At 71.1% G+C, this 57,671-nt stretch carries 52 protein-coding genes (2 of these 52 cut by a window edge); 39 read left to right on the top strand and 13 right to left on the bottom strand.

Going from position 1 to position 57,671, the window contains the following annotated elements:
- From OG510_RS00770 to OG510_RS00680, 19 genes are all read left to right on the top strand, one after another.
- Positions 1-983, top strand: partial view of a beta-ketoacyl-[acyl-carrier-protein] synthase family protein gene (locus tag OG510_RS00770; protein WP_406134661.1) — the 3' portion only. It extends 283 nt beyond the left edge of the window; the window shows 983 of its 1,266 coding nt (coding positions 284-1,266); the start codon falls outside the window, past its left edge; its stop codon occupies positions 981-983.
- Positions 980-2,239 (top strand): beta-ketoacyl synthase N-terminal-like domain-containing protein, encoded by a 1,260-nt coding sequence (locus OG510_RS00765; protein WP_406134660.1) that lies wholly within the window; start codon positions 980-982, stop codon positions 2,237-2,239. Before OG510_RS00770 ends, OG510_RS00765 begins: the two co-directional genes overlap by 4 nt.
- Positions 2,240-2,332: 93 nt before the next feature.
- The gene (locus OG510_RS00760; RefSeq protein WP_164267342.1) at positions 2,333-2,596 is read left to right on the top strand and encodes an acyl carrier protein; all 264 of its coding nucleotides are present in this window, start codon (positions 2,333-2,335) and stop codon (positions 2,594-2,596) included.
- 1 nt (position 2,597) lies between these two features.
- Entirely contained in the window at positions 2,598-3,497 is a 900-nt protein-coding gene (locus tag OG510_RS00755) for an MBL fold metallo-hydrolase (RefSeq protein WP_406134658.1), read from the top strand.
- Positions 3,498-3,707: 210 nt separating this feature from the next.
- Entirely contained in the window at positions 3,708-5,309 is a 1,602-nt protein-coding gene (locus OG510_RS00750) for a class I adenylate-forming enzyme family protein (protein ID WP_406134657.1), read from the top strand.
- A 58-nt stretch (positions 5,310-5,367) separates the two neighbouring features.
- Positions 5,368-7,098, top strand: coding sequence for an FAD-dependent oxidoreductase (locus OG510_RS00745; RefSeq protein WP_406134656.1), 1,731 nt, complete (start codon positions 5,368-5,370; stop codon positions 7,096-7,098).
- Positions 7,099-7,100: 2 nt separating this feature from the next.
- Positions 7,101-7,883 carry an SDR family NAD(P)-dependent oxidoreductase gene (locus tag OG510_RS00740; protein WP_406134655.1) on the top strand — a complete coding sequence of 261 codons (783 nt, stop codon included), beginning with the start codon at positions 7,101-7,103 and terminating at the stop codon, positions 7,881-7,883.
- A 41-nt stretch (positions 7,884-7,924) separates the two neighbouring features.
- On the top strand, positions 7,925-8,881 hold the full coding sequence (locus tag OG510_RS00735; protein ID WP_406134654.1) for an aromatase/cyclase: 957 nt from the start codon (positions 7,925-7,927) through the stop codon (positions 8,879-8,881).
- Entirely contained in the window at positions 8,878-10,800 is a 1,923-nt protein-coding gene (locus OG510_RS00730; protein WP_406134653.1) for an acyl-CoA dehydrogenase, read from the top strand. Before OG510_RS00735 ends, OG510_RS00730 begins: the two co-directional genes overlap by 4 nt.
- 43 nt (positions 10,801-10,843) lie before the next feature.
- Positions 10,844-11,674, top strand: coding sequence for a 4'-phosphopantetheinyl transferase superfamily protein (locus tag OG510_RS00725; RefSeq protein ID WP_406134651.1), 831 nt, complete (start codon positions 10,844-10,846; stop codon positions 11,672-11,674).
- 296 nt (positions 11,675-11,970) lie between these two features.
- Entirely contained in the window at positions 11,971-14,064 is a 2,094-nt protein-coding gene (locus OG510_RS00720; RefSeq protein ID WP_406134650.1) for a condensation domain-containing protein, read from the top strand.
- A gap of 48 nt (positions 14,065-14,112) precedes the next feature.
- Positions 14,113-15,324 carry a methionine adenosyltransferase gene (metK, locus tag OG510_RS00715; protein WP_406134649.1) on the top strand — a complete coding sequence of 404 codons (1,212 nt, stop codon included), beginning with the start codon at positions 14,113-14,115 and terminating at the stop codon, positions 15,322-15,324.
- A 41-nt stretch (positions 15,325-15,365) separates the two neighbouring features.
- Positions 15,366-16,349: a carbohydrate kinase family protein gene (locus OG510_RS00710; RefSeq protein ID WP_406134648.1), complete on the top strand. Its 984-nt coding sequence runs from the start codon at positions 15,366-15,368 to the stop codon at positions 16,347-16,349.
- A complete protein-coding gene (gene metH, locus OG510_RS00705; RefSeq protein ID WP_406134646.1) occupies positions 16,346-19,822 on the top strand; it encodes a methionine synthase in 3,477 nt (1,158 codons plus the stop codon). The genes OG510_RS00710 and metH overlap by 4 nt, the downstream gene beginning before the upstream one ends.
- Entirely contained in the window at positions 19,819-20,691 is an 873-nt protein-coding gene (gene metF, locus OG510_RS00700; protein ID WP_406134645.1) for a methylenetetrahydrofolate reductase [NAD(P)H], read from the top strand. The genes metH and metF overlap by 4 nt, the downstream gene beginning before the upstream one ends.
- Entirely contained in the window at positions 20,681-22,078 is a 1,398-nt protein-coding gene (ahcY, locus tag OG510_RS00695) for an adenosylhomocysteinase (protein WP_406134644.1), read from the top strand. Before metF ends, ahcY begins: the two co-directional genes overlap by 11 nt.
- A 224-nt stretch (positions 22,079-22,302) precedes the next feature.
- A complete protein-coding gene (locus OG510_RS00690) occupies positions 22,303-23,112 on the top strand; it encodes an NmrA family NAD(P)-binding protein (RefSeq protein ID WP_406134643.1) in 810 nt (269 codons plus the stop codon).
- Positions 23,113-23,234: 122 nt separating this feature from the next.
- A complete protein-coding gene (locus OG510_RS00685; RefSeq protein WP_406134642.1) occupies positions 23,235-23,927 on the top strand; it encodes a hemerythrin domain-containing protein in 693 nt (230 codons plus the stop codon).
- Positions 23,924-24,472 carry a DUF1772 domain-containing protein gene (locus OG510_RS00680; protein WP_406134641.1) on the top strand — a complete coding sequence of 183 codons (549 nt, stop codon included), beginning with the start codon at positions 23,924-23,926 and terminating at the stop codon, positions 24,470-24,472. Before OG510_RS00685 ends, OG510_RS00680 begins: the two co-directional genes overlap by 4 nt.
- Positions 24,473-24,629: 157 nt before the next feature.
- Here OG510_RS00680 and OG510_RS00675 read toward each other — a convergent pair whose 3' ends face one another.
- The 5 genes from OG510_RS00675 to OG510_RS00655 all read right to left on the bottom strand — a co-directional run bounded on the left by OG510_RS00675 (position 24,630) and on the right by OG510_RS00655 (position 30,040).
- Entirely contained in the window at positions 24,630-25,487 is an 858-nt protein-coding gene (locus OG510_RS00675; RefSeq protein WP_406134640.1) for an alpha/beta fold hydrolase, read from the bottom strand.
- On the bottom strand, positions 25,484-26,008 hold the full coding sequence (locus tag OG510_RS00670; RefSeq protein ID WP_406134639.1) for an SRPBCC family protein: 525 nt from the start codon (positions 26,006-26,008) through the stop codon (positions 25,484-25,486). The genes OG510_RS00675 and OG510_RS00670 overlap by 4 nt, the downstream gene beginning before the upstream one ends.
- A 68-nt stretch (positions 26,009-26,076) precedes the next feature.
- The gene (locus OG510_RS00665) at positions 26,077-27,567 is read right to left on the bottom strand and encodes an FAD-binding protein (protein ID WP_406134638.1); all 1,491 of its coding nucleotides are present in this window, start codon (positions 27,565-27,567) and stop codon (positions 26,077-26,079) included.
- 19 nt (positions 27,568-27,586) lie between these two features.
- Positions 27,587-29,152, bottom strand: coding sequence for a flavin-containing monooxygenase (locus OG510_RS00660; protein WP_406134637.1), 1,566 nt, complete (start codon positions 29,150-29,152; stop codon positions 27,587-27,589).
- Between the two features lie 9 nt (positions 29,153-29,161).
- Complete coding sequence (locus OG510_RS00655; RefSeq protein ID WP_406134636.1) at positions 29,162-30,040, bottom strand: class I SAM-dependent methyltransferase; 879 nt, start codon at positions 30,038-30,040, stop codon at positions 29,162-29,164.
- Positions 30,041-30,293: 253 nt separating this feature from the next.
- On the opposite strand from OG510_RS00655, the gene OG510_RS00650 reads away from it, so the two are divergent.
- The 3 genes from OG510_RS00650 to OG510_RS00640 are packed head-to-tail and all read left to right on the top strand — an operon-like array spanning position 30,294 to position 32,301.
- Complete coding sequence (locus OG510_RS00650; RefSeq protein WP_164264403.1) at positions 30,294-30,548, top strand: hypothetical protein; 255 nt, start codon at positions 30,294-30,296, stop codon at positions 30,546-30,548.
- An 11-nt stretch (positions 30,549-30,559) separates the two neighbouring features.
- Positions 30,560-31,546, top strand: a complete 987-nt coding sequence (locus OG510_RS00645; protein WP_406134635.1) for a 3-oxoacyl-ACP synthase III family protein — start codon at positions 30,560-30,562, stop codon at positions 31,544-31,546.
- Positions 31,543-32,301 (top strand): SDR family oxidoreductase, encoded by a 759-nt coding sequence (locus OG510_RS00640; protein ID WP_406134634.1) that lies wholly within the window; start codon positions 31,543-31,545, stop codon positions 32,299-32,301. Before OG510_RS00645 ends, OG510_RS00640 begins: the two co-directional genes overlap by 4 nt.
- Positions 32,302-32,485: 184 nt before the next feature.
- Here OG510_RS00640 and OG510_RS00635 read toward each other — a convergent pair whose 3' ends face one another.
- The gene (locus OG510_RS00635; protein ID WP_406134633.1) at positions 32,486-33,427 is read right to left on the bottom strand and encodes a BTAD domain-containing putative transcriptional regulator; all 942 of its coding nucleotides are present in this window, start codon (positions 33,425-33,427) and stop codon (positions 32,486-32,488) included.
- Between the two features lie 282 nt (positions 33,428-33,709).
- On the opposite strand from OG510_RS00635, the gene OG510_RS00630 reads away from it, so the two are divergent.
- The 12 genes from OG510_RS00630 to OG510_RS00575 all read left to right on the top strand — a co-directional run bounded on the left by OG510_RS00630 (position 33,710) and on the right by OG510_RS00575 (position 44,609).
- On the top strand, positions 33,710-34,927 hold the full coding sequence (locus OG510_RS00630; RefSeq protein WP_406134632.1) for an aminotransferase class I/II-fold pyridoxal phosphate-dependent enzyme: 1,218 nt from the start codon (positions 33,710-33,712) through the stop codon (positions 34,925-34,927).
- A gap of 52 nt (positions 34,928-34,979) precedes the next feature.
- Positions 34,980-36,230 (top strand): beta-ketoacyl-[acyl-carrier-protein] synthase family protein, encoded by a 1,251-nt coding sequence (locus OG510_RS00625; protein ID WP_406134631.1) that lies wholly within the window; start codon positions 34,980-34,982, stop codon positions 36,228-36,230.
- Positions 36,227-37,105 (top strand): MaoC/PaaZ C-terminal domain-containing protein, encoded by an 879-nt coding sequence (locus tag OG510_RS00620; RefSeq protein ID WP_406134630.1) that lies wholly within the window; start codon positions 36,227-36,229, stop codon positions 37,103-37,105. The genes OG510_RS00625 and OG510_RS00620 overlap by 4 nt, the downstream gene beginning before the upstream one ends.
- Complete coding sequence (locus OG510_RS00615) at positions 37,098-38,630, top strand: AMP-binding protein (protein WP_406134629.1); 1,533 nt, start codon at positions 37,098-37,100, stop codon at positions 38,628-38,630. Before OG510_RS00620 ends, OG510_RS00615 begins: the two co-directional genes overlap by 8 nt.
- Positions 38,627-38,884, top strand: coding sequence for a phosphopantetheine-binding protein (locus OG510_RS00610; protein WP_406134628.1), 258 nt, complete (start codon positions 38,627-38,629; stop codon positions 38,882-38,884). The genes OG510_RS00615 and OG510_RS00610 overlap by 4 nt, the downstream gene beginning before the upstream one ends.
- A 2-nt stretch (positions 38,885-38,886) precedes the next feature.
- Positions 38,887-39,930 carry a hypothetical protein gene (locus OG510_RS00605; protein ID WP_406134627.1) on the top strand — a complete coding sequence of 348 codons (1,044 nt, stop codon included), beginning with the start codon at positions 38,887-38,889 and terminating at the stop codon, positions 39,928-39,930.
- Complete coding sequence (trpA, locus tag OG510_RS00600; RefSeq protein WP_406134626.1) at positions 39,923-40,759, top strand: tryptophan synthase subunit alpha; 837 nt, start codon at positions 39,923-39,925, stop codon at positions 40,757-40,759. The genes OG510_RS00605 and trpA overlap by 8 nt, the downstream gene beginning before the upstream one ends.
- Before the next feature lie 2 nt (positions 40,760-40,761).
- Complete coding sequence (locus tag OG510_RS00595) at positions 40,762-41,136, top strand: ectoine synthase (protein WP_406134624.1); 375 nt, start codon at positions 40,762-40,764, stop codon at positions 41,134-41,136.
- 47 nt (positions 41,137-41,183) lie between these two features.
- Positions 41,184-42,329, top strand: a complete 1,146-nt coding sequence (locus OG510_RS00590) for an acyl-CoA dehydrogenase family protein (protein ID WP_406134622.1) — start codon at positions 41,184-41,186, stop codon at positions 42,327-42,329.
- Entirely contained in the window at positions 42,326-43,024 is a 699-nt protein-coding gene (locus tag OG510_RS00585; protein ID WP_406134621.1) for an N-(5'-phosphoribosyl)anthranilate isomerase, read from the top strand. Before OG510_RS00590 ends, OG510_RS00585 begins: the two co-directional genes overlap by 4 nt.
- Positions 43,025-43,033: 9 nt before the next feature.
- Positions 43,034-43,753 (top strand): indole-3-glycerol-phosphate synthase, encoded by a 720-nt coding sequence (locus tag OG510_RS00580; RefSeq protein ID WP_406134619.1) that lies wholly within the window; start codon positions 43,034-43,036, stop codon positions 43,751-43,753.
- Positions 43,754-44,003: 250 nt separating this feature from the next.
- Entirely contained in the window at positions 44,004-44,609 is a 606-nt protein-coding gene (locus OG510_RS00575) for a DUF1772 domain-containing protein (RefSeq protein WP_406134618.1), read from the top strand.
- Positions 44,610-44,683: 74 nt separating this feature from the next.
- Here OG510_RS00575 and OG510_RS00570 read toward each other — a convergent pair whose 3' ends face one another.
- Complete coding sequence (locus OG510_RS00570; protein ID WP_406134617.1) at positions 44,684-45,178, bottom strand: DUF1772 domain-containing protein; 495 nt, start codon at positions 45,176-45,178, stop codon at positions 44,684-44,686.
- Between the two features lie 285 nt (positions 45,179-45,463).
- Positions 45,464-46,561 (bottom strand): MerR family transcriptional regulator, encoded by a 1,098-nt coding sequence (locus tag OG510_RS00565; RefSeq protein WP_406134616.1) that lies wholly within the window; start codon positions 46,559-46,561, stop codon positions 45,464-45,466.
- A 93-nt stretch (positions 46,562-46,654) separates the two neighbouring features.
- On the opposite strand from OG510_RS00565, the gene OG510_RS00560 reads away from it, so the two are divergent.
- Positions 46,655-47,611: an alpha/beta fold hydrolase gene (locus tag OG510_RS00560; RefSeq protein WP_406134615.1), complete on the top strand. Its 957-nt coding sequence runs from the start codon at positions 46,655-46,657 to the stop codon at positions 47,609-47,611.
- A gap of 67 nt (positions 47,612-47,678) precedes the next feature.
- Here the strand turns inward: OG510_RS00560 and pip are convergent, their stop codons facing one another.
- Positions 47,679-48,638: a prolyl aminopeptidase gene (pip, locus tag OG510_RS00555; RefSeq protein ID WP_406134614.1), complete on the bottom strand. Its 960-nt coding sequence runs from the start codon at positions 48,636-48,638 to the stop codon at positions 47,679-47,681.
- A gap of 635 nt (positions 48,639-49,273) precedes the next feature.
- Here pip and OG510_RS00550 point away from each other — a divergent pair.
- The 3 genes from OG510_RS00550 (at position 49,274) to OG510_RS00540 (ending at position 53,502) form a co-directional block, all read left to right on the top strand.
- Positions 49,274-50,665, top strand: a complete 1,392-nt coding sequence (locus OG510_RS00550; protein ID WP_406134613.1) for an MFS transporter — start codon at positions 49,274-49,276, stop codon at positions 50,663-50,665.
- Between the two features lie 163 nt (positions 50,666-50,828).
- On the top strand, positions 50,829-51,650 hold the full coding sequence (locus OG510_RS00545; RefSeq protein WP_406134612.1) for a N,N-dimethylformamidase beta subunit family domain-containing protein: 822 nt from the start codon (positions 50,829-50,831) through the stop codon (positions 51,648-51,650).
- 244 nt (positions 51,651-51,894) lie between these two features.
- The gene (locus OG510_RS00540; protein WP_406134611.1) at positions 51,895-53,502 is read left to right on the top strand and encodes a DUF4157 domain-containing protein; all 1,608 of its coding nucleotides are present in this window, start codon (positions 51,895-51,897) and stop codon (positions 53,500-53,502) included.
- Between the two features lie 56 nt (positions 53,503-53,558).
- On the opposite strand, the gene OG510_RS00535 is transcribed toward OG510_RS00540, so the two are convergent.
- The 4 genes from OG510_RS00535 to OG510_RS00520 form a co-directional block, all read right to left on the bottom strand.
- Positions 53,559-54,683 carry an FAD-dependent oxidoreductase gene (locus tag OG510_RS00535; protein ID WP_406134610.1) on the bottom strand — a complete coding sequence of 375 codons (1,125 nt, stop codon included), beginning with the start codon at positions 54,681-54,683 and terminating at the stop codon, positions 53,559-53,561.
- 2 nt (positions 54,684-54,685) lie between these two features.
- Positions 54,686-55,390 (bottom strand): TetR/AcrR family transcriptional regulator, encoded by a 705-nt coding sequence (locus OG510_RS00530; protein ID WP_406134609.1) that lies wholly within the window; start codon positions 55,388-55,390, stop codon positions 54,686-54,688.
- Between the two features lie 98 nt (positions 55,391-55,488).
- Positions 55,489-55,626 carry a hypothetical protein gene (locus tag OG510_RS00525; protein WP_406134608.1) on the bottom strand — a complete coding sequence of 46 codons (138 nt, stop codon included), beginning with the start codon at positions 55,624-55,626 and terminating at the stop codon, positions 55,489-55,491.
- 295 nt (positions 55,627-55,921) lie between these two features.
- The gene (locus OG510_RS00520) at positions 55,922-57,184 is read right to left on the bottom strand and encodes an MFS transporter (RefSeq protein WP_406134607.1); all 1,263 of its coding nucleotides are present in this window, start codon (positions 57,182-57,184) and stop codon (positions 55,922-55,924) included.
- Between the two features lie 113 nt (positions 57,185-57,297).
- Between OG510_RS00520 and OG510_RS00515 the strand changes: the two genes are divergently transcribed.
- Positions 57,298-57,671 carry the 5' portion of an ArsR/SmtB family transcription factor gene (locus OG510_RS00515; RefSeq protein ID WP_406134606.1) on the top strand. Its footprint extends 4 nt past the window's final position, so 374 of the gene's 378 nt are visible here — the first part of the coding sequence; its start codon is at positions 57,298-57,300; its stop codon lies off the right edge, out of view.

The raw sequence follows: 57,671 nt of genomic DNA, 5'->3' as shown, positions 1-57,671 counted from the left end.
GCGAGCGCACCGGGGTGGCCCTGGGCACCGCCGTCGGCTGCAGCAGCGGACTCGACGAGGTGTACGCCCATGTCAGCGAGGGCGGAAGCCACTGGCTCCTCGACCCGGCACGGGCCCAGAAGCGGCTCGGCGACTATCTCGTGCCGAGCTCCGTAGCCGCCGAAGTAGCCCGCGAAACAGGGGCGTTGGGCCCGGTCACCGTCGTGTCCACCGGCTGCACCTCCGGCCTCGACTCGCTGGGACACGCGGCGGAACTCATCCGCGAGGGCAGCGCCGATGTGATGGTGGCCGGCGCGTCGGAAGCCCCGATCACCCCGATCACACTCGCCTCCTTCGACGCGATCCGTGCCACCTCGGCCCGCAACGACGAACCGGAGAGCGCCTCACGCCCCTTCGACCGCACCCGCAACGGCTTCGTGCTGGGCGAGGGCAGCGCGGTCCTCATCCTGGAGGAACGCGAGCACGCGAACCGCAGGGGCGCCCACATCTACGCCGAGATCGCGGGCTTCGCCGGCCGCTCCAACGCGTACCACATGACCGGACTGCGCCTGGACGGACGGGAGATGGCGGAAGCCATCCGCGTCGCCCTGGACGAGGCCCGCCTCGACGCCACCGCCGTCGACTACGTCAACGCCCACGGCTCCGGCACCAAACAGAACGACAAGCACGAGACGGCCGCCTTCAAGACAAGCCTGGGCGAGCACGCCCGCCGGGTGCCGGTCAGCTCCATCAAGTCGATGATCGGGCACTCACTCGGCGCGATCGGCTCCCTGGAGATCGCCGCCGGTGCGCTGGCCATCGAGCACGGTGTCGTGCCGCCCACCGCCAACCTGCACGACCCCGACCCGGACTGCGACCTCGACTACGTCCCCCTCGTCGCCCGCGAACAGCGCACCGACACGGTACTCAGCGTCGGCAGCGGTTTCGGCGGCTTCCAGAGCGCGATGGTCCTGACCGGCGCACGGACAAGGACGGCGGCATGACCGCGCCCGCCTCCGAGCACAGCGGACTGCTGGGCACCCAGGGGATGCGTGCCGCCGTCACCGGGATCGGAGTCGTCGCCCCAGGAGGCGTCGGCACCGAGGCCTGGTGGTCCGCGATGCTGCGCGGACAGCGCGCCATCGGGCCCGTCACCCGCTTCGACGCCACCGGCTACTCGGCCGGCCTCGCGGGCGAGATCACCGGCTTCGACGACGCCGCCCACGTGCCGGACAAGCTGCTGCCCCAGACGGACCGGGTGACCCGGCTCGCTCTCACCGCCGCCACGGAGGCCCTCACCACCGCACACCTCGATCCGGCGGCCCTGCCCGACTACGCCATGGGCGTCGTCACGGCAGGCGGCGCGGGCGGCTTCGAGTTCGGCCAGCGCGAACTGCAGGCGCTGTGGAGCAAGGGCAGCCGGCACGTCGGCGCCTACCAGTCGTTCGCCTGGTTCTACGCCGCCAACTCCGGCCAGATCTCCATCCGGCACAAACTCCGCGGACCCAGCGGCGTCGTCGTCTCCGAGCAGGCCGGCGGCCTCGACGCGGTGGCACAGGCCCGACGCCAGCTGCGCAAGGGCGGCCACGCCGTGCTCACCGGGGGCTTCGACGCCACCGTGTGCCCCTGGGGCTTCACCGCACACCTGGCGGCCGGCGGCATGAGCACGAGCCGAGACCCGGCACGCGCATACCTGCCGTTCTCCGCCGACGCCTGCGGACACGTCGTGGGGGAGGGCGGGGCCCTGCTGGTCCTGGAGGACAGCGACGTCGCGCACGCCCGCGGCGCCCGGGTGCTTGCCACCGTCGAGGGCTGCGCCGCCACCTTCGACCCGGCACCGGGACGCGGCGCACCCCGGCTGGCGGACGCGGCGCGGCTCGCGCTCGCCGACGCGGACATCGCCGCGGCCGACGTGGACGTGGTGTTCGCCGACGCGGCAGGAGGACGAGACGCCGACCGTGCCGAGGCGGCCGCCCTCACCGAGCTGTTCGGGCCGTACGGGGTGCCGGTCACCGCCCCCAAGTCGCTCACCGGGCGCCTGGGCGCGGGCGGATCGGCACTCGATCTGGCGGCCGCGCTGCTCGCCCTGCGCGACCAGGTGATCCCGCCGACGGCCCGGGCCGGACCGCTCGCCGACGACTGCCCCGTGGACCTGGTGACGGGCGCCGCACGCCCGGCCGGGCTGCGGCACGCGCTGGTCCTGGCCCGCGGGCGCGGAGGGTTCAACGCGGCGGCCCTCGTGCGCGGGGCACCGCGGTAGCCGTGCCACTTGTGACAACCAACAGAGAACCGACCCGAAACCAATCCCAGCACGGATCCAAGCACGGATCCAAGGACGAGGAGGGGGCACATCGTGGAACGCCTTCAACTGACCGACCTGGCCACCTTGCTCCGCGACGCGGCCGGTGACGGCGGGTCAGTGCCCCTGGACGAGGCGGCCCTGGACACCCTCTTCCTGAACCTGGGCTACGACTCGCTGGCCCTGCTCCAGGTCACCGGGGTCATCGAGCGCGACCTGGAGGTGACACTCGACGAGGAGGCCCTCGACGAGGCACAGACGCCGCGCCAGTACCTCGACCTGGTCAACGCCGCCCTCGCGGCCCGGGCCACGGCCTGAGATGCCGGACGGCCGGCTCACCGAGGTCGGCGACGGCGTCCTGGCCTACGTACAGCCCGACGGCGGCTGGTGCCTGAACAACGCCGGGCTGCTTCTCGGCGGCGGACAGAGCGCCCTCGTGGACACCGTCGCCACCCAGGCACGGGCCCTGAACCTGCGACGCCAGGTACTGGGCGTCACGCGGCGTCCGCCCCGCCTCCTCGTGAACACCCACTTCCACGGCGACCACACCTTCGGCAACTTCGTCTTCCCCGAGGCCGTCGTGGTCGGCCACGAACGGGCCCGCACCGAGGCCGAAGCGGCCGGGCTTCATCTGGCCGGCCTGTGGCCCGATGTGCGCTGGGGCGACCTCGAAGTCGTCGTCCCGCAGGTCACCTACCAGGAGCGGATGACCCTGCGCGTGGGGCCGGTGCGCGCCGAACTGCTCCATGTGGGGCCCGCCCACACCACCGGCGACACCGTGGTGTGGCTGCCCCGACAGCGGGTCCTGTTCGCGGGCGACGTGGTGATGTCCGGCGTCACTCCCTTCTGCCCGATGGGCTCAGTGAGCGGCTCGCTGCACGCGCTCGACACTCTGCGCGCGCTGGACCCGCTCACGGTCGTCCCCGGCCACGGCCCCGTCGGCGGCCCCGAACTCCTCGACGCCGACGAGGGCTACTTCCGCCATCTGCAACGACTGGCCCGCGAAGGCCTGGCCGCCGGGCTGACCCCCCTCCAGCTCGCCCGGGAGGCGGGCCCCGGCCCGTACACCGAACTCCTCGACTCCGAACGCCTGGTGCCCAATCTGCACCGCGCCTACGCAGAGCAGCAAGGCGCGCCGCCCGGCGTCCCCCTGGACATCCCGGCCCTGTTCCGCGAGATGGCGCAATACCACGGCGGCCTGCCGCCCTGCCACGCCTGAAACCCGCAGCCGCCGGCCCCGACCGGTCACGCACCGCCCTCACCCGCCCGGCCCGTGCCCCTCTCCCGGCAGCGGCCCTCAAGCGGTTCACACCCCTGCCTGCGCCACCGATCGAGTGTTCTTCGACGATTCCTCAAGCGCCCCGCCGGACGCTGAAAACCGTTCGGCGGCGCTCGTCGCCGCGAGTGGAAACAGGGACAAGGAGACACGGTGCGCGACTTCCCGCACGGAGACCTTCCGGTGGACGGCCTGCTGCGCCGCGCGGCACGGCGCCACCCCGAGGGTGTCGCCGTACGCACCGCGACCCGCACCCTGCGGTTCGCCGAACTCGACGCGTACACCGACCGGATCGCCGGGTGGCTGGGCGGGACCGCGGGTGCCGGGCCCGGCACCCGGGTCGGCGTCGCCCACGTCCTCGCCCCGGACTTCGCCGCCGCGTACCACGGGGCCATACGGGCCGGCGCCACCGTCGTCCTGATCAACCCGCTCACCGCCCAGGAAGGCCTTCGGCACGTGCTGGCCGCCGGCCGGGTCGAGATCGCCCTCGTCCCGTCGGCCACCGCCCCACTGATCAACGAGATCCGGCACGCACTGCCCTCGCTGCGCGCTGTCGTGGTCACCGACACGCCCGACGGCGTCGTGCCCGACGGCACTGTGCCGCTGCACGCGGCACTCGACGAGGCAGGCCCCTGGCAGGCGGGCCCGGCACCTGACCCGGGCGCCGTCGCGTGCGTGCAGTTCACCACGGGCACGACCGGCGCCCCCAAAGGAGTCCTGCTCACCCACCGCAATCTGGTCGCCAACGCCCGGCAGACTGCCCTCGCACACGGCCTGAGCGCCGACTCCATCACCCTCAACCACCTGCCGCTGTACCACGTCATGCACCTCAACTCGGCCCTGTACGCGGGCGCCTGCCAGGTGCTGTGCCAGGACCCCGACCCGATGGCGTCCCTGACGGCCGCCGCCGATGTGCGGGCCACGCACTACTACGGGCTGCCCGCGCGTCTGCACGCCCTCGCCGCGGACGAGCGCCTGGCCCGGGGCATCCCGCGCGGGCTGCGCCTGAGCGCCGTACTGTCCGGCGGAGCCGCGCTCAGGCCGCAGGCCGCCCGCACCCTGCAACAAAGGCTCCGCGTCCCCGTCATCCAGGGCTACGGCATGGCCGAGCTCTCCCCGCTGACACACTGCCAGCGGCCCGGCCGCTACCGCCCCGGCACCGTCGGCACCGTCGTCGCGGACACCGAGTGCCGCCTCGTCGACCTGATGACAGGGCGCCCCGTCGGACCCTGGGCCACCGGCGAAGTCCAGATACGCGGACCGCAGCTGATGGCCGGCTACCTCGACGAGGGGCAGCCCGCCCGGATCGACGCGGACGGCTGGTTCGCCACCGGCGATGTGGGCTACGCCGACGACGAGGGAAACCTGCGCCTGATCGACCGGCTCACCGACGTCTTCACGTACGACAACGAGATCGTCTCGCCCAGCCACGTCGAGCAGATCCTCGCCGACGACCCGCGCGTCGCCGACTGCGTCGTGGCCGACTGGCCCGACCCGGAGCACGGAGCCCTGGTCTGGGCCGGCATCGTGCTGCACCCGGGCGCCGGGGCCGATCCGCACACCCCGGCCGCCGCTCCCCGCGGCGTCAGCATCCTCGATGTCCTCGACGCGGTCACCGAGCGCGCCAACGAACGCCTCAGCCCCTTCGAGCGGATCCGCGTCACCGAGGCCCTCGACGCGGTGCCCCGCACCCGCACCGGCAAGACCGAACGACGGGCGGTGCGCCAAAGGCTGAAGACGCGGGCCGCACCCTGATCCGGCGCACCGGCCCCCACGACCTGCGACCCGACCCCACCACCCCGGGAGACCGACCATGGTGATCTCCGCCCAGCAGCACGACACCCGGCCCCAGGTGCTGATCGTGGGCGCCGGGCCCGTCGGCCTGACCGCCGCCCACGAGCTGGCCCGCCGCGGCCTGCGGGTGCGCCTGGTCGACGCGGCACCCGAGCCCGCACGCACCAGCCGCGCCGTGGCCACGCACCCGCGCACTCTGGAGACCTACGACCAGATGGGCGTCGTCGACGCCATGCTCGAGCGGGGCCGCGAGAACCGTGCCTTCACCATGTACGCCCGGGGCCGCCACCTGGTGCGCCTGGAGGCCGACTACGCATCGATGCCCACCGCCTACCCGTTCACCCTCGTCATCGGGCAGACCGAGACCGAGGCCGTACTGCGCGATGCCGTGGCCAGGCTCGGCGTCCGGGTCGAGTGGGGCGTGCGCCTGACCGCACTCAGCCGGCATGACGACAGGGTGCACGCCACCCTCGAAGACGCCACCGGTGCCGAACACAGCCTCGACATCCCATGGCTGGTCGGCTGCGACGGCGGCCACAGCACGGTGCGCACACTGCTCGGACTCGAACTCATCGGCACCAGCAGCGAGACCTGGATGCTCGCCGACGTGCCCGTCGCCATGGACCTGCCGCCCGACACCATCTACTGGGCTCACACCGGGCAGCAGGCCCTGATGATGGTGCCCTACGCCCGCGAGGGCCACTGGCGGCTCCTCGACACAGCACCACCGGACGACGCCCCGCAACCCGGCCGCGCCGAGGAGCACCTCGCGGCGAAGCTCTCCAAGGGCCTGGGCCGCGACGTCACCGTCGGCCCGAGCGAGTGGACCTCCGTGTTCACCTTCCAGCAGCGCATGGTCGAACGCATGGGCGACGGCCGCGTCTTCGTCGCCGGTGACGCCGCGCACGTACACAGCCCCGCCTCCGGGCAGGGCATGAACACCGGCATCCAGGAGGCGTACAACCTCGCCTGGAAGCTCGCCCTGGTCGAACAGGGGCATGCGGGGGCGCCGCTGCTCGACAGCTACAGCAAGGAACGGGTCCCGATCGGCGCCGCGCTGCTCGACTCCACCCGCACCGCTACCGTCCTGGTCCAGCTGCGCAACCTGCTCGCAGGAGCCGTGCTGCCCCTCGTCTTCGCAGTCGTCCGCAGGGTGGGCCCACTGCGCCGCGCCATCCAGCGCAAGGTCCTCGGCGGCATGTCGGGGCTGCGCATCGGCTACCCCACCTCACCGCTGACCACGACCGACGGCCCCGCCGGCCCCGCGCCCCGTACCGGCCCCGGCCCCGGACCGGGTGAACGGGCCAGAGCCGTGCCCCTGGACAACACGGACCCCGCCGCCCGCCGGGCCTTCAGCGCCGAACTACGCGACGTGCGCTGGACGTTGCTGCTCAGCGCGCACCCCGGCAGCCCCGGCCGCACACCCGCAGACGTGGCCGTCACCGCCGCCGCCCAGTACGGCGAATGGCTGTCGGTCCGCACCCTCGGAGGCCGGCCCGACGCCACCGACGGGCCCGCACCGCACACCGACCCGGGCGCCACCTTGCGCACCGCGCTCGGACTACCGCCCGGCGCCTGGCTCCTCGTGCGCCCCGACGGCTACGTCGCCGCCCGCGGCCCCCTCCTCACCCGCGACGCCCTGCGCCGTGCCCTCGCCCCGGCCGGACCGCCCGCCCCCCTCGCCGACGCGGCGCACCCCGAGCCGGCCCCGCCACCGACCCCCGCCGGCACCTTGACGAAGGAGCACTGACCATGTCCGACACCCACCCCGTCGCCCTGGTGACCGGAGGCACGAGCGGCATCGGCCTGGAAGTGGCCCGCACCCTCGGCAGGGCGGGACACCGCGTCTTCCTGTGCGCCCGCCACGAACTGCGGGTCAAGCAGACCGTCGAGGTACTGCGGCAGGAGGGCCTGGACGCCGCGGGGCAGGCCGCCGACGTGCGCTCGCACGCAGACGTCACCGCCCTGGTGCGCGCCGCCGTCGACACATATGGGCCGCTCACCGTCCTGGTCAACAACGCCGGGCGCAGCGGCGGCGGCGTCACCGCAGACCTCACCGACGAGCTCTGGTACGACGTCATCGACACCAACCTCAACAGCGTGTTCCTCATGACGCGTGAAGCGCTCAAGAACGGCGGCCTGGACGGCGCCGCGCACGGGCGGATCATCAACATCGCCTCCACCGCGGGCAAACAGGGCGTCCTGCTCGGAGCCCCCTACAGCGCCTCCAAACACGGCGTCGTCGGCTTCACCAAGGCACTGGGCCGCGAACTCGCGCCGAGCGGTGTCACCGTCAACGCCGTCTGCCCCGGCTACGTCGAGACACCGATGGCCCAGCGGGTACGCGAAGGCTACGCGGCCGCCTGGGGGACCACCGAGGACTCGGTGCGGACGCAGTTCGAGGCGAAGATCCCGCTCGGCCGCTACTCGACCCCCCAGGAAGTCGCCGCCCTCGTCGGGTACCTGGCGTCCGGACCGGCCGCCTCCATCACCGCGCAGGCCCTCAACGTCTGCGGCGGCCTGGGCAACTTCTGACTTCCCGACCTGTGCGAGCGACCGAGAAAGAGGTAAATGTGGTGTCCGACGAACATATCCACCGTACGAGGCACTGTGTCGACGTCGACGCCCGGCCGGGCGTCGTCTACGGGCTGATCGCGGACGCCGTGCGCTGGCCGCTGTTCTTCCCGCCGAACGTCCACGTGGAACGCCTGGAGTTCGACGGCCGCGCCGAGCGGCTGCGGATGTGGGCGAGGGCCAACGGCGAGGTGAGGTCCTGGATCTCCCAGCGAACCCAGGATCCGCAGGAGCGCCGCATCACATTCCGCCAGACCCGCCCACAGGCACCCGTCGAGACGATGGACGGCACCTGGACCGTCGAGGAACGCCCCGGCGGCACCAGCCGGCTGACCCTGCTGCACACCTTCACCGTCGCCGGCGACCGCCCTGACGACGTGGCGTGGGTCGAACGCGCCTGCGAGACCAACTCCCGTGCCGAGCTGGACAACCTCAAACGTCTCGCCGAACGCTGGACGCGCCTGGACGAACTCGTGCTGTCCTTCGAGGACTCGGTGCGCGTGAACGGCCCGGCCGAACTCGTCTACGACTTCCTGTACCGCGTGAGCGACTGGCCCGAACTCCTCCCGCACGTCTCGCGCCTCGACCTGGCCGAGGACACCCCGGGCGTCCAGGTCATGACCATGGACACCGTGACCGGCGACGGCAGCACGCACACCACCGAGTCGGTCCGGGTCTGCTTCCCCCACGCGGGACGCATCGTCTACAAGCAGACAGCCACACCCGCCCTGATGGAGGCGCACACCGGCGAATGGTCGGTGGTGCCCGACGCGACGGGTGTCACGGTCCTCGCGCAGCACAGCGTCGTTCTGCGCGAGGAGGCCATCGAGGCGGTCCTGGGCCCCGGCGCCGACCTGGGGTCGGCGCGCCGCTACATCCGCGAGGCACTCGGCCGCAACTCCACCGCCACGCTCCGCCTGGCCAAAGCCCACGCCGAGTCGGCGATCCGGGTGCTATGACGCACAGGACCCGGCGCGTCAAGGATCCTGCACGGGTCCTGGGCCGTTTCCCGAGCATCGCTCCACCGGGACGCGACCAGGAGCCCGCAGCCTCGACGCACAGGCCCCGCACACCCCCGCACACCCGCGCCCGCACCGACACTCCGTACGACGAGGAGGCGAACGCCGCCGTCATGACCACCACCGCCGAGACCCCCGGGCACCCCACCGTGACCCGCGGCCGCGCCGAGGCGGACGCCCGGTCCCGCGCGCAACGGCTGGAGGCCCGGCTCGGCGACCCCTATGACCCCGCCAACCCGCACGGCCTCGCGGCCCTGTTCGCCGCCGACGCCCGGCGCACCCCGCCCGCCGAGACCGAGGCCCTGCTCACCGATGAAGGGCTCGGCGCCGAATTCGTGCCCGCCCGGCTCGGCGGCCGGCTCACCCGCGCCGACCTCCTCGCACGCGCCCTGCGCCCCGTCTTCCGGCGGGACGTGGCCCTCGGCTTCGGACACGGGATCATCTCGCTGTTCGCCGCGGGCGCCGTATGGGCGCAGGGCGACACACGTCAGCGCCAGGAGATGGCCGGCCTGCTGCTCGGCGGCGGCCGGGCCACGATCCTGCACCACGAACTCGCCCACGCCAACGCCATCCTGCGCCACGAGTTCACCGCCCGCCAGGGCCCGGACGGATACCGGGTCGGCGGCCGCAAGGACGTCATCATCAACGCGCGCCGCGCCGGCCTCCAGGTCGTCTACGCCCGCACCGAGCCGGCCCGCGGACCACGCAGCCACTCCGTGCTGCTCCTGGACCCCGCCCAGCAGGACACGGCGCACCTGCGGCACCTGCCCCGCGTGGAGACATCCGGGATGCGCGGGGCGCTCTTCTCCGGCCTGGAGTTCACCGACTGCCCCGTGCCCGCGGACGCCCTGGTCGGCAGCCCCGGCGACGGCGTCGGGCTGGCCCTGCGCGCCTTCCAGGTGAACCGGAGCCTGATCTGCGGAGTCGTCACCGCGGCCGCCGACACCGTGCTGCACTCCGCGGTGCGCGCCGCGACCGAAAACCGCGCCAAGCCCGTCGCCAGACGGTGGCACAAGCCGCTCGCCGGGGTCTTCGCCGACCTGCTCGCCTGCGACGCCATGGCCACGGTGGTACTGCGCGCCCTGAGCCTGCTGCCCGCGAGCGCCCACGTCCTGGCCGCCGCCGTCAAGTACGTCGTGCCCGACCTGCTGCGGGAGAACCTGGAGGAGCTCGCCACCGTCCTGGGCGCGCGCGGCCACGACCACGCGAGCCCCCAGTACGGGGCGCTCGACAAGCTCGTGCGCGACCTGCCCGTCGCCGGCCTCGGCCACGCCGGCAGCGCCTCCTGCCAAGCCGTTCTGGTGCCCCAGCTACGCGGCCTGGCCGAGCGGTCCTGGTTCGTCGAGCAGGAGCCGCCGCCGCAGCTGTTCGCCGCCGGGGCCGAACTCCCCGACCTGGACTACAGCCTGCTCGGCATCGCGGGCGGCGGCGACTTCATGGCCGCCTCCCTCGTCGCGAGCGCAGACCGGACCGCGGCACTCCGCGGCCCCGGCGCACACCTCGGCGCGCTCGCCGGGGCGTTCGCCACCGAACTGCGCACCCTGCGAGAACAGTGCCGCCGCATCCCGCCCGGCACCGCGGCCCTCAACGACCCGGCCGTCGTCCGGCTCAGCGACCGCTACGCCCGTGTCGCCGGCGCCGCCGCCGTCCTCGGAACCTGGGAGAGCCAGGACGGCACCGACCCGTTCCTCACCGACCCCGCGTGGGCCGTACTCGCCCTCACCAGAACCGGTCAACGCCTCGGCATCCCAGTGCCCCAACTGCCCGACGGCGTACAGGACACCGTCCTGGGCGAGCTGCTGCGCCGGCACCGGGAAGACCTCAGCTGCGACCTCGACGCGCTCGCATACACACCGTGATCCAGCGACGAGATGCCGCACCATGCTCCAGGAAGGAGAGGCCATGACGACCACCGCACTGCCCGGCGCCGAGCGGATCAGCGCGCCGGTCCACGCCGCGGGCCCGGACGCCCCCTGGCACCGGGTACGCGACGCCATGGACCGCCACGGCAACGCCGTCGTCCACACCACCTGGGGCGAGTGGCTGACAGCCGCCGTCACCGACCCCGCCCTGCGCCCGCTGCTCGGCCACGACTGGCAGCGCTACCGGCGCACCCAGGACCCCACGATCCGCTACCGCTTCGTCGCCTCACGGCTCGCCACCAAGTACACGGCGGCCGCAGCCCTGCACACCGCACCGGCCGAACTCGACCTCGCGTACAAGATCGGTGGACGGCCCTATCTGCGCGGCCTCGACCAGATCGACGTGAGCCTGACCCACACCGACGACGTGATCGCCGTCGGCATCAGCCGCAACGGACGGATCGGCGTCGACGTCGAGCCCGCCGGCCGGCACATGTCGTACGAGCTGCTGCAGAGCCACGTCCTGACACCCGCCGAGAAAGCCGCACTCGAACGGCTCCCCGAGCGGGAGCGCCCTGCACGGCTGCTGCGCCTGTGGACCCTGAAGGAGGCCTATACGAAGGCGCTCGGGCAGGGGCTCAGACTGGACTTCACCGAGTTCGGCTTCACAGCCGACGGCGGCCGGCTGCTCGCGCCGGGCGGCCGGCCCGCCGCCCACGGCGAGTGGGCGTTCGCCACCCATCACATCCTGGGGCGCTACCTGCTGAGCGTCGCCTGCCACGACACGGGCCTGGCCACCTCGCGCGACACGGCGGCGCACACCATGCTCGACGAGGGCTTCCTGGGCGCCGTCACCGAACTCCTCCACTGACCACGAAGCCCCTCGGCCTCTCGAGGCCGCCTCCAGCCCCGCTCAAGACACCGGGCATGCCGCGGCACACCCGGTTAGCGTACGGGGGCGGTCACCTCCCTCCGGGCCCGCCGCCCCACCCGTGCCGTACGACCGCCGGACCACCACCGTGTCAGTGCCGTATCAGGGCCGCGTGGGCAGGCCCCGCACACTCGTCCCGCACTCGTCGAGAGAGGGGAGGGAGGGGGTTCTCCACCCGCACGCACACCACGGCCACCAAAGCCGCGGACCGTGCGCCTGCGGCGCCCCCTACGACCATGACCACCGGCCACTCCTCGCACGCCACACCCGCACAGGCCACCCCGGTCGGGCCGATGACCGTCGTCGTGGACCTCGCCCGTCAGGGCGCGGACACACCACCCGTCCTGGAACTGCGCGGCCCCGTCGACCCGCACCGGATCGACGCCGCCCTCGACCGCCTGGACCGCCTGACCGCCCGGCCCGGCCGGAGCTGGCACCCGAGGCTGCACCGCACCGGGCCCGGACACCACACCCTGCACCTGACGGCCACCGGCCCGCACGAGCGCACCGGCACGACGGGCCCCGCCCCGTTCCCCACCGGGCTGCTCGCGGACCTCCTGACCGTCGGACCCGCCGGCCCCGGCCCGGCAGCACGCATCGAACCGACCCCGCTGCAACGTGAGTTGCTCGCCGATGCCGACGCACATCCCGGCATCGAGGGCTGGTGCGAGCAGCTCGCGCTCACCTGGCGCGGCCCGCTCGACCCGGGCCGCCTCGCCACCGCCTGGCAGTCGGTCGCCGAGCACGAGAAAGTGCTGCGGTCCGCCTTCGAGGACGGCCCCGAGCCGTGGATCGTGTGCCACCGCCACACCGGGCCCGAGGTGCTCCGGTTCCCGCACGGCAGCGTGCAGTGGCACGCACTGGTCGAAGCCGACCGCCGCCGCGGCCTCGACCCACGCAGAGAGGGACCGCTGCGCGTCACCGTCCTGGGCGGCGGCACCGACCCCGCCCGCGCCCAGGACACCGCGCCACCGGCCGGCGTGCTGCTCAGCTTCCACCCCGCCCTGCTCGACGACTGGAGCGTGCGCCTCCTGCTGCACCAGTTCTACCGTGCCTACCTGGCCGACGGCACGCTGCCCGGCGGCGAACGCCGCCCCGACCTCGGCGACTACGCACGCTGGCTCGCCGCCCAGGACCCCGCTCCGGCACAGCAGTTCTGGCAGGCGGCACCCCCGGGACCCGCCACGGAACTCACGACCGGCGACGGCCCGCACGACGGCACCGGCCAGATCCGGGCCCGGCTCACTCCCGGCCAGAGCGAACGGCTCCGTGCCTGGGCGGCCGGCCACGGCTGCCCGGAAAGCAGCGCACTGCACGCCGTGTGGGCGCTGGCCCTGTACCGGGCCGGCGCCCTGGCGGGCCCCTCAGAGATCCGCTTCAGTGCCACCGTGTCCGGCCGCGGCGTTCTCCTCGACGGCATCGAACGGCTGCCGTCGGCACTGCGCAACCCGCTCCCGGTGACCGCGAGCATCGACCCCACCGCACCCGTCACCGCTCTCCTGTCCGGTCTGCGCGACCAGGCACTGGACCTGGCCGGCTACGAATGGGTGTCCCAGGGCCGCATCCGGTCCTGGACCCAGCCGGCGACCGCGGAATCCCCGAACCCCGCCCGCACCGGCAGCCTCGTCGTCTTCGAGCACCGACCGCACCCGCCCGAGGACCTCACCATGGGCCTGGCGGCGATGGACATCCAGGTCACCACCCCCGAGACGCTCGGCGCCCGCACGGCCTTCCCCCTCACGCTCGTCGCCCACCGCGACGAGAAGGGAGGCATCGTTCTCACCGCCTCCTGCGTCGACACACCCCTCGCCGACGCAAAGGACCTGCTCACCTACGCCGTCGGAGCGCTGCGTGAACTCCCGCACACGGCAACCCCGTCCACGACCGTCGGTGACCTGCTCGCGCTGCCTCCCACCCCCGGCCGCACCCCGCCCACCGCGCCCCGCACCCGGTCCCGACCGCGCCGCCGCAGCCGGCCGGCCCAGCTGCGCCCCGCCGCACGGCCCGGCGCGGGCACCGTCTGTCTCGTCCGGGGGCCGGGCACACCGCTCTCCTCCCTCACCCGGGTCGCCTACGCCTACGAAGGCCCCGAAGCCGTCCTCCTGCTGCACCCGCCGCCGGCCGGACAACCGGCAGCGGGCCCGCTCACCGGCCTCCAAGGACCCCTCGTGCTCGGCGCGTTCTGCGGCGCAGGACAGACGGCGTACGACATCGCACGAGACCTCGTGGCAGCCGGAGGCAGGCCGCCCGGAATGGTCCTCACCGCAACCGCGTCCCCGGCCGCGGAATTCGCCCGGATCCTCGAAGCGGTGGCCCGCCGCACCCGATGACCGCACAGGCCGCCGCACAACCGCCCCACCTCACACCTCAGGAGAGTCATGACGACACGTCTGTTCACCTCGGAGTCCGTGACCGAGGGACACCCCGACAAGATCGCCGATCGGATCAGCGACGCGATCCTGGACGCACTGCTCACCCAGGACCCCGCATCGAGGGTGGCGGTCGAGACCCTCATCACGACCGGGCAGGTACACATCGCCGGCGAGGTGACCACATCCGCGTACGCCGATGTCCCGGGAATCGTCCGGGAGACGATCCTGGACATCGGCTACGACTCGTCGGCCAAGGGCTTCGACGGGCAGTCGTGCGGAGTGTCGGTGTCCATCGGCGCGCAGTCCCCGGACATCGCCCGCGGCGTCGACACGGCGTACGAGAAGCGGATCGACGCCTCCGGATCCGACGAGCTCGACCAACAGGGCGCGGGCGACCAGGGCCTGATGTTCGGCTACGCGTGCAACGAGACACCGAGCCTCATGCCGCTGCCGATCGACCTGGCCCACCGGCTGTCGCGCCGCCTGACCGAGGTACGCACCGGCGGCACCGTCCCCTACCTGCGGCCCGACGGCAAGACACAGGTGACGATCGAGTACCTGGGCAGCAGGCCGGTGCGCCTGGACACAGTGGTCGTCTCGTCCCAGCACGCCCCGGACATCGACCTGTTGGGCCTGCTGACACCGGACATCCGCGAACACGTGGTGGAGCACGTCCTCGACGAACTCGCGGACGCCGGGATCAAACTGGACACGGACGGCTACCGGCTGCTGGTGAACCCGACCGGCCGCTTCGAGATCGGCGGCCCGATGGGCGACGCCGGACTGACCGGCCGCAAAATCATCATCGACACCTATGGAGGCATGGCCCGGCACGGCGGCGGAGCGTTCTCCGGCAAGGACCCGTCGAAGGTCGACCGGTCCGCCGCGTACGCGATGCGCTGGGTGGCCAAGAACGTAGTGGCGGCGGGGCTCGCGGAGCGCTGCGAAGTGCAGGTCGCGTACGCGATCGGCAAAGCGGAGCCGGTGGGCCTCTTCGTGGAGACATTCGGCACCGGCACGGTGGCGCAGGAGCGCATCGAGAGCGCCATCCGGGACGTGTTCGACCTCCGTCCGGCGGCGATCATCCGCGACCTCGACCTGCTGCGCCCGATCTACCGGCAGACCGCTGCCTACGGGCACTTCGGGCGGGAGCTGCCCGACTTCACCTGGGAGCGCACCGACCGCGCCGAGCGGCTCAAGGCCGCCGCGGGCCTGTGACCGGGCAGCGGCGACCCCGCCGGAAGGGACAAGGACTCCCCATGCGTATCGCGGTGACAGGATCGATCGCCACGGACCACCTCATGGTCTTCCCCGGCCGGTTCGCCGACCAGCTGCTGGCCGGCCGGCTCGACCACGTGTCCCTCTCGTTCCTCGTCGACGACCTGGAGGTGCGGCGCGGGGGAGTGGCGGCGAACATCGCCTTCGGGCTCGGCTCGCTCGGCCTCGCACCGCTCCTGGTCGGCGCCGTGGGCAGCGACTTCGGCGCGTACGAGGTGTGGCTCAAGGAACACGGCGTCGACACCGGCGCGGTGCGGGTGAGCGCCGACCGGCAGACCGCCCGGTTCTCGTGCATCACGGACCAGGACAGCAACCAGATCGCCGCGTTCTACACGGGCGCCATGGCGCAGGCCAGGGACATCGACCTGACGGCGGTGGCGGCAGCGGCCGGCGGAGTCGACCTCGTCCTCGTCTCACCCGACGACCCCGCAGCCATGCTCCGGCACACCAAGGCGTGCCGCACACTCGGCGCCCCCTTCGCCGCCGACCCCTCACAGCAGCTCGCCCGGCTCACCGGCGCCCAGGTGCGTGAACTGGTCGACGGAGCACGCTGGCTGTTCACCAACGAGTACGAGGCCGCCCTGCTCCTGGAGCGCGCCTCCTGGACGCACGACGACGTGCTGCGGCGCGTCGGGACGTGGATCACCACGCTCGGCGGCAGGGGAGCCCGCATCGAGAGCGCGGACGCCCCCGCACACACCGTGCCCGCCGTCGCCGGCGTCGCGATCGCCGACCCCACGGGTGTGGGCGACGCGTTCCGCGCAGGCTTCCTCGCGGCCGTCAGCCAGGGCATCCCGGCCGGCCGGGCGGCCCAGCTCGGCTGCTGCCTCGCATCGTTGGCCTTGTCCCAGGTGGGATCCCAGTCCTACGTGCCCGCCCCGCAGCGGCTCACAGCGGTGCTGGAGCGCCAGTACGGGGCCGCAGCGGCCGCCGAGCTGGCCCCGGTCCTGGAAGCGGCGTCGTGACGGCCGGGCGCGTCACCCTGCTCCGTGAGGCACTCGCCACCCGTGTGGTGGTGGCCGATGGTGCGATGGGCACGATGCTGCAGGCGCAGGATCCCACTCTTGAGGATTTCCAGCAGCTGGAGGGCTGCAACGAGATCCTCAATGTGACCAGGCCGGACATCGTGCGTTCCGTCCATGAGGAGTACTTCGCTGTCGGTGTGGACTGTGTGGAGACGAACACCTTCGGTGCGAATCATTCGGCGGCGAACGAGTACGAGATCTCCGACCGGATCGTCGAGCTGTCCGAGGCGGGTGCCCGGATCGCCCGGGAGGTCGCCGACGAGTTCGGTGCCAGGGACGGCCGTCAGCGCTGGGTCCTGGGTTCGATCGGCCCCGGTACCAAGCTGCCCTCGCTCGGTCACACCACGTACGACGTCCTGCGGGACGGCTATCAGCAGAACGCCGAGGGCCTGCTGGCCGGTGGCGCCGACGCCCTGATCGTGGAGACCACGCAGGACCTGCTGCAGACCAAGTCGAGTCTCATCGGTGCGCGCCGGGCGCTGGATGCCCTGGGGGTGAGTGTGCCGCTGATCTGCTCGCTGGCTTTCGAGACGACCGGTGTCATGCTGCTCGGCTCCGAGATCGGTGCCGCGCTGACCGCGCTGGAGCCGCTGGGGATCGACCTGATCGGGCTGAACTGCTCGACGGGCCCGGCGGAGATGAGCGAGCACCTGCGGTATCTGGCACGCCATTCGCGTACGCCGCTGATGTGCATGCCGAACGCGGGACTGCCGGTTCTGACCAAGGACGGTGCGCACTTCCCGCTGGATCCCGAGGGGCTGGCGGACGCGCAGGAGACCTTTGTGACCGACTACGGGCTGTCGCTGATCGGCGGGTGCTGCGGCACGACGCCCGAGCATCTGCGCCAGGTGGTCGAGCGGGCCCGTGCGCTCACCCCGGCTGTCCGTGAGCCGCGCCCCGAGCCGGGTGCCGCGTCGCTGTATCAGAGTGTGCCGTTCCGGCAGGACACGGCGTACATGGCGATCGGTGAGCGGACGAATGCCAACGGGTCGAAGAAGTTCCGTGAGGCGATGCTGGAGGCCCGTTGGGACGACTGTGTGGAGATGGCCCGCGACCAGATCCGCGAGGGCGCGCACATGCTGGACTTGTGTGTCGACTACGTGGGCCGTGACGGGGTGGCCGACATGGCGGAACTGGCCGGCCGCTTCGCGACCGCATCCACCCTGCCGATCGTTCTGGACTCCACTGAACTGCCGGTGCTGCGGGCCGGGTTGGAGAAGCTCGGCGGGCGGGCTGTGCTGAACTCGGTGAACTACGAGGACGGTGACGGGCCGGAGTCGCGTTTCGCGAGGGTCACGGAGCTGGCTGTCGAGCATGGTGCGGCGCTGATCGCGCTGACCATCGACGAGGAGGGCCAGGCACGGACCGTCGAGCACAAGGTTGCCGTCGCCGAGCGGCTGATTGCGGATCTCACGGGTAATTGGGGGGTCCATGAGTCGGACATCCTGATCGACTGCCTGACGTTCACCATCTGCACCGGTCAGGAGGAGTCGAGGGGTGACGGTGTTGCCACGATCGAGGCGATCCGTGAGCTGAAGCGCCGCCACCCCGACGTTCAGACCACGCTGGGTCTGTCCAACATCTCCTTCGGTCTGAATCCGGCCGCCCGCGTGGTGTTGAACTCGGTGTTCCTGGACGAGTGTGTGAAGGCGGGGCTGGATTCGGCGATTGTGCACGCGTCGAAGATCCTGCCGATCGCGCGGCTGGAGGAGGAGCAGGTCAAGGTTGCCCTCGACCTGATCTACGACCGCCGGGCCGAGGGTTACGACCCCTTGCAGAAGCTGATGGAGCTGTTCGAGGGCGTCAACATGAAGTCCATGAAGGCCGGCCGGGCCGAGGAGCTCATGGCCCTGCCGCTGGACGAGCGGTTGCAGCGGCGGATCATCGACGGCGAGAAGAACGGCCTGGAGGCTGACCTCGCTGAGGCCCTGGAGTCCCGTCCGGCCCTGGACATCGTCAACGACACCCTCCTGGAGGGGATGAAGGTCGTCGGCGAGCTGTTCGGTTCGGGGCAGATGCAGTTGCCGTTCGTGCTGCAGTCGGCCGAGGTGATGAAGAGTGCGGTGGCGTACCTGGAGCCGCATATGGAGAAGACGGACGACGACGGCAAGGGCACCATCGTGCTCGCCACGGTGCGCGGTGACGTCCATGACATCGGCAAGAACCTCGTCGACATCATTCTGACGAACAACGGCTACAACGTCGTGAACCTGGGCATTAAGCAGCCCGTCTCCGCGATCCTGGAAGCCGCCGAGGAGCACAAGGCCGACGTCATCGGCATGTCCGGCCTCCTGGTCAAGTCGACAGTGATCATGAAGGAGAACCTGCAGGAGCTCAACCAGCGCGAGATGGCGGCCGACTTCCCCGTCATCCTCGGCGGCGCCGCCCTGACCCGCGCCTACGTGGAGCAGGACCTCCACGAGATCTACGAGGGCGAAGTCCGCTACGCCCGCGACGCGTTCGAGGGCCTGCGCCTGATGGACGCCCTGATCGGTGTCAAGCGTGGGGTGCCCGGAGCGGTGCTGCCCGAGCTGAAGCAGCGCCGGGTGCCGAAGCGGGAGACGGCGGCCGTGCTTGAGGTGGACGAGCCGGAGGGCTCCGTACGTTCGGATGTGGCCACGGACAATCCGGTGCCGGAGCCGCCGTTCTGGGGCACCCGTGTCGTCAAGGGCATCCAGCTCAAGGAGTACGCGTCCTGGCTGGACGAAGGCGCCCTCTTCAAGGGCCAGTGGGGCCTCAAGGGCGACACAGCCGAGAATGAGGGCCGACCGCGGCTGCGGATGTGGATGGACCGGCTCCGGACCGCAAACCTCATCGAAGCGGCCGTCGTCCACGGCTACTTCCCCTGCGTCTCCAAGGGCGACGACCTGATCATCCTGGACGAGGACGGCCGTGAACGGACCCGGTTCACCTTCCCGCGCCAGTCGCATGGCCGGCACCTGTGCCTCGCCGACTTCTTCCGCCCCGAGGAGTCCGGCGAGAGGGACGTCATCGGACTGCAGATCGTCACCGTCGGCTCGAAGATCGGCGAGACGACCGCCGAGCTGTTCGCGGCCAACTCCTACCGCGACTACCTCGAACTGCACGGCCTGTCCGTCCAGTTGGCCGAAGCCCTCGCCGAGTACTGGCACGCCCGCGTCCGCGCCCAGCTGCGGATCGCGGTCGACGACCCGGCCACCCTCGACGGCATGCTGCGCACCGGCTACCAGGGCTGTCGCTACTCGCTCGGGTACCCGGCGTGCCCGGATCTGGAAGACCGCGCCAAGATCGCCGAACTGCTCCAGCCGGAGCGGATCGGGGTCCACCTCTCGGAGGAGTTCCAGCTCCACCCCGAGCAGTCCACCGACGCGCTCGTCGTCCACCACCCCGAGGCGAGCTATTTCAACGCGGGCCGGGCAGGTGGCGGCCGATGACGTGCACCGCGGCACCGACGTTCTCCTTCGAGTTCTTCCCGCCCAAGAACGCCAAGGGCGAGCAGACCCTGTGGAGTGCCGTCCGCCGTATCGAACCGCTCGCCCCCGACTTCGTGTCCGTGACCTACGGGGCGGGCGGCTCCTCACGCGACCGCACCATCGAAGTCACCAAACGCCTGGTGTCCCAGACGACGCTGCGGCCGGTCGCGCACCTGACCGCCGTCGGGCACTCGGTGGCCGAACTGCGGCACATCATCGGCCAGTACGCGGACGCCGGAGTACGGGACGTCCTGGTACTGCGCGGCGATCCGCCCAGCGCCCCCAAAGGGCCGTGGCGGCCGCATCCGGACGGCTTCACGTACGCCTGCCAACTGGTCGAACTCGTGCGTTCCCTGGGGGATTTCACCGTCGGAGTGGCTGCCTTCCCGGAGAAGCACCCGCGCTCGCCCGACTGGGACAGCGACATCCGGCACTTCGTGGCCAAGTGCCGTGCGGGCGCGGACTACGCGATCACCCAGATGTTCTTCGACGTCGAGGACTATCTGCGGCTGCGCGACAGGGTGGCCGCAGCGGGCTGCAACGTGCCGGTCATCCCGGAGATCATGCCCGCCACCGACGTCCGTCAGATCCGCCGCTTCGCCGAGCTCTCCGACGCGGCCTTCCCCGAAGCCCTGGCCCATCGACTCGAAGCAGCACGCGAGCGGCCCGACGACGCCTACCGCATCGGGGTCGAGTACGCCACCGCCATGGCGGACCGGCTCCTCGGTGAGGGCGCCCCCGGCCTGCACTACATCACTCTGAACAAGTCCACGGCGGCCCTGGACATCCACCGCAACGTACTGAGTTCAAGGAGCCTTCATGCCTGCTGAGTTCACTGATTTCAAGGTCGCGGATCTTTCCCAGGCCGCCTTCGGGCGCAAGGAGATCACGCTCGCCGAGCACGAGATGCCCGGTCTGATGTCGATCCGCGAGGAGTACGCCGCGGCGCAGCCGCTGGCCGGTGCGCGGATCACCGGTTCGCTGCACATGACGGTGCAGACGGCTGTGCTGATCGAGACCCTGGTCGCGCTGGGCGCCGAGGTGCGCTGGGTGTCGTGCAACATCTTCTCCACCCAGGACCATGCGGCGGCCGCGATCGCCGCAGCCGGGATCCCGGTGTTCGCGTGGAAGGGCGAGAGCCTGGAGGAGTACTGGTGGTGCACGGAGCAGGCGCTGACCTGGCCCGGGCACACCGGTCCGAACATGATCCTGGACGACGGCGGTGATGCCACCCTCCTGGTCCACCAGGGCGTCGAGTACCAGAAGTCCGGGACGCTTCCCGAGGCATCGAACGACGAACTCGCCGTGGTGCGTGCCCTGGTGGAGCGCAGCACCCTCGACTGGGCGGCTCTCGCGTCCGGGATCCGTGGGGTGACGGAGGAGACGACGACGGGTGTGCACCGTCTGTACGAGATGCACCGTGACGGCACTCTGCTGTTCCCGGCGATCAACGTCAATGACGCGGTGACGAAGTCGAAGTTCGACAACAAGTACGGCTGCCGTCACTCGCTGATCGACGGCATCAACCGCGCCACTGACGTCCTGATCGGCGGCAAGGTCGCCGTCGTCTGCGGTTACGGCGACGTGGGCAAGGGCTGCGCGGAGTCGCTGCGTGGGCAGGGCGCCCGGGTGATCATCACGGAGATCGACCCGATCTGTGCGCTGCAGGCGGCGATGGACGGCTTCCAGGTGTCGACCCTGGACGACGTGGTGTCGATCGCGGACATCTTCGTGACGACGACGGGCAACAAGGACATCATCATGGCCGCGGACATGGCCAAGATGAAGCACCAGGCCATCGTGGGCAACATCGGTCACTTCGACAACGAGATCGACATGGCCGGTCTGGCGAGGATTCCGGGCATTGTGCGGGACGAGGTCAAGCCGCAGGTCCACACGTGGACGTTCGCCGACGGCAAGGTGTTGATCGTGCTGTCGGAGGGGCGTCTGCTGAACCTGGGCAATGCGACGGGTCATCCGTCGTTCGTGATGTCGAACTCGTTCGCGGACCAGACGCTGGCCCAGATCGAGCTGTTCACCAAGCCCGCCGAGTACCCGACCGATGTGTATGTGCTGCCCAAGCACCTGGACGAGAAGGTCGCCCGGCTCCACCTGGATGCCCTGGGCGTCAAGCTGACGACGCTCCGTCCCGAGCAGGCCGCGTACATCGGTGTCGAGGTCGAAGGCCCGTACAAGCCGGACCACTACCGCTACTGATACCACCGCTGCCGACCGCTCCACGAACGCTGGCCGGATCCCGCCGCTGTGCTCAAGGACCGCTAGAGGGCGGGCCGGGTGGCATGGCTGCGGCGGCGGGCAGCTGCCTACGCTGCCGGTGACGGCCGGCCACGGGCCCCAGGCCCCCGGACCGGACTTCCCATGACCAGCACACGGATTACCCAGACCACCCCCACCACCACGCCACGACAGACGGGACGACCATGACCAACACGACCCTGGTAATCGGCGGCACGGGCAAGACCGGACGGCGGGTCGCCGAGCGGCTCTCCGCCAAGGGGCTCCCCGTGCGTATCGGATCCCGCGCCGGCTCGCCGCCCTTCGTCTGGGAGGACCCCGCCACATGGGACGCCGCCCTCGACGGTGTCGGCGCCGTCTACATCACCTACTACCCCGACCTCGCCTTCCCGGGCGCCGCCGAGACCGTCGGCGAGTTCGCCAAGACCGCCGTAGCCAAGGGGGCGCGCCGCCTGGTGCTGCTGTCGGGGCGCGGCGAGGAAGGTGCCGTGATCAGCGAGAACAAGGTGAAGGAGTCCGGCGCGGACTGGACCGTCGTACGCGCCAGCTGGTTCAACCAGAACTTCAGCGAGAGCTTCTTCCACGACCTCGTCATCGGCGGTGAGATCGTGCTGCCGACCGGGGACGCGGTGGAGCCGTTCGTCGACGCCGACGACATCGCGGACGTCGCCGTCGCGGCGCTCACCGATGACAAGCACATCGGCAGGACGTACGAGCTGTCCGGGCCCCGCCTGCTCAGCTTCAACGACATCGCCCAGGAGCTCTCCAAGGCGACCGGCCGCACCATCACGTACATCCCCGTCGGGGTCGACGAGTACCGCGCGTCCCTTGAACAGAACGGACTGCCCGTCGAGTTCGCCGACCTGTTCGGGCTGATCCTCGACGGCCGCAACGCCCACCTCGTGCACGGTGTCGAGGAGGCCACCGGCCACAAGCCCAAGGACTTCGCGGACTTCGCCAAGGACGCCGCCGCCACCGGCGTCTGGAACGTCTGACCCGCCGGACGGGACCCGCAGCCGCGGGCCGGCCGGGTGCGGTGGTCCGCACCCGCGCCCGCCCCCGGCCAGCCGCCCCTCTCCTCCCCGCCCGCCTTCCCGCTCCGTCAGGAGTCGCCACCATGACCGCAGCCGAGCCGATGTCGAGCGAGCGTCTGGTGACGCTGCCCGGCCACTTCCACGGGTTCGCCCTGATGCACATCGCCATGCGCCGCGACGCCGCCCGGCTGGCCGCCGCCGCACGCTCGGCGAACCTGGGGAGTCCCGAACGGATCGGCGCGTGGTGGCGCGGTCTGCGTGACGTGATCGACTGGCACCACCACAGCGAGGACGAGATCCTCTGGCCCGAACTGCGGCGCGCCGTACCATCGTTCGCAGCCGCCGCGGCCGCACTCGACGGCGACCACGCCGGCCTGGACAAGGCCATGGACACCGTCGGTGCGGCCCTGGCGCCCGGCGCCCCGGCCACAGCCCTGGTGCCCGCCGCGGACGCCTTCGGCGGCCTCCTCCGCGACCACCTCGCCACCGAGGAGCACGTCGTCTTCCCGGCGTTCACGGAACTCGGCGAACAGCGCTACCTCGCCCTGGAACGACGGCTCCTGCGCACCGCACCGCCCCGCGTCCTGGGCCATCTGCAGCCCTGGATGTTCGACGCGGCCGACCCCACGTCCGCCGCGCACGTCGCGGCGACCATCCCGCCACCGGTGCGCCTGCTGGGCCGGACCGTACTGCGCCGCCGCTACGAACGGCTGCTCGCCCCGGTCGTGCGCCACACCGGCCCCGTGCCCCCACCGAGACCGAAGGAGAAGCGATGACCGCTCAACCCGCCGCGCCCAGCGGGCCGTTCACACCGGAAGCGGCCCGGTCCGACGGCCGCGCGGACCTGCCGCTGTACGCCGCCACGATCGCCATGGGGCTGAGCGCGGGCCTGTACTTCGCTTTCGACGTCGGTGTCATGCCGGGCCTGGAACGCGGCGACGACATCGCCTTCGCCTCGACCATGGGACACATCAACGACGCCATGGAGAACGGCCTGTTCGGCATGGTTTTCTTCGGCGCCTTCCTGGCCACCGGGGCGTCCGGCATCCGTCTGCGCCGCCTCGGGCAGGCCCGGGCCGCCCGGTGGGCCTGGGCGGCCCTCACCCTGTACTCGGCGGCCGTGGCCGTCACCATGAAGGTCAACATCCCCATCAACCGGCAGCTCGCCCGCCTCGCGACGGATGCCTCCGGCGGTGAACTCGCTCTGCTCCGCGAAAAGTTCCGCGGCACATGGACGCCGGCCAACACCGCCCGCACCCTGGTCTGCACGGCGGCACTGGCCTGCCTGGGCCGTGCCCTCGCCCTGCGGGGCCGCCCCTGAGCCGCGCCTGCCCTCCGGACATCCCCCGCACGGAGGGCAGGCGCCCCCCTTCTGCACACCGGCACCGTACGTACACACACCGAAGGGGCATGAGGTGCGGTCCGCCACCCGGTCAGGTCGCGGACCGCACCTCATGCCCCTTCGGCGACGCCGTGGACTACGAGCGCCCCTGCGTCAGCTCGTGCACCGCGCTCACCACCGCACCAGGCGCCTCCAGCGGCAACATGTGCCCTGCATCGGGCAACTCCTCGAAGCGGGCCCGCGGAAGGGCCTCGGCCACGACGCGGCCCAGGCGGGGCGGGACCACCTTGTCGCGGGCGCCCGCCAGCACCACCGTGGGCGCGGTCACCGAGACCAGCGCCGCGCGCAGATCCATGCCGCGCGAGGAGCGGAACGCCTCGGCACGCACCGCGGGAGAGGTGGCCGCGAACATCTGCCGGTTCACCTCGCGCAGCTGTCGGTCGGCGCCCGGGCCGAGCATGTTCTGGCCCAGCAGCTTGCGGCCGAGCGCCGGCCGGGAGACCGCCCGCTGGAACAGGGCGCTGCCCATCATGCGGACCTCACCGTCCGGCGTGTCCTGATCGTGTGCGGCCGTGCCGAGCAGCACCAACCCGCCCAGCGGTCCGGTGGGTCCGGCACCCGAGGCGTGCGACGAGGCGTACGACAACGCCGCGAAGCCGCCACCGGAGTGGCCGACGACGAGTGTGTCGGCCGAGGCCACATGGTCGAGCACCGCGGCCAGGTCGGATCCGAGCCGGGCAATCCCGAACGGCTCGCGGCCCTGGCTGGAGGCGCCGTGGCCCCGCTGGTCGTACGCGACCACCCGGTGGCCGCACCGGATCAGCCGGTCGGCCACCGTGCTCCACACCCGGCGTGAGGCGCCCCAGCCGTGCGCGAGCAGCACTGTCGTGCCGGTCGCCGGGGCGAGCGGCGCCAGCACGGACACGGCGAGCAGCGCGCCGTCGTCCGTGGGCACCTGGGTCTCGGTCGCCGGCGCGGCAGTCACCGCCGTCATCGTGCGCTGCCCTCCAGATGACGGTCCGCGACGGTGGACCGGCCGGTCCCGGGGGAGTCCTCAGCCAGGACGCGGCCGAGGCGGACGAATGCCTCGCTGGTGCCCGCGGAATGCTCCGCGCCGATGTCGGCCACCCTCGCGAGCAGCTTCAGCCAGCCGTGCGGGCGGCCCACGAAGTGCATGCCGACCTTCGTGCGCCCCCCGTCGAGCGGTTCGACGACGAAGTCACTGGTGCCGCGGAAGACCCCGTCGACGTAGTCGACCGACAGCAGCCGCCCGGGCTCGACCGCGCGGGTCCGCGAGGTGAACCGGAGTTTCGGGCCGCCCTTGTCGACCCCCTTGGTATGGACCGTGACCGCGACCTCGCCGCCCACCTCGTCCGGCGAACCGGAGACGACGGCGAAAGTATTGGCCGGCACCCACCATCGGGCGGCACCGCGGAACTCGGCGATCAACGCCTCCCACACCGCCTGGGGTGGAGCGTCCACGACCGCCTCGTCGATCAAGTCGTATCCTGTCATGCCGATTCTCCTGTCGGATGTCGGATGGCCGGTCAAGGGGCATCGACCACGGCCCGGTGCGGGCCGGTTCAGCCGAAGAAACCCTGACCGGGGGTGAGGACGCCCGCCGGGTCGTAGCGCCGCTTCGCGGCGACGAGCCCGTCCCAGCGGGAGCCGAAGTGGGTCTGCCAGTCCGCCTGGGTCATCCGCGGAATGGCGCCGACCAGGTACCGCTTGGCGCCCAGGGCGACCGCCTTGTCGTACAGCCGCCGGTTCTGCTCCAGCATCGCCTGGGCATCCGCGCCCGGCGCGGGGAACCGCAGCACGTCGCACAGGTACGCCGTCGACTCCTTCGGCTGCACGGTCAGCGGGCGGGTCAGCTTCGACGTCGGGTACGGATAGAAGAGCAGGAAGCCCCCGCCCAGGTCGGACGCGGTCAGTTCCGCCGTCAGCGTCGCGGCGAACGCCTTGGCCTTGGACGCCGGCAGGAACAGGCTCAGCCACGGCTTGGGCTGGTCCCAGTACCCGTTCTCCTTGAGCCACGCCTCGTCGTTGTCGGTGCTGAACACGCAGTCGCGGTAGGAGAGGTCCTCAATGGTCGCCGAGGCCCGCTCGTCGCGCAGATCCGCGAGGAGCTTGTCCCGGTCAGGTGCGGTGGTGCCCGCCCAGTAGGCCGTGGCCTCCAGCTGGTACCACCAGCCGGTGCCGTCGGGGGTGAGAGCGATCTCGCCCGCCTGGCCCTGGAACCGCTTCTCGGCCATGAGCTTCTCGGCGTCGGCGAGGTACGTCGACACGTCACGGTAGTAGAGGGTGAAGACCGTCGTCTTCTGCGGCGCGGGGACGAGGGCGACCGTGGCACGCACGATGATGCCCACCTGACCGCCGCCGCCCAGTGCCGCGTTGAACAGATCCGCGTGCTGGGAGGGCGACGCGGTGAGCAGGTCACCTTGGCCGGTCACGATGTCGATGGACTGGACCGTGTCGACCTGCAGCCCGAACCGGTGCACGGTGGCACCGATGCCGCCCATGCTGAGGGTGCCGCCTATCGACAGGTGCAGATAGTCGGTGAGCGCGGGCGGGGTCAGGCCCTTGGCGAGTGCCGCGTCGGTGAGCTGGGCCCAGGTGACTCCCGCCTCCACCACGGCACTGGACGTGCCGATGCTGACGATCTTCGCCAGGCCGCGCGCGTCGATCGCGATCCCGCCCTTGGGCACCTGGGCCTGCCCGTAGCAGGAGTGGGACTCCTCGTCACCGCTCTGCCCGCCGCGGCCGTTCATCGCGATCTTCAGCTTGTTGGCCCGGGCGTAGTCGACCATCTTGACGATGTCCTGCACGGAACCGGGGCGCAGCACCCCCCAGCACGCCCCGGGCACCATGCGCCCGAAGTCGTGATTGAACGGGGCGGTCGCGTCAGCCGTCGTCTCCAGCGTGCCGTCCAGCGCCGGCAGCGCCGCGGCCGTGTCGGCGAAGTCGTCCGACTCCCGCGCCCAGGACTGGTGCGTGGAGCTCCAGCCGATGACAGCGGCGGCCGCTATGCCCCCGAGGACGCTGCGCCGCGTGATGGAGGTGCTGCTTCTCATTCGCTCTGTCTCCTGTCCGTTACGTGCGGTTCAGGGCCGGCAGGCCGGCGCCCGCGCTGGTGGCGAGCCGGTACTCGGAAGGATCGAAGCGCTTCGTGTGGCGCCTGAAACGCCAGGTGTACGTCGGCCAGATCGACGGATTGCGCCCGTGCTCGTCGAGGTACCAGCTCTTGCAGTTGCCTGCGTTCCACACGGTGCCATCGAGGCGCGCCTGAAGCCGTTTGTTCCAGTCGTCCTGGACCGTCTTTCGAACCTCCACCGAGGCCAGGCCCTTTTTGTCCATGACCTTCAACGCGTCCAGGACATAACCGATCTGCGCCTCGATCATCACGACCTGCGAGGAGTGCCCGAGCGTCGTGTTGGGGCCGAGCAGCAGGAACAGGTTCGGGAAGCCCGCGACGGTGGTGCCACGGTGCGCCGCCATGCCCTGCTCGTGCCACACATCGCGCAGCAGCCGGCCGTCGCTCCCCGTGATGCGCCCGGCGACGGGGCGGTCCGTGGCCTTGAAACCGGTGCCCAGGACGATCGTGTCGATCTCGCGCTCGGTGCCGTCGGCCGTGACGACCGCGTGCGGTTTCACCCGCGCGATGGCATCGGTGACCAGGTCCACGTTGGGCTGCTGGATCGCCGGATACCACGCGTTGGAGAACAGCAGGCGTTTGCACGCCATCACGTAGTCGGGGGTGAGCCTGGCGCGCAGCGTCTCGTCGGCGACCGACTTCTTGAGGTGGTCGCTGGCCATCTTCTGCATCTTCCCGGCGACCTTGGGCCGCTTCATCACGAAGGCGAGGATCTCCCTGCCCCACATGTTGAAGTTGCGCCGGAAGTTCTGGTAGCCGGGGACGCCCCGCAGCAGCTTCGTCTGCAGCGGGCTCGTCGGCTTGTCGTTCTTCGGGCCGATCCACGCCGGGGTGCGCTGGTAGAGGTCGAGCCGTCCCACCGTGGGCTGGATCTTGGGGACGAACTGGATGGCGGAGGCACCCGTGCCGATCACGGCGACGTTACGGCCGGCCAGGTCGTGGTCGTGCCGCCAGCGCGAGGAGTGGAAGACCGTGCCCTCGAAGTCCGCAAGCCCGGGAATGTCGGGGATCGCCGCCTCACTGAGGTAGCCGGTGCCGCTGACCAGGACCTGGGCGGTGTAGTCGCCCTGAGAGGTCTCGATGTGCCAGCGCCTGGCCGTGCCGTCCCAGCGGGCCGCGAGCAGTTCGTGGCCGAAGCGGATGTGCGGGCGCACCCCGAACCGGTCGGCGGTGTCGCGCAGATACGAGTACAGCTCGTCCCGCTTGCCGAACGTGGACTTCCAGTTCGGGTTCTGCGCGAACGAGAACGAGTACAGGTGCGACATCACGTCACAGGCCGCGCCCGGGTAGGAGTTGTCCCGCCAGGTGCCGCCCACCTCGTCGGCCCGCTCGAAGACGAGAAAGTCGTCGATGCCCTTCTGCAGCAGCCGGATGGCCATGCCCAGGCCGGAGAAACCGCTGCCGATGACGGCCACCCGCAGGTGCCGCTGCGGCCCGCCGCCGCTGCCCGCGCCGGCCGGGCGGGTGCTCCCGTCGCTGCGGGCCGGTTCGAGAATGCTTGTCACGTCAGCCTCCTAGCGGCGCGCGATGGTGACGCGGAAGTTGTTGAAGAACTTGTCCTCGAGCGTGTACGCGAAGATGTCGAGGTAGCGCTCGAAGCGGGCCACGACCTCCTCGCCCTCCAGGGCGACAGCCTCGTCGCGGCGCTCGGCGAGCAGCTGGAGCCAGGCGCGGCAGGCGACCGCGAACGACTCGCGCTCGTTGACGATCTCGACGACGTCGAACAGCCCCTCGGCGGCCTGCGTGAGCTCGTGCAGGTGCGGGATGTGGCAGTTCTCGAACTCCGAGCGCTGCAGGAACTTCAGGTCGTCGAGCAGCTGCCGGTTCATCGGCAGCGCCTCGGCGGTCATCGTGTGCAGCACGAAGCGGGCACCCGGCTTGAGAGCCGCGCCGACCTGCTGGAAAAAGACCCGGTACTTCTTGGTCCGCTCGCGCGGCGCCAGCGTCGAGGAGACGAAGTGCTCAAGGGCGTTGATGCAGAACGCCGCGTCGTACGGGTCGTCGGTGGTGTGGTCCTCCCAGCTCTCCACCCGTGTGGTGATCCTCGGGTTGTCCAGGCCGGCGATGAACTGTTCCTGCGTACGGCTGAGCGTCAGGCCGACAGCCTGCTCGACGCCGTGCACGGTGGTGAGGCGGTTGAGCATGGTGCCCCAGCCGCAGCCGACGTCCAGGACGCGGCGGGCGCCCGCCGCACCCGCCAGCTCGGCGAACTTGTCCAGCTTGCGCTCCTGGGCCTCGTCGAGAGCCTCGGTCAGCCCCTCGCCCTCCTCCCAGTAGCCGCCGGAGTACATCATCGTCGGGCCCAGCAGGAGGCGGTAGAAGTCGTTGCTCACCTCGTAGTGGTGCCTGATCGCCTCGACCTCGGGGACCGACTGCTTTGCGACCGTGGTCATCTTCGTCCTCAACTCCCGTCCGGTTCATGACTCTTGACGTGCTTCCTGCTGCCGGGCCGGTCGTCGGACTCCCGTAGCTCCTACGGGCGGCGACGGGAGCTCGACGACCGGCCCGGCGCGAGACGAGAAAACCTCCCGGCTCGCAAGAGATGTGCAAGACGAGGGCAGGCGGCCGCTGTTGCGCACCGATTGCGCGCGGACGGGTTCCATGCATCTCGAAAGACCAAGCCCCTGCGGAGGAAGGACCCACCTCATGTCTCTGCCCACCATCGAAGAACTGGCGAGCCAGCTCGAGGCCGTGTCCGGCGCACAGAAGGTCGACCCGGACCACCCGCTGCAACACATTCCGGACGTGGACTCGCTGGACCTGATGGAGTGGCTGTACGGCTTCCAGAACACGTACCCGGACATCCCGGCCGACGAGTCTCTCTTCGCCGATCTCGACGACACCACGACGCTGCGTACCGTCTACGAGCGCATCCTGGCGCTCGTTCCGGCGCAGGCCTGAGCGGGCCGCGCATGAACGGCTTCGATATCACAGGGTGGGGGATGTCCGTCCCCGAACGCGTGGTCACCAGCGCCGAACTGGCCGAGCGGTTCGGCGTCGACGAGCACTGGATCACCAGCCGGTGCGGGATCAGTGAACGGCGCGCCGTCGGGCCGGGCCAGACGACCGCCTCCCTGGCGGTCGAGGCCGGCCGGCGCGCGCTCGCGAAAGCGGGCCTGAGCGGCGGCGACATCGCTCACCTGATCGTCGCCACCGCCACGCCCGAGCAGCCCTCGCCCGCGACATCCGCGTTCGTCCACCACGAACTGGGCATCGCCGGCAGCGCACACGACGTCAACTCCGAGTGCGCGGGCTTCGTCTACGGGCTCGTGTCCGCGATGGCGCTGATCGCCATCGACCCGCGGCCCATCCTGCTCATCGGTTCGGACACCCACACCCTCACCGCCAACCCCGCCGACCGGGACCTGTCGATCCTGGTCGGGGACGGCGCGGGCGCGGTCGTACTGGAACCGGCCGCAGACAGCCAGGTCCTCGCCTGGAACCTCGGCGCGGACGGCGCCTGCACCGGCAGCCTCAAGGTACTGGCCGGCGGAAGCCGGATGCCCACCACCGAGGAGACGGTGCGCCAGGGCCTGCACTATGCCCAGATCAACGGCAACGAGATCTACCTCAACGCCGTGCGGTACACGGTCCGCACGGTGCGCGAGACGCTGCGCAAGGCCAAGGTCGAGGCGGCCGACGTGCAGCACGTCATCCCGCACCAGGCCAACATCCGCATCATCAACTCGATCCTGAGCCACACCGGGCTGCGGCCCGAGGCACTGGTGGCCAATCTGCACAAGTACGGGAACACGGCGTCCGCGTCGATCCCGATCGCACTGACCGAGGTCCTGGACGAGGGCCGTATCAAGGAGGGCGACCTGGTCCTGCTGGCCGGTTTCGGCGCCGGCATGACCTGGGGGTCGATGCTCCTCGAATGGCGCGGAGGGACACGATGAGCAACAGCGGAAAACGCGCGGGCGTCCGGCCCGAGCACCCCGTCGCCCTGGTGACGGGAGCGTCCGGCGGGCTCGGCCAGGCGCTGGCGCTCGAACTGGACGCGCTCGGCTGCAAGGTCGCCGTCCACTACAACAGTTCCCAGGACGCGGCGCGCGCCGTGCAGGACAAGCTCACCAACGACTCCGCCCTGGTGACCGGCGACGTCGGCTCGTACGAGGCGGTGACCGCCCTGTACGAGCAGGTCACCGAGAAGCTCGGCCCCGTCGACGTCCTCGTCAACAACGGCGCCATCCGCCGCGACCAGGTCATGGCGATGCAGAAGCCCGAGGACTGGGCCGCGGTGATCCAGACCAATCTGATCGGATCGTTCCACACGGCGCGGGTGTGCGTCCCGCACATGCTGCGCACACGGTGGGGGAGGGTCGTCAACGTGGTGTCGCCCTCGGGCCTGATCGCCACCGCAGGACAGACGGCGTACTCCGCGTCCAAGGCCGGCCTGATCGGCTTCACCCGCACCCTGGCCGCCGAGTGCGGGCGGCGCGGAGTGACGGTCAACGCGCTCTCGCCCGGATTCATGATCACGGGTATGACGCAGAGCCTCCCGGACCAGGTGAAGGATTCGATGGAGGCAAAGGCGCCCGTGCCCCGCTTCGTTACGGTGGAGGAAGTCGCCCGCAGTATGGGCCTGTTCCTGGAACAGGACTGCATGACGGGCCAGGTCATCAGTATCGACAGCGGGGTCTCCATCACCTGACCCGGTCCGCAGCGGCCGCCGGCGCCCCCCTTCTCCGGCGGCCGCTGCGGACTGTGCCTGCTCCCGGAAACGCGGGAACAAGTAAAAACGAGCACACGCCACAACAGGACCGAGGTATCGGGAAAGCCTTCTGGTGAATGCGCGAATGCATTCACCAGAAGGCTTTCCCGATACCTCGTTGTTCTTATGCCGCCGGCGGCCACAGCGCATCGAAGGCCGCCATCAGGAGCGGGTCCAGCGCCGCGGCCGCTTCCTCCACGGCCGGATCGGGAGCGAGCGGCCCCTGCGGGCCCGGCTCGCGCAGCAGGTCGAGATAGAGGGACTGGGTGCGCGGGGAGGGCCCGATTCCGAGCTCGTCCGAGAGCAGCTCACGCAGCTGCTGGTAGACGCGCAGGGCGTCCGCCCGGTTGCCGGCGGCCGCGTGCGCCGCCATCTGGCACCGGTGCGCGCTCTCCCTGAACGGCGCCCGGCGCACCGCCTCATCCGCGTACCGCAGGGCATGGTGCCCGTTGCCCAGGGCCGCGGCCGAAACGCTGGCCAGCTCCAGTGCGGTCAGCCGCAGTTCGTCGATGCGTTCGCGCGTCGTGTTCACCCAGTCGCCCTCGTGTGCGGGCAGGAACGAGCCACGAAGATTGGCGACCGCCCCGGTGGCGAGCTGCTGGGCCACCGCGTGCGCGCGGTCCCGGCAGGCCTGGCGGGCCTCCGAGACCGCCGCCTCCGCGGCTTCCAGGTCCGTCACCGCGTCGCCGGGCAGGTGCAGCAGATAGCGCCCGCTCTGGGCGATCAGCGGGGTCTCACCCGGCTTCTGGCCCTCGCTGGTGACGAAGGCACGCACCCGGCTGACGACGCTGCGCAGCGCGGAGGCCCAGGTGTCGGGCAGACCCTGGGGCCAGAGTGTGTCCGCGAGCTGGTCGCGGCTGGTGCCGGCCGAGCGCTCCAGGACCAGCCGGGCGAAGGCGACCTGGGCCTGCGCACTCGACAGATGCCTGGGCGGTTCGCCCTCGTGCTCGATGGTGACAAGTCCTACGAGTCGTATCAACACGTCGAAACTCCCCCAGCGGCGGATCAGGAACCGAGCGGGGAATACGGCGACCGCTTCCGCGTCGCGCCGTCTGATTCTCGCCATTCCCCGTGATGTCGACGTGACCTTCGCAGGGGCGTTCGACGCCTGTCAATCGAGGCCGGGAACATACCAATCGGAATGACTGGAAGCCCAAGTTCCAACGTTCAGCAGGCCAGTTGTCCTGCGATTCTCCGGGCGTACTCAAGGGCCTTTCAAGCGAATCCCGAGGGTGTTCCGGCGGATTTCGACAAGAGAGCCGAATCTCGTGTTGCGTCCGTCTTGCGGAGCGCGAAGTAGAAATTCCCCCAGGAATACAGGAGCGCCGAACTGGCTGAGGAGACTCACGTGAACGCACCCGGAGGTTGGGAACGCCTCGAGCCGAAACTGCACGCCACACTCAGGCGCGTACAGGCGCTGGAGCCGGTGCCCGACCGCCGCAACAGCTTCGTCGCCTACACGGTCGAGCGGGACACCGCCTACGCCGACCTCGACGGGCGCCGGCTGCTGATGATGTCCGGCTACAGCTACCTGGGCCTGGCCGGTGACGAGCGCGTGGTCGCCGCCGCCAAGGCCGCCGTCGACCTGTACGGCACCGGAAACCACGGAGTGCGCGCACTGGCCGGGTCCATCCCGCTGCACGAGGAACTGGAGGCCGAGGTCGCCCGGTTCGCCGGCCGTGAGACCGCGATGGTCTTCGGCTCCGGCTACGCCGCCAACGTCGGCACCGTCGGCGGCATCGTCGGAGCCGGCGACACCGTCTTCATCGACAAGTACGACCACGCCTCCATCGTCGACGGCTGCCGCCTGTCCGGCGCCACCGTCACCCGCTTCCGGCACAACGACGTCGACCACCTCGACCGGCGCCTCGCCTCGGCCTCCCCGGACGGAGTCCGCCTCGTCGTCGTCGACAGCGTCTACTCGATGGACGGCGACATCGCACCACTGCCCGAACTGCGCAAAGTGTGCGACGAGCACAACGCGCTGCTCATGGTCGACGAGGCGCACGCGCTCGGCGTCATCGGCTCCACCGGACGCGGCATCGAGGAGCACTTCGACCACCGGGTGAAGGTCGACATCAAGCTTGGCACGCTGTCCAAGGCCATCCCGTCCATGGGGGGCTGGGTGGCCGGACCCGCCGAGCTGATCGGCCATCTGCGCTACGCGGCACGGCCGTTCCTCTTCTCCGCCGCCCTCGCGCCCGCCCAGACCGCGGCAGCCCTGGAGTCGCTGCGCATCCTGCAACGCGAACCCGAGCGCGTCACCCACATCCAGCGCGAGTCCGCACGGCTGCGTTCCCTCATCAACGCCGAAGGGCTGCGCACCCAGGACAGCGAGACAGCGGTACTCCCGCTGATCGCCGGCTCCGACGACGCGGCGTACGACCTGGCCACCACCTGCCGCAAGAACGGAGTCATCGGCATCCCGGTGGTCACCCCCGCGGTCCCCAACGACCTGGCCCGGCTGCGGATCGCGGTGACCGCACGGCACACGCCGCAGGACATCGACTTCGCAGCCGAGGCATTCATCAAGTCCGCTCGCGAGTGCGGCATCCTCCCGGCCTGAAGAGGCCACCGAAGGACCTGGGACACCACACAGGACGGAGACGAGAGAGAAGATGACTGCCGCAGCCGCCCCCCGCCCCCCGGTGGTGATCACCGGGATCGGCGTGGTCACGCCGGCCGGGTGCACGCCCGAAGCCCTGTGGGCCGCGCTGCGCGCCGGCCGCTCCACCGCCGCCGAGCTCGACCACTTCGACCTGAGCCGCCACCGGGCCCGCATCGGCTGCCGGGTCAGCGGGCTCGACATCGACGGGCCCCGCGCGCTGGTGCCCGCCAAGGACGCCCGACGCATGGACCCGTTCGCGCTGTACGGCACCACGGCCGCGCTGGCCGCCCACCGCGACGCGGGAGCCCCGGCACCCGACCCGCAGCGCACCGCGATCGTGGTCGGCAACGCGGTGGGCGGGCGGGCCACCAGCGACCGCGAGTCGGCGCACTTCAGCGAGGCGGGCCCGCACCGGGTCAATCCGCTGATGCCGCTGCTGACCATGCCGAACGCCGCGGCGGCCCAGATCGCGATGCGGCTGGGCTGGACCGGCCCGGCCACCACCATCGCCACCACCTGCGCGAGCGGAGTCGACGCGATCGGGCACGCCACATCGCTGCTGCAGTCCCACCGCGCCGACATGGTGATCGCCGGCGGCTGCGAAGCCACGCTCACCCCCGTCACCCTCGCCGCGTTCGGCAACCTCAACGCCGTCTCCGCGCGCAACGACGATCCCGCGCACGCCTCACGCCCGTTCGACACCGGCCGCGACGGGTTCGTCATGGGGGAGGGGGCCGGATTCGTCGTCCTGGAACGCCTCGACGACGCACGGGCACGCGGCGCCCGGCTCTACGCGGAGATCGCCGGGTACGCCGCCACCGCCGACGCCCACCACCTGTCGATGCCGCTGCCCGACGGCGCAGGCGCCGTCGCCGCGATGAACGGTGCCCTCGCCGACGCGGGCCTGGCCCCCGACGAGATCGTCCACATCAACGCACACGGCACCTCGACCCCGCACAACGACCGCGCCGAAGCGGCAGCCCTGACCAAGGTCTTCGGCTCGCACGGACCCCCCGTCACCGCACCCAAGGGCGTCATCGGCCACCTCATCGGGGCCGCCGGGGCCGTCGAGATCATCGCCGCCGTGCAGGCGATGCGGGCCCAAGAGGTACCGCCCACCGCCAACCACGAACACCTGGAGCCCGGAATGGAGATCGACGTGGTGCACACAAGCCCACGGCCCGTCGCCCTGGGGCCCGCCCTGTCGAACTCCTTCGGCTTCGGCGGCCACAACGCGAGCCTGGTGGTGGCACCGGTATGACGACCACCATCCCCACCCCGGCGCACACCACCCAGCACACCGTCACCCAGGACGAGGTGAGCGCCCTGCGGGCCGCCGTCCGCGCGATCCTGCCGGCCCCGGCCCCGGCCACGGCTTCCGGAACGCACTGCGCCGCTTCGCCGGTCCACGCCTTCGTCCTCGCCCACACCCTCGCCGACGCGACCGTCCGCGAACTGGCCGCAGCCGAACCGGAGCCCGTCTCCGTGGTCCACCTCGGCCAGGACATCCGCATCGAACGCCCGGTCCGCCCGGGCGAGCAGATCACCGTAACGCTCGACGTGCTCGGCGCCCGCCGCGAACCGCGCGGCACCCGCGTCGCCGTCCGCGCCCGCCTCACCGGACCGGACCGCACCAGCCATGCCGAACTCCTCACCAGCGCCCTCCTGCTGGGCGCGAGCACCATCGAACCGTTCGGACAGATCCCCTCCCCGCCCGCGCCCGCCCCCCTGGGCGAGGCGGGCGGGACGGCCCACGCCGAACACCGACCGACCCCCGAATGGATCCGCGGCTACGCCCAGGCCTCCGGCGACCTCAACCCGATCCACCTCGACGCCCTGGCCGCCCGCGACGCCGGCTTCCCCACCGTCATCGCCCACGGCATGAGCGTGCTCGCCCTGGCCCTGGAGGAAATCGCCGACCGGTACGCGGACGGCGACATCACCCGGATCGTGGCCGCCGGCGGCCGGTTCTCCGCACCGGTGGCACCCGGCGCGACGCTGCGCGTGGAACTCGCCCCGGACGCCGCGCCCACCCTGGTCCGCTTCACCTGCCGCACCCCCGACGGCATCGCCGTCAAGAACGGCTGGGCCCAGCTGGCACTCGCAGCACCACTGCCGGACGGCCACCATGACTGACCCGGTCACCGGGCTGCTGCACGGCTTCCTCACCCAGGTCCGCGCGCGACCCGACGCACCCGCACTCGTGTGGCACGGGACACAGACCAGCTACCGCGAGCTCTACGACATGGCGGGCCGCGAACGCGAACGCCTCGCCCTGCTGGCCCTGTCCGCCGGCGAGCCCGTCGGCATCCTCGCAGCCAAGTCACCCGCCGCCATCGCCCTCGTCCTCGGCTGCCTGCTCGCCCGCCGCCCGTTCCTGCTGCCGTCGCCACAGCTCGCCGACACACTGCTCACCCAGCTGTTCGCTCAGGCCGGCTGCCGCCACGTACTGGCCCCCGAAGGCGAACCGCAGCACACACCCGCACCGGACCACAGCCGCACCCCCCACCCCGTTCCGCGGGACACCACATTCATGCTGACCACGTCCGGCTCCACCGGACTGCCCAAGATCGTGCCGCTCGGCCCCCAGGCGGTGAACCACTTCGTCGCCTGGGCCGGACCGGCGTTCGGCATCACGGCCGGCACCACCGTCCTCAACCACGCACCGCTCAACTTCGACCTGTGCCTGCTGGACGTGTGGAGCACCCTCGCGCACGGCGGCCGCGTCGTCCTCGTCGACCCCGAGCAGGCAGTCGACGGCAGGCATCTGCTCGGCCTGCTGCTCCGCCACGACGTACAAGTGGTCCAAGCGGTACCGATGTTCTACCGGATCGTCCTGGACGCCGCGCACCGGGCGGGCGTGATCCTGCCCTCGGTACGCCGTGCTGCTTTCACCGGCGACGCCCTGCCCGACCGCACCCTGGCCGAACTGCGCGAACTGCTGCCCGCGGCACGCCTGGCGAACATCTACGGCTGCACCGAGACCAACGACAGCTTCGTCCACGAGATCGAACCCACCGCCACAGCCGTCCCGCCCGTGCCCATCGGGATCCCGCTGCCCGGAGTCTCGGCACTCGTCCTCGACGCCGACGGCGCCGAGGTGACAGGACCCGGCACCGGAGAGCTCTACGTCAGGACACCCTTCCAGTCCGGCGGATACCTCGACCCGGCCCGCAGCCGGGGCAAGTTCACCGGCCACCCGCTCGGCCACGACGACAACCGCTGGTTCCGCACCGGCGACCTCGTACGCCGCGACACCGACGGCCTGCTGCACCTGACCGGGCGCAGCGACTTCCAGGTCAAGGTACGGGGGGTCGCCGTCAACACCGCCGAGATCGAACAGGTGCTGCTGCGCCACCCCGCCGTCCTGGAGGCCGGTGTCGCAGCCCAGCCCGACCCGCTGACCGGCAAGCGGCTGGTCGCCGGGGTGCGTCGGGCACCCGGCAGCGGGCTCAACAGCCTCCTGCTGAAGGAGCACTGTGCCCGCGCCCTGCCCAGGGCGGCCGTCCCCGGCGTCCTGCTGATCACCGACGAACCGCTGCCCAAGACAGCCACCGGAAAGGTCGACCGCACCGCGCTCGACCGGCTCCGCGGACCATCCCCGGCACCGCCGGCGGACCGTCCCCGGGAGCTGACCCCAGTAGAAGGAAGGACGTCATGAGCAACACCGCCACCATCAAAAAGTTCCTCATCGAGGAGTTCCTGCCCGACCTGACCGAGAACCAACTCGCCGACGAGCAGGACCTGTTGTCGAGCGGAGCCATCGACTCCCTCGGCCTGCTGAAGCTGATCGCGTGGGTGGAGGACCGCTTCGGGCTCGCTGTCGACGACACGGACCTGGACCCGGACAACTTCCGCAGCGCCGCCGCCATCGACGCCTTCATCGTGGGCTCGCGCCAGGGGGTGACCAGCTAGCCATGCACGACGCGCTCACCGGCCTGCTGGCCCGGCGCACGGTGGCCGAGCGCGAGACCTGGCGGTCGCTGTGGGACCAGCTCGGTGACGGCAAGCTCCCCGCGGAGCAGGCCGTCACCCTGCTGGCCTCCCTGACCACCCGGCTCCCCGACCCCGCGACGCTGGCCGCCCTGCACGCCTCGCTTCTGGAGCGGCGCCCCGCACGCCCCGGGCCCGCCTGGCCCGCAAGCGTCAACATCGTGGGCACCGGTGGCGGCCCCGCCACCTTCAACGTCTCGACGGCCGCCGCATTCGTGGCCGCCGCCACCGGGGTGCGTGTCGTCAAGACCGGCTCGCGCGCCTACACCTCCAGCCTCGGCTCCGTCGACCTCCTCGAACGCCTCGGGGTGCGCCTGACCTCCTCGTACGAGCAGACCCAGGAGGACCTGGAGCGGGACGGGATCGCCTTCGCCGGGCCCTTCGTCTACCCGGCCGAACTCACCCGGCTCGCCCGCACGGTGGCACCACTGGGCATGAAGGCCTTCGGACGCTTCCTCAACGCGCTCGGCCCCTTCCTCGCCGACCTGCCCGTCACCGCCCAGGTCACCGGCGTCTCGCACACCATGCCGCTGGACGACCTGCGCACCCTCGCCGACACGATCACCACCTGCTCGGTGTGGCTGACCACCAACGACCGGGGCGCCGACGAACTCCTCGGCTTCGCCGACAACACGATCCACCAGGGCCATGGACGCCAAGTCCACATCCGTGCGGGCCAGTGGACAACGGCGGACGGCGGCTTCGAAGCGCTCGCGCCCGCCCCCAAGGGCGAGGCCGTCGACCACTTCCTGGCCGTGCTCGGCGGCCGCGCCCACCCGGCGGCCACCGCCACCGTGCGGCTCAACGCCGCAGCCCTCGCGCTCGCCGGCGGCCTGCACACCCAGTGGAGCACCGCACTCGCCGCCACCGACGAGGCCGTCACCAGCGGCGCCGCCGTGGCCCTCGCCCAGCGGCTGCGGACCCGGCGCCGCGCACCGCTCGCCACCGGGGCGGCACACCATGGCTGACTTCTTCACCCACCGCCCGCCGGGCCTCCCCGGCCTGGCCCTGTTCCTCAACGCCGGGGACCCGCCACTGGACGAGCTCACCGATGTCGTCCTGATGCTCGACGAAGAGCGCGTCGACTGCCTCGAACTGGCCGTGCCGTTCCCGGACTCCTTCACCGACGGCCCCGTCGTACGCCGCTCCGCGCGCCGCGCCCTGGACCGCGGCACCGGCCTCGACGACGTACTCACCTTCATCGCCCAGGTCAGGCCCCGCCTGCGCCACCTGCGCATCGCACTGCTCGCCGACTGGAGCCACTCGCTCAAGCACCGCGACCTGGACGCCGCCGTCAAGGACATCACCGCATCGGGCGCGGACGGCCTGCTGGTGCACGGCCTACCTCCCCGCCTGCGCACCGCCTACCGGCAGGCGACACAGGAGGCAGGCACGGCGGTGGTCAGCACCTGCTACCCCACCAGCCCCCCGGCGACCCGGGCCCAGGCTGCCCGGGACGCCTCCGCCTACCTCTATCTCGTGGCCCACTACGGCCGCAGCGGCACCGCGCCCCCCACGGGCCACGCCGCGCTCGCCCCGACCGTCACCGGTCTGCGGGCGCACAACGACTCCCCGATCGCCGTCGGCTTCGGGGTCAGTACGCGCAGCCACGTCGCGGCCGTCGCCGCGAGCGGGGCCGACGCCGCCATCGTCGGCTCGGCGGGCGTGGCCCGCGTCGAGCAGGCCCTCGACGAGGAGGGCTCTGTCACCACAGTGCTGCGCGACTTCGTCCGGTCGATCCGGCCGGAACCGGGCGAAGCCGGCACACCCGTCTCCCGTACACACCAAAGGAGTTGACCGTGATCATCCGCGACCTGGCAAGCGTCAAGACCGTCGACTGGGGCAACGGGCTCAGCGCCCGCTTCCTGACCAAGGACGACGGCGTCGGCTACTCGCTCACCGACACCACCGTACGGGCCGGCACCAAGTCCCGCCTGGAGTACCGCAACCACCTCGAGGCCTGCTACTGCATCGGCGGCTCCGGAGAAGTGGTCGAACTCGACGGCACCGTGCACCCCATCACCCCGGGCCGTCTGTACGCCCTCGACCAGCACGACCCGCACTACCTCGTGGCATCCGAACACGAGGACCTGCACCTGGTCTGCGTCTTCACCCCGGCCCTGCGGGGCGACGAGGTGCACAGCCTCGACGCCCACAACTCCTCCGCGTACTGAACCGCGGCCCCCTGAAGGGGCGACACACCCGTGAAGGGGGAACCACAGTGATCCGCTGGAACACCGACCAGACCGACCTGCGGGACGGTCTGGTCCGGTGGGGCGAAGCGCTCAGCGCCGACCACATCACCCAGGAGGAACAGGGAACCTTCTCCTGGGACAAGTGGAAACTCGTGCGGCAGACCGGGATCCTCGCCCTGCCCTTCCCCGAGGAGCACGGCGGCCTGGGCCAGTCCCTGCTCACCACCATGTACGTCCTCGAAGGCCTGGGCGAACACTGCCGTGACGCGGGACTGAGCTTCTCGGTCACCACCACCATGGCCAGCACCGGCGTCCCCCTCACCCGGTTCGGCACCGCCGGACAGAAAGCGAGGTATCTCCCACCGATCTGCTCCGGCGAGGCGATCGGGGCACACGCGATCACCGAGGCCGAATCCGGCAGCGACGCCATGGCGATGACCACCCGGGCGGAGCGCGACGGTGACGACTTCGTGCTGAACGGAACCAAGATCTTCGTCAGCAACGGGCCCGTCGCCGACGTGTTCGTCGTCTACGCCCGCACCCGCCCCGACAGCGGCGCCCTGGGCGTCACCACGTTCCTCGTGGACCGCGGGACGCCCGGCCTGACCATCGGCAGGCCGGTCAAGAAGATGGGACTGCGCACGTCGCCGCTGAGCGAGCTCCACTTCGACGGCTGCCGCATCCCCCGCACCCAGGTCCTCGGCCGGGTCGGCGGCGGGTTCATCGTGCTCGACCACGTGATGAAGCGGGAGATCCTCCTCTCGTTCATCGTCAACGTGGGGGAGATGCGGCACCGGTTCGGCCGCTGCGTCGAGTACGCCCGCACCCGGCGCTCCTTCGGCAAGCCGATCGGCTCCTACCAGACGGTCGCCAACAAAATCGTCGACATGAAGATCGGCCTCGAATCGGCGAGGAAGTGGCTGTACGACACCGCCGAGCGCCTGGAGGCAGGCCAGGACGTCACCGAGGACCTGGCCATCGCCAAGCTGGTCACCAGCGAGACCAACATGGCCAGTGCGCTGGCCGCGGTCCAGGTATTCGGCGGGCACGGATACATGAGTGAGTACGGACTCGAACAGGAAGTGCGCAACGCCGTGGGCGGCACAATCTACTCGGGCAGCAACGAGATCCAGTACAACCGCATCGCGGCCCAGCTGGGCCTGGGCCGATGAGCCCGGCACCCGCACCGCCGTCCCCACGGACCCGCACACTCAAGGTGTGCGGAGCCACCAGCACCCGCGACATCGCCGTGCTCGCCACCGCAGGGGCCGACCTCGCCGGCCTGTGGCACGGCGTGCCCGGCGGCCCCGCCGAACTGCCGGAGCGCGAGGTGGCGGCCCTCGCGGCGGCCGCCCGCGCCACCGGCGTGCTCCATCCGGTCCTGGTCACCTTCCTGAGCGACACCCACGCGCTGAGCGGTGTACTGGCCCGCACCGGCATCGGCACCGTCCAACTCCACGCCTACCAGCGCCCGTCCACCGTGCGAGCCCTGCGCACCGCCCTGCCGGACGCCGTCATCATCAAGGTGCTGCACGTCACGGGCAACACCTGCCTGGAGCGCCCCCTGCTCGGAGCGTACGAACAAGCGGGCACCGACCTCTTCCTCATCGACGCCACCACCCCCGACGGCCGTGTCGGCAGCACCGGGCAGTGCCTGTCCGAGGACACCGTCCTCGACCTGGCCGACCGGTTCACCCTGCCGTTCTGGCTCGCCGGAGGACTCAACCCTGCCAACCGGTCCGACCACGAGAGGGTCCTGCACCACCCCCGGCTGCACGGCATCGACGTCGACACCGCGGCCCGTGGCGGCGACGGCCGCATCGCGGGCCCCGCCGTGACCCGGCTCGCCCGAGTCTGGGGCACCTAAGGAGCATCCATGAGCCACCCCTTCATCGAATCCCTCCTGACGGCCGAGCGGCCCTTGGTGATGGAGGTCAAGCGGCGCGACGCGCACGGCTTCGACCTCATCGCGGGCCATACGCCCGCCGAGATCGTGACCGCCTACGAGAAGGCCGGCGCCCCTTGTATCTCGGTGGTCACCGGCCGCTGGTTCGGCGGCACCCACGAGCTTTTGCGCGACGTGGCACGCCTCACCGAACTGCCCCTGCTGCAGAAGGACTTCATCACCCGCAGCCAGCAGCTCGACACCGCGAGAGAACTGGGCGCGTCAGCCGTCCTGCTCACCGCGGGGCTACTGCCCGCATCCGCGCTGCGCACCCTCGTCACCGCGGCGCTGCGCGCCGGACTGACGCCGTTCGTCGAGGTCACCACCGAGGCCGAGATCGCGGTGGTGCCGCACGCCGACGAATGCGTCATCGCTGTCAACAACAAGGACATCAAGACCAAGGAACGCGACCGTGGCGACCTCACGCGCAGCTTCGACCTGCTGCCCGCGCTGATCGCGAGCGGCACACCCTGCCCGGTCAGCGCCAGCGCCATCGACACCCCGCAGACGGCGGCCCGGCTGCTGGACGCGGGCTTCGGCGGCCTGCTCGTCGGCACGGCGCTGCTGCGCAGCGGCGAACGCGACGCGTGGCTGACCACGCTGGACGGCTCCCGGACGACCGTGCGCACGGTGCTGAACACGGTGGCCTGAACAGCCGGCTACCGGCGGCCCCGCGGCGCTCGGCCACGGGGCCCACCAGACGTCAGGGAGGCTCCCGGACGCGGATCAGCTGCTCCGGGGGCAGCCGCTCAAGCGCCGCTCGACGGCCGCTGGAGGAACGCTCGCGATGCTGTCCAGAACAGACCTGGACGCCGTGGCGGCCCGGGGAAATCCGCTTAAGCTCATGAACAGCGCGCCTCGGCACCGTACTTACGAATCTGACCAAAGCGAGGACGTACCGATGACAGCCAACCCGTACCAGCAGCAGTACGGCCAGCCCGGCGCCTACGCGCCGATCCCGCAGCCGCCGCAGCAGCAGCCCGCCCGACCGAACAAGGCCGCGGGCTGGCTGCACATCGTGTCGGTCGTCACGCTCGGCCTCATGGCAGGCCTGTTCTTCGCATTCGACATCTCGGTCATGCCCGGACTCGCCAAGACCGACGACCGTACCTATGTGACCGCGATGCAGCAGTTCAACGCGGAGATCGACGGCAACGGCCTGTTCGTCCTCATCTTCTGCGGAGCGATCATCGCGGCGGGTCTTGCGGCCGTGCTCGAGTTCCGCCGGGGGCGCAAGACCATCGCCCTGTGGGCGGGCCTGGCCGCCGTGCTCTATCTGATCGTCCTGATGCTCACCATGGGCGTGGAGATCCCGCTCAACAACCAGCTCGCCGACCTCGGCAACCCTGCCAAGATCCACGACTTCTCCCTCGTCGACAAGTTCAAGGGCTCCTGGGAGTCCGTCAACATCGTGCGGACACTGCTCAACACGGCGGCCCTGGGCTGCGCCGCGTACGCCGCCAAGCTGCACGGCCGCGCGGAGGCCCTGCTGGGCAGCGGCCGCTGACTTGCCGGGAGGCTTCTCCGGTGAAGGCGGGCGCGGGCACCGAGCCCGCGCCCGCCTTCCACGTCACCGCTTCCTCAGCTCGCCCCGTGCAGGACGAGGGACCAGCACAGCAGGCCCGTCGCAGCGCTGCACAACACCGCGCGCACGACGTTCCAGCGCACCCACCTGCCCTCGAACTCCTCACGCACCGCGTGCGGCCGGGCGATGCCGTCGCCTTGTCCCGCCGCGTCGAGGGCGTTGTTGAGCGGGATGTTCACCCGGCTGGTGACCGCCATCGATGCCAAGTAGCAGACGAACGCGCCAACCGTCGGCGCGACCGCGTCCCGGTCGCCGCCGCCGAACTGCAGCCCGATCGCGAGTGCCATGAACACGAACGCGCCGATGTAGCCGAGCACGAACCAACCGTTGAGGATCGCCGTGTTGATCCGCTGCATCACGTCGATGAATGTCCGGTCGTCACCGCCGCGCAGCGCCGGCATCACCGAGCAGGCGAACCCGTAGAACAGTCCGCTGACCAGACCACTCGTCACCGTGGCCGCGACGAGCGCGAGCGCTTGTGCGATGTCCATTGTCCGACCCCTCCCTCTCTGCCGCATTGGTGCGCGGGCCAGTCAACTCTACTGAGCGCAAAGGAAATGCAAGAGAAGAGTCAAGTGGTGTGCTCAGTGCGGGGGTACGCACTACTCAGCGGACCGACCTTAATGAGCCCGGACCGTCACATCAGCCATACAGCCATCCAAACAGCCGCCCAGGCTCACGCCGCCCGGTGACCAAGGCGGCTGTCGAGCAGCTGACCCGTGCGTGGGCTGCCGGCCTGCTCCGGCCGCCGGCCGCCGGCCGCCAGTCCCCGGTCCTCAGTCCTCCAGGCGGACCGGCATCAGGACCGAGAAGCTGGTCTCGTCATCGGGCCGGCGGATCGCGAGCGGCGCCGTGGGAGCGCCGGACTCCAGGATCAGCCGCTCCCTGGACCCGGCGGCCAGCGCATCCAGCAGGAACCGGCGGTTGACGGCGATACGGTCCGCGCCCTCAGCTCCCTCAGCGCCCTCGGCTTCCTCAGCGCAGAGGGTCAACGCGCCGCCGTCTTCCGCCCTGAACACACTCAGGTCCGGCCCCCCGGTCGCCCCGCGACGGACAGGGCCGGTCTCCAGGGACTTCCGGAATGCCGCCACCTCGACGACGGTGCGCCGTTCCGCGGCCTGGGGGAGGAGACGGCGGTAGTCGGGAAAGTCGTGGTCGAGACACTGACCGGCTGCCTGCCTGCCGCCGGCCTCCAGGGCCACGCGGGCGCCGTCGACGGAGAGCCGTACGGGGCCCTCACCGTCCAGCAGGGCCCGCATCGCGTCGGCGAGCGGGGCAGGCACAACGGCCTGCACCCGCTTCCCGTCGTGCCCGGTGACCGCGGCCTGTGCGACAGCCATCCGGTACCGGTCGGTGGCCACGACCCGCAGGCTCTCGCCCTCGATGTCGAAGAGGACCCCGGCGAGCATCGGCAGCTTGGCATCGGTGCTCACCGCGAAACGGACCGTATCGAGTGCGGCTGCCAGTTCGGGCGCGGCGGTGACCAGCCGGGCCGTGGGGATGTGCAGTGACGTCACGACGTTCTCCCTGTGATCGAGTAGTGCGCAAAGCGCGGAGAACTCACCGCGGGCAACGGACAGTTCCTGCTCGAGGCGGCACAGATGCGCCTTCAGCAGTTCCCGGACCAGACCGGTATCCGCACCGGACCAGCCGGCCAGTACCAGCCGGACGTCCGCCAGAGGCATCCCGGCCCGGCGCAGGCGGGCCAACAGCCGGGCCTCTTCGAGCTGTTCCGGCCCGTACCAGCGGTATCCGCTCACCGGATCCACCCAGGCCGGGACCAGCACACCGGAACGGTCGTAGAACCGCAGGGCACTCACACCCAGGCCGCTGTCGCGGGCCAACTCGCCGATGCTGCGCATGTCGTTCTCCACACCCGGCACTGTGGGCCCTGCACAAGGTCGAGGGTCAACCGTGTCTGAACGACGGGCCGCGGCCGGTGGGCCGGCCCCCGTACAGTCATCCACATGGTTGAGCATCGCATGGTTGACGTGAACGGCGTCCGGCTGCACATCGCCGAACAGGGTGAAGGCCCCCTGGTGGTCCTCCTGCACGGCTTCCCCGAGTCATGGCACTCCTGGCGCAACCAGTTCGGCCCGCTCGCCGAAGCGGGCTTCCGGGTGGTCGCCCCCGACCAGCGCGGGTACGGACGAAGTGACCACCCCGCCGACGTCGACGCGTACACCATCCTCCACCTGGTCGGCGACGTGGTCGCACTGATCCAGGCCCTGGGCGAGGAGAGTGCCTACGTTGTCGGGCATGACTGGGGAGCGCCGGTCGCCTGGCACACGGCGCTGCTGCGGCCGGACATGGTGCGCGGGGTGGCCGGACTGAGTGTGCCGCCCCCGTTCAGGGGGACACAGCCTCCGCTGGCCGCCATGGAGGAGAAGTACGCCGGCCGCTTCTACTGGAACTACTTCAACCGCCCCGGCGTCGCTGACGCCGAGTTCGCCAAGGACACCCGGACCGCGTTGCGCAAGTTCCTCTATTCGGCCTGCGGTGACGCCCCGGGCGCCCTCGAGGGCAAGCAGCCGCTGGTCGACCCCGAGCGGGGCTGGCTCGCCGCCATGCCGGATCCCGCGGTACTGCCGCACTGGTGCACCGAGGACGCCCTCGATGTTCTGACCGACAGCTTTTCCCAGGGCTTCACCGGGGCCCTCAACTGGTACCGCAACCTCGACCGCAACTGGGAACTGACCGCCCCCTGGCACGGCGCCGTCGTCACCCGGCCCGCCCTGTACATCTACGGCGAACGCGACGTCGTCGCCAGTTTCCCCGGCACCCCCGAACTCATCGAGCGCCTCCCCGGCCTCATGCCCAGCCTGCGGCGCGAGCCCATCGAGCTGGCCGGCTGCGGACACTGGACTCAGCAGGAACGCCCGGACGAGGTGAACACGGCACTCATCGACTTCCTGACCGCCTAGCCGTGCGGCCGGGGAGACCGCGCCCCGGTGCCCGGTACCCGGCGGCCGCCCCGGCGTTCAGGGGTGTTCAGCGGTTCTTGAACTCCTCGATGGCGTCGCGGACCACCTGGCCCGCGGTGTCACTGCCGGCGTGCCCGGCGTCCTCGATGATGTGCAGCCGCGCGCCCGGCCACGCCTTCGCCAGCTCCCACGCCGTCTGGACCGGACAGCCCCTGTCGTGCCGGCCCTGCACGATCACCCCGGGAATCGGGGCCAGCCGGTGCGCGTCCCGGATCAGCTGCCCCTCCTCCAGCCAGGCGCCGTTGCTGAAGATGTGCGCACAGATCCGTACGAACGCGATCCGCGCGTCGGCCTCGCGGTCGCTGTACATGCCGGGCACACCGTTGGGCTCGTCGCTGATGACCGCGTCCTCCCAGGCGAGCCAGTCGGCGGCGGCCTTCTCGCGGACCGTACGGTCGGGGTTGTCCATCAGCCGTGCGTAGGCCGCGAGCAGGTCACCGTCCCGCTCGCCCTCGGGAACACCCGCGCGGAACCGGTCCCACGCCTCGGGGCGGAACAGCCCGGCGCCCCGGTAGAGCCAGTCGATCTCGGAGCGGCGGGAGGTCATCACCGCCTGGATGACGATCTCGCTGACCCGCTCGGGGTACTGCTGCGCGTAGGCCAGGACGAGTGTGGGGCCCCAGGAGGCCCCGTTGAGCAGCCACTTCTCGATGCCGAGATGTTCGCGCAGCAGCTCCATGTCGGCAATCAGATGGTGTGTGGTGTTGAGGCTCATGTCGGCGGCCGGTGTGCTCGCGTGCGGGGTGCTGCGGCCGCAGTTGCGCTGGTCGTAACGGATCACCCGGTAGGCGTCGGGATCCCAGGACCTGGTCGGCCGCCGCATGGCGCCGGCGCCCGGGCCGCCGTGAACCATCAGGGCGGGCTTGCCCCCGGGGTTGCCGAGCTGCTCGTAGTAGAGGCGGTTGCCGTCTCCGGTGTCGAGGAACCCGGAATCGTAGGGGCTTGTCGGGGGATAGAAGTCGACCATGACCGCCGATCCTAGGGGCAGCTCGCGGCCGGGCAACTGGATTGAACCGGGCGCCCGTTCATGCCGCAGCCCCCCACTCGCATCCTCTTCTTCCTTTCTTTCCTTGACCCTCTTTCCTTGACCGCCCGTCACGGCACAGGGCAGCGGTCGCGGCAGGACCGGGCGGACAGGCGGCATGAAGAACAGGGCAGTGGGCAGGTGCACGTCCACACATGCGCCCGCACGGTCGGGAACGACCCGGTGCACGACGGGCGGTGGACCAGCTTGGAGCGCGCTGCACCGTGACGCATACCGACGTGTCCGCGCGGTGGACCCACAGCCGCACCGGGCAGAGCACACCAGCCGCAGAGCCACGGAGCCGCGGGCGCCCGGCAAGCACACCGCCTCCCGTCAGCACGCCGTGACACCCGGCCACCCGCAGGGCGCGACGACCGCCGCAGCCGACCGGCGGACCGGACGGACCGGGCGACTGCCGCAGCCGACTCGTTCGCCCGGTCCGACTGGTCCGATCGGTCCGGCCGGTCCACCCGATCCGGCTGGTCCGTCCGCCTCCGCCGCAGCCGACCGGTCCCGACCGATCCGGCTGGTCCGTCCGCGTCCGCCGGAACAACCGAACAGCACGAAAGGCCCCGCCCATGAGCACAGCCGCCGCGATACCGCCGACAACCGAAGGACCCAGCCCTCACACCCGCCGCTTTCTGCGGCGCCTGACCGTCGCCACGGGCGGGGGCATGTTCGTCGACGGGTTCGTCTTCGCCTCAGTGGCCTCCGCCCTCGCCGGCAGCGCCATGGCCCGCGACATCGGCGTCACCTCGACATGGAACTCGCTGATCTCGTCCTCGACACTGATCGGCACGTTCTTCGGCGGCCTGCTCCTCGGCTATGTCACCGACCGGCTGGGCCGGCGCCCGATGTTCACCATCGACCTCTCGGTCTTCCTGGCATCCGCCCTGCTGATGCTGTTCGTCACCTCCCCCTGGATGGTCTTCGCACTCGGGCTCGTCATGGGCCTCGCCGTAGGGGCCGACTACTCGATCGGCTCTCCGCTCCTCGCCGAATTCGCACCCAGCGAGAAACGCGGACACTACCTGGGGATCCTCGAAATCCTCTGGAACGTCGGCTACGTGATCGCCTACCTCCTCGGCTACATCATCAACACCACCTGGCCGGGCGCCTGGCACATCACCCTGGCCGCCAGCGCCGTCCCCGCGGTGTTCTGCCTCCTGATCCGCCACGGCCTGCCCGAGTCACCGCGCTGGCTGATCTCCAAGGGCCGCAGGGACGAAGCCGTGGCCGTCATCGAGCGCGACCTCGGAACCACCCTGGACAGCGAGGACTTCACCTCCGAAGAGGCCGAACAGACGCGCTACCGCGAGCTGTTCTCAGCCGCATACCTGCGCCGCACCGTGTTCGTGTGCACCTTCTGGATCTGCATCGTGCTGCCCTACTTCGCGCTCACGTTCTTCCAGCCGACCGTCCTGCGCGCCATCGGCCTGGGCGGCAACGCACTCGCCGGCGCACTCATCGGGACCGTCGTCGCCCTGACCGGCGCGGCCACCGGCTGGTGGCTCGTCGACCGCACCGGGCGCCGCACGATCCTGGTCTGGCCGATGTTCGGCTGCGCGCTCGCCCTGTTCCTGGTGAGCCTGGGCCATGTGCTGCCGGTGTGGCTGGCCACCGTGTGCTTCTTCGGCTACCTGTTCTCGTACGGGATCATGAGCATCCTCCCCGGCATCTACCCCGACGAGGTCTTCCCCACCTCGATCCGCACCTCCGGAGTCGGCCTGGCCTCCGCCGCCAGCCGCATCGGCGCGGCGATCGGCACATTCCTGCTCCCGGTCTCCCTGGACCACCTCGGCCTGAGCTGGTCCATGATCTTCATGGCGATGGTCTCTCTCATCGGCGGCATCACGGCCCTGATGTGGGCACCGGAAACGAACGGCCGCCAACTCACCGCCACAGGACACCGCGAGGCCGACACCGGCGGCTGGTGGTCGACCAAACCGGCCCTGGCACAGGACAGCTGAGCACACCCGTACAGAGGCCGGGGCGCCGCCCGGCCGCACACCCGGCAACACCACCACCGCCCCCGAACGGGCGTCCCGCGCTGGTGGGGTGCCCCTGCCGGCTCATGATGACTCCGACGCGCGCACACCTGCACCGGGCAGGGCGGACTCGTGAGAGGTTCGGATGGGCGAGGACACGGAGCGGCACGACCGCCGCGCGGGCCACCCCGCGGACAGTGCCGGAGCCCGCCCGGACACGGACGGAGCCGGAACCCGCCCGGACACGGATAGTGCCGGAGCCGGCCCGGACGCGGACGGTACCGGAGCGGGCCCAGGCCGCCGGCGCTTCCTCGGGGCCGCCGCCGCGCTGGGCGCCGGCGGCCTCACGGCCAGCCTGGTGGCCGGATGCGGCACCTCACCGGGCGGCAGCACCGCCACCGCGCCCCGCCCCACCGCCACCGCCACCGCGCCCCGCCCCACCGCGTCGAGCTCGGCCGCCGCGCTGGAGTCCGCCGCCGGCGCGGAGCGTGCCAGACCCGGCAGCCCCGACTGGCGGATCCGCTCACAGGGCCCGCCCGAAGCGGTCCAGGGCTACACCGACAAGGTGAGCGTGCTGCCCGGCGAGGAGTTCGGGCTGCACGTCTCCACCACCGCCCCCGGCTTCCGGGTCTCGGCCTACCGGGTCACCCCGGGCGCGCCCACCCCGGCGCCCCTGGAGATCCTGGCCCACTCCCCGCTGGTGTGCGACGGCCGCGACAGCCACGCGGACTCCGCGTACTACACCGTCCCCAGCGGCGCCGGCGTCTTCTCCTGCGGGACGATGCGGTGGGTCGAGGCACTGATGGCCGCAACCCGGGACGGCGGCCGCCACCACGGGATGGACGCCAGGACACGGGCCTTCGTCACCCGCACCACCGAGAACCTGCTGCGGGCCTTCGCCACCGGCCCCGCGGCGACGACCCGGCCCGCGCCGAAGGACAACGTCCGCAGCGTGTACGCGAACTGACCCGCTCCCGGCAACACAACCCCACCCCACAACCCCCAACCCCACCCCGATCGCCGCAGGCTGCAGGCGTGCTCACGGAGGAACCCCGCAGGGCACACGGGGTACCCGAAAGAACGTGCGGCATTCCCTCCCGTCTCTTGTCGCGCGCGCCGGCGCCGTATAGACAGAGGACAGAAGGCAGAGGACGAAGAACCGACAGGCCGGACAACAGGCTTGCAGCGCACAGCCACGAAGGAGCCGGTACGTGCAGGAGCGGAAGCAGGACGCGGGCGCTGCGCAGCGACAGAGCAGCGAGTCGCACAGGCCCGCTGTGCTGCCGCACTCCGATACGCCCCGGACGGCGGCCGCTTTCACGGGACAGCTCCCGGACGGGCGCGGACACTCACCGGCGGCCGTCATGGCGTTGCAGCGTTCTGCCGGAAACGCCGCGGTGGCCCACCTGCTGGAGGTCCAGCGCCACGTTCACGGCTCGTCCTGCGGCCATGGCGAGACCCCGTCGAAGGAAGACCAGGCGCAGGGCCTGATGGCCGCGCCGGATGGGGCTCCCGTGCAGCGCCGGATGGCCGCGCACGACGTGCTGAGCCTTCCCGGTACGCCTCTGCCGGGGCCCGAACTGCACGACATGCAGGAGCGGTTCGGCGGCACCGACTTCAGCGACGTACGCATTCACAATGACGCGGCCGCGAAGAGGTCGGCGCAGGAGATCGGGGCCCGCGCCTACACCTCCGGCAGTCACATCGTCCTCGGTGAGGGCGGCAGCGACCGTCATACGCTCGCCCATGAACTCACGCATGTCGTCCAGCAGCGGCAGGGCCCCGTCCTGGGTACGGACAACGGCAACGGGCTGAAGGTCTCCGACCCGTCGGACCGGTACGAGGTCGCCGCCGAGGAGAACGCCCGGCGAGTCCTGTCCGGGGCCGCCCCGGCCGCGGGACAGACGGCCCAGCGCGCGCCGGCCGGCGACACGGACACCGCGCACACGCACACCGTTCACGCGCACACCGACACCGCGCACACGGACAGCGTTCACGCGCACACTGTGCAGCGCCGCAAACCGTCGGCCGACGCACCCACCGAGCACTACGCGACGAAGGCGCAGGACCACCCCGAGTGGCCCGTGTTCCAGAAGATGATGAAGGAGGGCGGCTTCCCGGCGGACGTGACCGAGACCGCCTGGCAGCTTCTGCTGGGCGGGGTCTCCGAGCAGGAGACCCTGAACCGGCAGTCGGCGGACGAGTCGATCGACTCCGCGGAGCGGCGTAAGATCCGGGCCTCGAACACGTGGTACCGGGAACTCGTCAATCTCGTGGGCGACCACCTGAAGATCACCACACCCACCCTGGCCCTCTGGTCCGGCGGCTTCGACGTGAGTGTCTACGCCCATGGGAAGGGGCATACGTCGCTGGAGTTCAGCCGGCTGGGGAAGATCATGGACCAGCTGGAGCTGAACGCCAACTGGAAGCTCCAGGCGCCGTTGTGGAATGTCCTGTCCACCGCGTTCGTCGAGCGGGCGACGGGACCTGTCCATGTATTCCTGCGGGCCTACAACCCCGACAGTGTCCTGATCGCGCAGGAGATTCCCCAACTGCGCCTGATCCAGCGGCTGAATCCCGCGGTGACTCTCCTGTGGCATCCGCTGTACACCCTGCCCGACGGGACGATCAAGGAGATCTCCGCCGATATGCGCCTCACCGGGAACGCGGAATACCGGAGCCGCGACAAGTGTGTGGGCGTGATGTACAACTACCTGATGCGTTTCCACGACGAGAGCAACACCAAGGCGTCGATGGCGTACGGGGAGATGAACGAGCTCCTCGCGAAGAACGTCAACCCGAAAGCGGAAGCGGTCTAGCCCGGGGCGGTGCAGCCCGGGCGGTGCAGCCGGAGGCGGTGCGGAGCTGTGCGGCCCTACGGTGTGGTGAAGAAGTCGACGAGGGCCTTGGGGGCTTCGTCGTTGAACAGCATGTCGAGCCCGTAGGCGGACTGGAGCGCTGATTCGGCGCCGCGGGGGAACATGGTCCGCTCGTACGCGGTGACGGCCTGCTCGATGTCGTCGTTGGCGATGATGGCGCGGGCGAGATCGGCGCCGTCGATGAGGGCGATGTTGGCGCCCTCGCCGGCGAACGGGGACATGAGGTGGGCGGCGTCGCCCACGAGCGTGATCCCCGGGACGCGGTCCCAGGTGTGTCCGGTGGGCAGCGCGTGGATGGGCCGCGGGATGATGGTGTCGTCGCAGTGCCGGATCAGGTCGGTCAGTGCGGGCGCCCAGTCCGCGTACAGGCCGAGCAGGGTCTGCCGGGCGGCCGCGGGGTCCTGTGCCCAGTCGACGCCGGTGGTGGCCGCCCAGTCCTCGGGGACCCGCAGGCCCAGGCCGAGCCAGATGTGGTCGCCGCCGTGTCCGCCGATGTACTTGTTGTCGGACGCGGCGAAGAGTGAGCCGCGCCCGACCAGTGCCAGGGCTTCGGGGTGTTGGGCGGGGGCGTCGTCGAGGTGGATCTCGACCATGGTGATGCCGGTGTAGAAGGGCTTGACCGGGGTCAGTGCGGCGCGGGCCTTGGACCACGCGCCGTCGGCGCCGACGACCAGGTCCGCCTGCGTGGTGGTTCCGTCGGCGAACTCCAGGACGGGTCCTGATTCCGCGGGGCTGACGCCGACGACCTTGCTGCCCCAGCTGATCACGCCGGGGTCCAGGGAGTCCACGAGCATCTTCCGCAGGATGGTGCGGTCGATCTCGGGGCGTCCGCCGGTACCGGTGTCGCGTTCGTCGATGAAGACCCGGGCCGATTTGTCCAGGACGCGCATCGCTTCGCCGCCCTCGTGGGTGTGCTGCAGGAACGTCTCGTAGAGGCCCGCCTCCTCGAGCGCGGTCCGGCCGGTGTCGTGGTGGATGTCGAGCGAGCCGCCCTGCTGGCGGCTTCCGGCACCGGCGTCACGTTCGTGGACGGTGCACGGGATGCCGTGGAGCTGGAGGATACGGGCGCAGACGAGACCGCTGAGTCCGGCGCCGATGATGGCGATACGGGGTGTGGGCATGGTCAGTTCCTTCTGTCGGTGGTACGTGAAGTGGCGGCGATGAGGCCGTCGATGAGCACGTTGAGGGCCCATTCCGCGCGGGCCTGCGGGCTGCCCGAGAAGAGCTGGTCGGCGAGGGCGGCGATGTGCGGGTACTGGTCCGGGGCGGTCGTGAAGCCCGGCGCCGCCGGCCGGCCGGCGGCGCCGGGGGGCGCGGTATCCGGTGATGTGCCCCCGTGCTCGGCTGCCACGGCGGCCGGATACTGCAGCAGGATGTCGACGCCCCAGGCCGCGGTCTGCCCGGTCACGCCGCCCCGGTCCAGCTGCTGGAGCACCGCTTCGACGAGGGCCGCGTAGTTCGGGCCGTCGGGGCGGGTCCGGATCGCCATCCGGGCGATCTCGGCGTGCGAGAGCAGGACCCGGCCGTAGTCGAGGAGGAGCGTCACCAGGCTTGCGCGCCAGGGCCGGGAGGTGCCGGGGAGAGAGACCGATCCCAGCTCGACGTCGAGTACTTGAGCGTGCAGGTCCTCGGTGTTGCGGACGTAGACGTACAGCGACGCGTGGCCGGTGTCCAGGGCCTTCGCGACGCTGCGCATGGTGACTTTGGCCAGGCCCTCCGAGCGGAAGATCGCCGCTGCGGTCGCGACGATCCCGTCCCGGGTCAGGGCGGGCTTGGCGGGCCGCTCGCGGCGGCTCCTGCCGGTTTCGGGGGTTCCGGTGTCCTCCATGCCTTCACCGTAACACGACCATGGTCGTAACGACCATGGTCGTGTTCGATGGGTGGGAGTGGGGTGGGGGTGGGGGTGGGGGTGGGGGTGGGGTGGATTCAGGCGTCGCCGGACAGCGTCGTGAGCACCATCGCGGCCAGGGCCGCGCGCTCCGGCATGCCGGAGACGAAGACGTCGTCGGCGCCTGGCGCATCGGGATGATGTACGACTCGATCGATGACCTCGGGGTCGAACACGTCCCAAGCCCGCCGGGCCTTCGGTGAACAGGCCGCCACGGTGCAGGCGCGTCCCGGCCAGGGCCGCACACTCCCTGGTCTCTGCGTCCTTCGGCTCGCAGCACGTCTCCGACGTCCCGTCCTCGGCAGCCGCGCGGATGTGGTGCCGCGCCGGCGGGATCTGAGCGCCCTGCTCTTCCGCGCGGTCCGGGCCGGCTGAGGGACTCGTAACGCTCTTCCGCGCACCGCGTGCCCGGGGGACGGCGCACCACCGCCGTCCAGCGGTGCACCGCTCCCCGGGCACGCGATGCTCCCGTTAGGCCGGGTCCGTCGCCTGGCGCCGGGTGGCGCGAACCACCAGGCCGCCGATGACCGCGAGGCCCATCAGGACGACACCGAAGACCGTGGCGCCGTTGGTCAGGCCCACCGTGTCGCTGAGGTAGCCGGCGGCGACGGGCAGAATGCCGGCCGGGATGTAACCACCCACGTTGAGCGCGGCATTGGCCTCGGCCAGGCGCTGTGGCTCAACGCTGGAGTTGAGCAGTGACAGGCCGCCGAGCTGGCCCATGCCCTGGCCGCCTCCGGCGAGCAGCGCGGAGATGATCAGGACTGCCACCGATGAGGTGTGCACGGCGACGATCAGCGTGATCATGCTCAGCGTGGTGCTCGCCGCGCCGGCCGTGAGAATGGTGCGCCGACTCAGCCGCCGCACGGCGAACTGGACCCCGGCGGCGGCGAGGAACATCACGAACGCCATGGCTCCGGCGACGATCCGGCTGGTCGTGCCGAGCAGCCCGGAGAGCAGCGAGGGGCCGAGCGAGAGCACGAACGATGTGGCGGTGATGCCCGGCGCGAATACCGCGATTCCCAGAGCGAGTTGACGGCCGTTGCCGCGCGGCACGCCGGGCACCCGCACCCAGGCACCCTTGGCGCGCGCCTCTGGACGCCGTACCGGCATGCGGAGCACCGCGAGCACCGCGGTGGCCAGGAGTACCGCCTCGACAGCGAAGACAGTAACCGTCGGCGCGGGCGCCGTCTCGGAAAGCCCCCCGGCCAGGAGCGGTCCGAGCCCGGCGCCGAAGACCATCGCGCAGGACGCGAGCAGGGCTGCGATCCGCTTGCGCTCGGGCCCGGCGACGTCGGTCACCGCAGCCATGCCGGCCGATACGACCGCGCCGACCGCGATCCCGCTGAACAGTCGCGCCACGATCAGCGCGGCGACGCTGGTGGCGGTCGCGAAGATCAGGCAGGCGGCCAGGGCGAGCCCCAGAGCGGGCAGTAGAACGGGCTTGCGGCCGACCCGGTCGGAGACCACGCCGGAGACCAGGAGTGATCCGATGAGGCCGACGATGTAGAAGGCGAACACCACGGTCAGGGTGCCCTTGGAGAATCCGATGTCGCGCTGCCACAGCACGTACAGCGGTGTCGCCGCGTTCGAGAGCACGAAGACGGCCGTGACCGGCCACGCGGCGAGCCATACCCACCACAGCGGCGCGATGACCCTCCCGCCCGCCTGCATGGTCGCTGTTCGGTGCCTCCCGTCGACGGCCTGGACGGATGCGGTCCGTGTCTCGGACATGACTGTTCCTCCCGATCGTCTCCTGCCGGCACCCCGGCAGTACGAGTAGAGTCGAACTTAGCATCCAGTACGATCGAAGTCGTACATAGGAATCGCGTTATGAGGAGTTGCCTATGCCCGCGCCCGCGGCCGACGCACCTGTCTTCAAGGTGCTCCCGGAGCCTTCCGGCCTGCCCGAACCGCTCCCCGAACCGGCGGTCGACGAACTGCGCCTCGAAACCGTGCTCGGCGCGCTCAGCGACCCTCTGCGGCTGACCATCGTCCGCAAGCTCCTCCTGGAGTCCGAGGACTTCGACCACACCTGCGGCTGGTTCGGCTTCGACCGCCCCAAGTCGTCCCTCACCCACCACTTCAAAGCGCTGCGCGGTGCGGGGATCACGCGCCAGCGCCAGTACGGGCTGGAGCGCCGTAGTCATGTGCGCGTCGACGACCTCAACGCACGCTTTCCCGGCCTGCTCGGCCTGGTGGCGTCCTGGACCCCGCACGC

Source organism: Streptomyces sp. NBC_01089, assembly GCF_045162975.1.
In the GTDB taxonomy this organism is placed as follows: Bacteria; Actinomycetota; Actinomycetes; order Streptomycetales; family Streptomycetaceae; genus Streptomyces.
The sequence above is the reverse complement of the archived record's forward strand: the minus strand, read 5'-3'. Positions and strand labels throughout refer to the sequence as shown.

Excerpts from the sequence above, each read along its gene's own strand:
- OG510_RS00765 (WP_406134660.1), top strand. The coding sequence starts at position 980 with ATGACCGCGCCCGCCTCCGAGCACAGCGGACTGCTGGGCACCCAGGGG.
- OG510_RS00755 (WP_406134658.1), top strand. The coding sequence starts at position 2,598 with ATGCCGGACGGCCGGCTCACCGAGGTCGGCGACGGCGTCCTGGCCTAC.
- OG510_RS00745 (WP_406134656.1), top strand. The coding sequence starts at position 5,368 with ATGGTGATCTCCGCCCAGCAGCACGACACCCGGCCCCAGGTGCTGATC.
- OG510_RS00740 (WP_406134655.1), top strand. The coding sequence starts at position 7,101 with ATGTCCGACACCCACCCCGTCGCCCTGGTGACCGGAGGCACGAGCGGC.
- OG510_RS00730 (WP_406134653.1), top strand. The coding sequence starts at position 8,878 with ATGACGCACAGGACCCGGCGCGTCAAGGATCCTGCACGGGTCCTGGGC.
- OG510_RS00725 (WP_406134651.1), top strand. The coding sequence starts at position 10,844 with ATGACGACCACCGCACTGCCCGGCGCCGAGCGGATCAGCGCGCCGGTC.
- OG510_RS00720 (WP_406134650.1), top strand. The coding sequence starts at position 11,971 with ATGACCACCGGCCACTCCTCGCACGCCACACCCGCACAGGCCACCCCG.
- metK (WP_406134649.1), top strand. The coding sequence starts at position 14,113 with ATGACGACACGTCTGTTCACCTCGGAGTCCGTGACCGAGGGACACCCC.
- OG510_RS00710 (WP_406134648.1), top strand. The coding sequence starts at position 15,366 with ATGCGTATCGCGGTGACAGGATCGATCGCCACGGACCACCTCATGGTC.
- metF (WP_406134645.1), top strand. The coding sequence starts at position 19,819 with ATGACGTGCACCGCGGCACCGACGTTCTCCTTCGAGTTCTTCCCGCCC.
- ahcY (WP_406134644.1), top strand. The coding sequence starts at position 20,681 with ATGCCTGCTGAGTTCACTGATTTCAAGGTCGCGGATCTTTCCCAGGCC.
- OG510_RS00690 (WP_406134643.1), top strand. The coding sequence starts at position 22,303 with ATGACCAACACGACCCTGGTAATCGGCGGCACGGGCAAGACCGGACGG.
- OG510_RS00685 (WP_406134642.1), top strand. The coding sequence starts at position 23,235 with ATGACCGCAGCCGAGCCGATGTCGAGCGAGCGTCTGGTGACGCTGCCC.
- OG510_RS00680 (WP_406134641.1), top strand. The coding sequence starts at position 23,924 with ATGACCGCTCAACCCGCCGCGCCCAGCGGGCCGTTCACACCGGAAGCG.
- OG510_RS00675 (WP_406134640.1), bottom strand. The coding sequence starts at position 25,487 with ATGACGGCGGTGACTGCCGCGCCGGCGACCGAGACCCAGGTGCCCACG.
- OG510_RS00670 (WP_406134639.1), bottom strand. The coding sequence starts at position 26,008 with ATGACAGGATACGACTTGATCGACGAGGCGGTCGTGGACGCTCCACCC.
- OG510_RS00665 (WP_406134638.1), bottom strand. The coding sequence starts at position 27,567 with ATGAGAAGCAGCACCTCCATCACGCGGCGCAGCGTCCTCGGGGGCATA.
- OG510_RS00655 (WP_406134636.1), bottom strand. The coding sequence starts at position 30,040 with ATGACCACGGTCGCAAAGCAGTCGGTCCCCGAGGTCGAGGCGATCAGG.
- OG510_RS00650 (WP_164264403.1), top strand. The coding sequence starts at position 30,294 with ATGTCTCTGCCCACCATCGAAGAACTGGCGAGCCAGCTCGAGGCCGTG.
- OG510_RS00645 (WP_406134635.1), top strand. The coding sequence starts at position 30,560 with ATGAACGGCTTCGATATCACAGGGTGGGGGATGTCCGTCCCCGAACGC.
- OG510_RS00640 (WP_406134634.1), top strand. The coding sequence starts at position 31,543 with ATGAGCAACAGCGGAAAACGCGCGGGCGTCCGGCCCGAGCACCCCGTC.
- OG510_RS00635 (WP_406134633.1), bottom strand. The coding sequence starts at position 33,427 with ATGGCGAGAATCAGACGGCGCGACGCGGAAGCGGTCGCCGTATTCCCC.
- OG510_RS00625 (WP_406134631.1), top strand. The coding sequence starts at position 34,980 with ATGACTGCCGCAGCCGCCCCCCGCCCCCCGGTGGTGATCACCGGGATC.
- OG510_RS00620 (WP_406134630.1), top strand. The coding sequence starts at position 36,227 with ATGACGACCACCATCCCCACCCCGGCGCACACCACCCAGCACACCGTC.
- OG510_RS00615 (WP_406134629.1), top strand. The coding sequence starts at position 37,098 with ATGACTGACCCGGTCACCGGGCTGCTGCACGGCTTCCTCACCCAGGTC.
- OG510_RS00610 (WP_406134628.1), top strand. The coding sequence starts at position 38,627 with ATGAGCAACACCGCCACCATCAAAAAGTTCCTCATCGAGGAGTTCCTG.
- OG510_RS00605 (WP_406134627.1), top strand. The coding sequence starts at position 38,887 with ATGCACGACGCGCTCACCGGCCTGCTGGCCCGGCGCACGGTGGCCGAG.
- trpA (WP_406134626.1), top strand. The coding sequence starts at position 39,923 with ATGGCTGACTTCTTCACCCACCGCCCGCCGGGCCTCCCCGGCCTGGCC.
- OG510_RS00585 (WP_406134621.1), top strand. The coding sequence starts at position 42,326 with ATGAGCCCGGCACCCGCACCGCCGTCCCCACGGACCCGCACACTCAAG.
- OG510_RS00580 (WP_406134619.1), top strand. The coding sequence starts at position 43,034 with ATGAGCCACCCCTTCATCGAATCCCTCCTGACGGCCGAGCGGCCCTTG.
- OG510_RS00575 (WP_406134618.1), top strand. The coding sequence starts at position 44,004 with ATGACAGCCAACCCGTACCAGCAGCAGTACGGCCAGCCCGGCGCCTAC.
- OG510_RS00570 (WP_406134617.1), bottom strand. The coding sequence starts at position 45,178 with ATGGACATCGCACAAGCGCTCGCGCTCGTCGCGGCCACGGTGACGAGT.
- OG510_RS00560 (WP_406134615.1), top strand. The coding sequence starts at position 46,655 with ATGGTTGAGCATCGCATGGTTGACGTGAACGGCGTCCGGCTGCACATC.
- pip (WP_406134614.1), bottom strand. The coding sequence starts at position 48,638 with ATGGTCGACTTCTATCCCCCGACAAGCCCCTACGATTCCGGGTTCCTC.
- OG510_RS00550 (WP_406134613.1), top strand. The coding sequence starts at position 49,274 with ATGAGCACAGCCGCCGCGATACCGCCGACAACCGAAGGACCCAGCCCT.
- OG510_RS00545 (WP_406134612.1), top strand. The coding sequence starts at position 50,829 with ATGGGCGAGGACACGGAGCGGCACGACCGCCGCGCGGGCCACCCCGCG.
- OG510_RS00535 (WP_406134610.1), bottom strand. The coding sequence starts at position 54,683 with ATGCCCACACCCCGTATCGCCATCATCGGCGCCGGACTCAGCGGTCTC.
- OG510_RS00530 (WP_406134609.1), bottom strand. The coding sequence starts at position 55,390 with ATGGAGGACACCGGAACCCCCGAAACCGGCAGGAGCCGCCGCGAGCGG.
- OG510_RS00520 (WP_406134607.1), bottom strand. The coding sequence starts at position 57,184 with ATGTCCGAGACACGGACCGCATCCGTCCAGGCCGTCGACGGGAGGCAC.